This is a genomic window from Pseudomonas sp. NY15437 (assembly GCF_048068435.1).
Classification (GTDB): domain Bacteria; phylum Pseudomonadota; class Gammaproteobacteria; order Pseudomonadales; family Pseudomonadaceae; genus Pseudomonas; species Pseudomonas nitroreducens_B.
The window spans coordinates 112,856-159,044 of sequence record NZ_JBLUQC010000015.1 but is presented as its reverse complement, the minus strand read 5'-3'; the positions used below and the strand labels follow the sequence as shown (position 1 = coordinate 159,044).

Below are 46,189 nucleotides of genomic sequence, written 5' to 3'. Positions count from 1 at the left end.
CCCGGGGGGCCCCCCCAAGCCCCCCCCCCCCACCCCCCCCACCCCCCCCCCCCGGCGCCGGGCCCCGCCCCCCGCACCGCACGGCACAAAACTCCCATGGATCGTAGGAGCGGACTCCGTCCGCGATGAGTCTCCAGCCGCGCCAGAGCCGCTCCCGCCAGACAGCTTTTCGCCCCGGTCGGCCCTCACCCTAACCCTCTCCCGCAGGGAGAGGGGACGGTTCGGTGGAGGATGAAAGCGCGGCATTAGCCGGCACAGGTCGCCCCCCTCCCGGAGGGAGAGGGGGCAGTTCGGTGGAGGATGAAAACGCGGCATTAGCCGGCACAGGTCGCCCTCTCTCCCTCTGGGAGAGGGCTGGGGTGAGGGGATGCCCCAGTGCCGATACTTCACTTATGCAGAAGCCGAATCTCCGCGACCGCCCGCCGCAGAGCCACCCCTGCAAGCCGCGTCAATGCTGGATTGTTGCCTCTGAGTACGAAGTCTTGTTGGCGCCTGGATATATGACTTGGGTCAGGCAAATCCTATTATTTCCGTGCTGTTACAGCGCGCGCCGCAACACACCCAAGACCCATCCTCATCCCCAACGTTTCCCGACGCAGCCATGAGCTGAGCGTCACGGACCCGTCACGTCCGGACACCGGGAACAAGGCAGGTAAATTCATGAAAGCTGTAGTCATCCTGGCCATGCTGGGCTTCTCCTCGCTCGCCCTGGCCGAGCAGGCGAACGCCGCCGGCCAGGCACCAAGCGCGGCCGTGGAGCAGTACACCTACGACATGAAACTGGACGTCGCCCACGTCATCTCGACCACCGACGTCTCCAACCAGTGCGGTATCGTGCCGGCACGCATGACCTACGAAGACTCCCAGGGTCAGCGCCACACGGTCGAATACCAGGTGTGGGGCAACGGCTGCTCCGGCGGCTAAGCGATTTGCGCGTTCCCGCCGTGGCCCACGCAGCCTCGGCGGGAATGCCATTCACCGCTTACGGCTGCAGCGCCGCCCTGGCGATATTGCGGCTGTGCGCGCCGAAGTGGCGGATCAACTGCACGATCTGCTCATCCAGCGCCGCGTCGTGGCGGAACGGCTCCGGTGAGTTCCCCGCACTGAAATCCCCCGCCGGCACCTTCTGGTTGTCCAGCCAATGGCCGATCGCGGCATCGAACGCCGCCGCATGGGCATGGGACTCGCTTGCCACCACCTCGCGCAGATACGCCGTCGAATAAGGTGGATAACTCCCGTCGCCGCTCACATCGGCGTACGCCGCGAGCAACGGCGACTCGCCCCCCTGGCGCAGTGTCTCGCGCAGCCAGTCGACCTCGTACCGCTCAACCCCAGTATGCCGGTCCGCCACACGCTGGATCGCCGCCTGCTTGTCGGCGTCGAAGCCGGCCATGGACTTGCCCGCCGTCCACAGCATGCTGGCGGTGGTCTCGCCCGGCAGCGGCGTCGAGTGATAGGGCTGGGTCATGTCCTGGATGTAGTGCATCGCCCACCCCAGGAAGCGGTACCCCCAGTACGGATGCCCCGTGCCGAAGGCGAAGCGCGCCAGGCCATGGAACTGGTACGCGCGCCACTCGGGCCAGTTGCGTTCCAGGTACGGCGCGCCGGTGAAGATGATCGCGTCCTCATGGTAGAAGCCCATGTGGAACGGCGCCTGGGAGCTGAACTCGTAGCGCGGATCGCCGAACGGCTGGGTGCCGAAACCGTAGCGCTGGCCGGCGTCGCCGGGATTGTCGCTGAACAGGTTGATGTCGTGGCCGAAGTCCGGCTCGTCGGCGGCGCTGGCCAGGACGTCCAGTGCGGGCACCTTCTCCCCCGCCTGCAGTTGCACGAAGCGCCACTGGTTCCAGCCGGACAGGTTGCGGAACACCAGCACGTCCGCCGGCTGCAGCGCCACATGCTTGTGCAACTCATCGCCTGGCAACTCGCCGCCGGGCGGCGGCTGCACGGCGGTGGCCAGCTTGATCTCGGGGTTCAGCCGCAATGCCATGAGGAACGCCTTGAGCAGGTCGTCGCGACCGTCTTCGGCCAGGCGCAGGTCGTCCGGGCGCGGCGGGTACTGCCGGAAGTGCTCGCGGGCGTAGGCTTCCTGCTCGTCCAGGAGCTTCACCAGGCCGGCCCGCTGCTGGCTGATGAAGCTCTCCAGCGGTTCCACCTCGACATCGGGCGCCTGGGTGAGCGCCGGCAATTGTCGCAAGGCGAGATAGCTGCCCAGGGTGTGATTGGACCAGGCCCAGAGGCTTTGCGGCAGGGCCAGCAGGCCGGCCAGCAGGCAGGTGGAAAGTCGCTTCATCGGCTCTTCGCTCTTATTGGCAATGCAAGACGGAAAATTCCGACGCAGCCTAACAATCCGAAGCCCCGCCAGCACTGTCGAAGCCTGCCAGCGCGAGTCACCGATAACGCCACGGCTGACCATCATCAATGGCGCATACGGTCCCAGCCACTACACTTGCCCGGCATGGAAAGGCACCGGCTCCACGCGCGTGCCGGCCACTCGAAATAAGGGCGTCCCCATGCTGCAGTCCGTTTCACCCAAGCAAGACCTTCCGCTCAAGCCCGATCCCGTCGAACCCCGCAGTGGCGTCCTCGCACCCTTCAGCATCGCCGCGTTCCGCATCATCTGGATCTGCAACCTGTTCGCCAACCTGGGCACCTGGGCGCAATCGGTAGCCGCCGCCTGGGTGGTCACCGAGGCCCACGCCAGCCCGCTGATGGTGGCGATGATCCAGGTCGCCTCGGCGCTGCCGCTGGTGCTGCTGTCGATCATGTCCGGCGTGCTGGCCGACAACCACGACCGCCGCAAGATCATGCTGGTGGGCCTGACGGTGGAGCTCTCCGGCGCCGCGCTGGTGACGGCGCTTGCGTTCATGGGCTACCTCGACCCGCTGCTGCTGATCGTGTCGATCCTCTGGCTGTCGCTGGGCAGCTCGATCACCATTCCTGCCTGGCAGGCGGCGGTGAACGAGCAGGTGCCACCGCGCATGCTCGGCGACGCCGTACTGCTCAACAGCGTCAACTACAACGTCGCCCGCGCCGTCGGCCCGGCCATCGGCGGCCTGCTGCTGTCGGCCACCGGGGCCTCCTGGGTGTTCCTCTTCAACTGCCTGTGCTACGCCGCGCTGATCTGGGCGATCTGGCAATGGCGCCGCGACGTGCCCAAACGCACCCTGCCGCCGGAGCACATCTTCGAAGGCGTGATCGCCGCCCTGCGCTTCACCCAATATTCCAGCGTCACCCGCCTGGTGATGCTGCGCTCGGCGGTGTTCGGCCTCTCCGCCAGCGCGATCTGGGCGCTGCTGCCGCTGCTGGCGCACCGCAACCCGGACGGCAGCGCCTCGGTGTACGGCTACATGCTCGGCGCCCTGGGCCTGGGCGCCATCGTCGCCAGCACCATGGTGAGCAAGGCGCGGCAGTGGCTGGGCAGCAGTCACCTGATCAGCTTCGCCGCCGCCACGCTGGCGCTGGTGATGCTGACCCTGGGCTGGGTCGACAACCTCTGGGTGATCTTCCCCGCCCTGGTGCTCGGCGGCGCCTGCTGGATCGCCGCCGTGGCCACCTACAACTCCGCGGTGCAGATCCTCGTGCCCGACTGGGTCAAGGCCCGGGCCCTGGCGTTGTACCAGACCGCCATCTACGGCGGGCTGGCGGCCGGCTCGTTCCTCTGGGGGCACTTCGCCGAAACCATGGGCGTGCAGGGCGCGCTGATCGCCGCCGGCTGCCTGCTGCTGGTCTCGGTAGCGCTGCTGTACAACTCGCGGCTGCCGGAGCTGGACTCCACCAGCATCGCCCGCGCGCCGGGCGGTGTGCCGGGGCAGCCGACCTTCGTGTTCAACCCCGAACGCGGCTCGGTGCTGGTGTCCATCGAATACCGGATTCCCGCAGAGCGCACCCGTGACTTCGTCCGCGCGGCCAAGCCGCTGCGGCGTCTGCGCCTGCGCAACGGCGCGGAGCGCTGGGCGCTGTACCGCGACGTGAGCAACCCGGAAATCTGGCAGGAACTGTTCCTGGTGGACAACTGGATCGGCCACCTGCGCATGCTCGATCGCCTGACCATCGAGGACAAGACCATCATCGACAACGTCACCAGCCTGCACGCGGGCGACGCGCCGCCGGTGATCCGCCATGGGGTGAGCTATGAGTCGGGCAGCTACGAGGCGCCGCCGGAGACGCTGGGATAGGAATCCAACATCAAGAGTCCCTCTCGCCGAAGGGAAGGGACTGGATCAAACGCCTGGGCACCTTGCAGCCAACCGACGAAAGCGTGGCGAGGTCAATCGGGCGCACCGCAGCCCGAATGGCGCGGACAGCCCCCTCTCCCTTCAGGGAGAGGGTTGGGGAGAGGGCACGCCCCAGCACGAAGCTCCGCTGATTACTCCGCCGCCGGCTTCTTGCGCTTGAGCGGCGCCAGGCCGTCCTGGCTCACCACCTTCGACGGGCCCGCCTTGGGCCTGGCCGCGGATTTCTTCTTCGCCGGCGCCTTGCTGCCGGTCTTCTTCGCGTCGTCTTTTTTCTTCTTGGTGCCGGCAGCCTTGCCCGACGCCTTGACCTTCTTCGGCCCCTTGTAGGTGCCTTTGAGTTCCTTGATGGTCCGCAGCTCGAAACGCAGCTTGAGGTAACGCTCGATGCTCGACATCAGGTTCCAGTCGCCGTGGCCCACCAGCGAGATCGCGGTGCCGGCCGCACCCGCGCGGCCGGTACGACCGATGCGGTGCACGTACTCGTCGCCACGGCGCGGGATGTCGAAGTTGATCACCAGGTCCAGGCCGTCGACGTCCAGGCCCCGGGCGGCCACGTCGGTGGCGACGAGGATCTTCACCGCGCCCTGCTTCAGGCGTTCGATGGCCAGCTTGCGGTCCTTCTGGTCCTTCTCGCCGTGCAGCACGAAGACCTTGTGGCCAGCGGCAATCAGGCGGCCGGTCAGGCGGTCGGCCGCCACGCGGGTGTTGGTGAAGACGATGGCCTTCTCATAGGTCTCGTTGCTCAGCAGCCACTGCAGCAGGGCCTCCTTGTGGCCGACGTCGTCGGTCAGGATCACCTGCTGGCTGACCTCTTCGTTCAGCTCGCTGACGCGGTTGAGCTGCAGGTTTTCCGGCTCACGCAGGACCTGCTCGACGATGGCGTGCAGGCCGCTGCCGCTGGTGGCGGAGAACAGCAGGGTCTGGCGCTGCGCCGGGCACTGCGCGGCGAGCTTGAGCACGTCCTCGGAGAAGCCCATGTCGAGCATGCGGTCGGCTTCGTCGAGGACCAGCACCTCCACGTCGCCCAGCGGCAGGTTGCCGGCGTTGAACTGCTCGTTCAGGCGGCCGGGCGTGCCGATGATGATCTCCGGATTCTTGCGCAACCGCGCGCCCTGCACCTTGAAGTCCTCACCACCGGTGATCAGGCAGGCCTTGATGAAGGTGAACTGGGCAAAGCGCTCGACTTCCTTGAGGGTCTGCTGGGCCAGCTCGCGGGTCGGCAGCAGGATCAGCGCACGGGCGCCGCTCTTGGGCTTTTCCTCGGCGAGCAGACGATGCAGCAGCGGCAGCACGAAGGCGGCGGTCTTGCCACTGCCGGTCTGCGCGGTCACCCGCAGGTCGCGCCCCTCCAGGGCCTTCGGGATGGCCGCAGCCTGGACCGGGGTCGGCTCGGTGAAGGACAACGAATCGAGCGCCTTGAGCAGGCGTTCGTGCAGGGCGAATTGGGAGAACAAGGCAGACCTCGATATCACGTAAAGACCAAATAGCTGCATAGCTTAATGTTTGCCGAGCCTGCGCGCTGGAAATATTGCCGACGCCCGACCCGACGGCCGCCGCGTCAATAACCCGACAAACGTAGCGGCGCTCGGCCAAGGGCGATGCCATGCTCTGGTGGGCCTGACAAAAAGGAGCATACAGGTGCCAGCGACTCTCATTTACTACGTGGCCGCCAGCCTCGACGGCTACATCGCTCGCCCCGACGGCAGCGTGGACTGGCTCGAAGGATACGGCGGCGAGGCCGACGACCATGGCTACAACGCCTTCTACGCCAGCATCGATGGCCTGCTCATGGGCCGGGCCACCTACCTGTTCTGCCTGAACCAGCAGCAATGGCCCTATCCGGACAAACCCACGCTGGTGATGACTCGTTCCAACCATCTGCCCAAGGCCGCGCCTCAGGTGGCGTTGGAGCACTTCACGCCGGTGGACGCCCTCGCCTCCTTGCAGGGGCGCGGCTGCGAGCGCATCTGGCTGGTCGGCGGGGGCAGCCTGGCCGGCAATTTCCTGGCCGCAGGCTTGCTTGACGAGGTGATCGTCAGCATCATTCCGCACCTGCTCGGCGCCGGCATCCCCCTGTTCAGCATCGGCCTCGAGCAACGCCTGCAGCTGCTGGAGCAGCGCAGCTTCCCCAGCGGCATCGTGCAGATGCGCTATCAGGTTCTGAAGGAAACGCCCTCACCATGACCGCCACCATTCGTATCGCCGCCGCCTGCCTGCTGGATGAAGCCGGACGCCTGCTGCTGGTGCGAAAGCGCGGAACCCAGGCCTTCATGCTGCCGGGCGGCAAGCACGAACCCGGCGAAACCTCGGTCCAGGCCCTGCTGCGCGAACTGGGCGAAGAGCTCGACCTGCACCTGGCAAGCTCGGCGCTGACGCCGCTGGGCCATTTCCAGGCCAAGGCGGCCAACGAACCGGACATGCGCGTGGAGGCCCACGTCTTCATTGCCGCCCTGCCCCATGCCGTCCAGCCCGCCGCCGAGCTGGAGGAGCTCGCCTGGCTCGACCCGGCCGGCGTCTACCCTCATCACCTCGCCCCGCTGCTGCGCGAGCAGGTCCTCCCCGCTCTGCTTGCTCGTCTGAGCTGATTCGTTCAGCTCAATTACCTGCATTTCGTCGGGTTTTTCCTTAAGAAATCCTTATTGCCTGGCTTTTCGCCAGCAATTTGCGCGCACTAGGCTTTTGCGCCAGAACCCCCGGTTTATAAGGCTTGCGGCTATAAGGTCGGGGCGTGACTGATGCGTCAGAGCACATGTCACGTCGCGTCCTACAAGTCACACAGCATTTGTCAGAATCGACAAACGGTACGAATCGTCATGAAAAGTCGTTCAGAATGCGTGGAATTTTTGAGCGGACCAAAGGAAACCACGCCGACAACAATGGCGATCCAGCGGAGCCTGGGCGATATCAACCAGCAAGAAGACATGCCGAATGCGAAGTACACTTTTGACATGCCTTTCCATAGGCTTGGCGACCCTCTTGGCCGCCACCGAGGCAACCGCCTCCTCCAAGATTTCCCGCACCTATCAACCCGCACCGGTTGATCTGCGTATTCCAGTCCAGGGCAGCGCCCTGCTGACCTACAACGCCAAGCCGGTCAAGCAGACCAAGAGCGAGGCGCACCAGGTGACCCAGCGCGCCTACAGCATGATCGGCACGCCTTACCGCTGGGGCGGCACCTCGCCCAAGCGCGGCTTCGATTGCAGCGGCCTGGTGAACTACGTATTCCAGAACGTCGATGAAGTCGACCTGCCGCGCACCGCGCAGCAGATGTACAGCATGCGCGGCAACTCGAAAGTAGCCCGCGACGACCTGCAGCCCGGCGACCTCGTGTTCTTCCGCATCCACAACCGCCGCAATGTCGACCATGTCGGCATCTACGTCGGCGACAACCAGTTCGTCCATGCGCCGCGTCGCGGCCAGAAGGTCCGCGTCTCCGACCTCGGTGGCGACTACTGGAAGAAGCACTACACCGCCGCCCGCCGTATCCTGCCGGAAACCCTGGCCAAGGCCGACGTCGGTCGCCGCTTCGACTGACACCGCGCGCTCTCCCCGTGCGGGAGAGCACCTTCCTCTCTCGCCCTTCCCTTACAGGCCGCGGCGCGCCTGCCGGCGCAACAACCGCGCGCTATCCCAACCGGTCAGCAGCACGGCGATCCAGATCGGCCCGTAGGTCCAGATCTGCGCCGGATTGAACGCCTCGCCGAGGAACAGCACGGCAATGGCGAACAACAGCACAGGCTCGACGTAGCTCAGAATCCCGAAGAGCCCCATCGGCAGCAGCCGGCTGGCCGCCATCATGGCGCCGAATGCCAGCGCGCTGATCAACCCCAGCAGTGGCAGCAGCGCCCACAGTCGGGGTACTGCCTCCAGCACCTTGCCGCTATCAGTCAGCCGCAGGGTCACCAGGGCGAACGGCAACAGCACGAGCATCTCAAAGACGAAGCCGGACAGCGAATCCACCGCCATCTTGCGGCGCAGCATGAAGTACGGCGGATAGCCCAGCGCGGTAATCAGGGTGAACCAGGAGAATGCGCGGGTCAGCCACAACTCGTGCAGCACGCCCGCCAGCGCAAAGGCCACCGCGATGGCCTGCAGCGGGGTCAGGCGCTCGCCATAAAACAAGCGACCACACAGCACCATGGTCAGCGGCAGCAGGAAGTAGCCCAGCGACAACTCCAGCGTTCGCCCGACCATGGGCGCCCAGATGAACACGCCCCACTGGATCAGCATCATCGCTGCCGTCAGCGGGAAGCATGCCAGCAGCCACGGCTCGCGCAGCAGGCGCCGGCCCGCGTCGCGCAGCACGCCGCCCTGGCGGGTGAACAGCACCAGCAGCAGGACCATGGGGATGGACCACACCACCCGGTGTGCGATCACCTGGACGCTGGTCAGCGGCTCCAGCGAATGGATGTAACCGGGCAGCGTCACGAAGAGCACGGATGACGCCAGGGAGAGCGCTACACCACGTCCGGAAATGGTCATGCGAAGCGCTCCTTTCGACGGCGCAGGCCGAAACGATTGACGCCCAGCGACGCGACGATCACCGCACCACCCAGCGCCAGGCGCGGCAGGTCGGCCGCCTCGTTCCAGATCAGCAGGTTGATCAGCAGGCCCACCGGCACGTGCAGGTTGTTCATCACCGCCAGGGTGCCGGCGTCCACCTGCGTGCCGCCCTTGTTCCACCAGAACTGGCCCAGCGCAGTGGCCAACAGGCCCATCCACACCAGCACGCCCCATTGCAGTTCGGTGGTCGGAAGCTTCTGCGGATTGCCGAACAGCAACCAGCCCGGCAGGGCAATCACCAGCGCACCGACGAAGAAGTAGCCGAAGCGGCGGTACTGCGGAATGCCCGAGGGATAACGCTGGACCAGATGTTTGTAGAACACCTGCCCGGCAGCGAAGGTCGCGTTGGCCAGTTGCAGCAGCAGGAAGCCCTGGATGTAGTCGCCGCTGACGCCGTCATAGCGAATGATGCCGGCACCCAGTACCGCCACAGCGGCGGCCAGCAGCGCCCAGGCGTTGAAGCGGCGGTTCAGCGCATCATCGATCAGCGCCACGTGCAGTGGCGTCAATACGGTGAACAGCAACACCTCCGGCACCGTCAGCACGCGGAAGCTCTGGTACAGGCAGACGTAGGTAATGCCGAACTGCAGTGCGCCCGCCAGCATCACCCCGGCGATGAAACGCGGCTCGACGCCACGCCAGCGGGTGAGCGGCAGGAATACCAGACCGGCCAGCACCACACGGGTGAGCACGGCGAAATAGCTGTCGACCTGCCCGGCGAGGTATTCGCCAATCAGGCTGAAGGAGAACGCCCAGAGGACGGTGACAAAAAGCAGGTAAGGCATGGACAAGGCGACCGGAACGGGGCAGGCAACATAGCGTCAGTTTCAGCGTAGGAAAAGCACTGCGCGCCCGCGCCCAGGAAAGGCAGAAACGAAAAAGGGCGACCGAAGTCGCCCTTTTCCTTGGATGGTGAATCAGGGATTAGCCCTGGTTCTCCATCTGAGCACGGATCAGATCACCAATGGTGGTCGGGCCGGTGCTTTCTACGTCTTGCTTGTGACGCAGTTCTTTCATCGCATCTTTCTCGTCATCAACGTCCTTGGACTTGATGGAGAGGGAGATGACGCGGCTCTTACGGTCGATGCTGATGATCTTGGCTTCGACTTCTTCGCCTTCTTTCAGAACGTTGCGAGCGTCTTCAACGCGGTCACGGCTGATTTCGGAGGCTTTCAGGATGCCTTCGATTTCGCCGCCCAGGCTGATGACAGCGCCTTTGGCGTCCACTTCCTTCACGGTGCCGCGAACGATGGTGCCTTTCTCGTTGAGCGAGGCGTAGTTGGAGAACGGATCGTCTTCCAGCTGCTTGATGCCCAGGGAGATGCGCTCACGCTCCGGATCAACGGAGAGGATGACGGTTTCCAGCTCGTCGCCCTTCTTGAAGCGGCGAACGGCTTCTTCGCCAACTTCGTTCCAGGAGATGTCGGACAGGTGAACCAGACCGTCGATGCCGCCTTCCAGGCCGATGAAGATACCGAAATCGGTGATCGACTTGATGGTGCCGGAGATCTTGTCGCCCTTGTTGAAGCGGCTGGAGAAGTCTTCCCACGGGTTGGACTTGCACTGCTTGATGCCCAGGGAGATACGACGACGCTCTTCGTCGATGTCCAGAACCTGAACTTCCACTTCGTCGCCAACCTGAACGACTTTCGACGGGTGGATGTTCTTGTTGGTCCAGTCCATTTCGGAGACGTGTACCAGGCCTTCCACGCCCTCTTCCAGCTCGGCGAAGCAGCCGTAGTCGGTGAGGTTGGTGACGCGCGCGGTAACGCGGGTGCCTTCCGGGTAACGGGCTTTGATGGCAACCCATGGGTCTTCGCCCAGTTGCTTCAGGCCCAAGGATACGCGGTTGCGCTCGCGGTCGAACTTCAGAACCTTAACATCGATCTCGTCGCCAACGTTGACGATTTCCGACGGATGCTTGATACGCTTCCAGGCCATGTCGGTGATGTGCAGCAGACCATCGACGCCGCCCAGGTCAACGAACGCACCGTAGTCGGTGAGGTTCTTGACGATACCTTTGACCTGCTGGCCTTCCTGCAGGGATTCCAGCAGAGCTTCGCGCTCGGCGCTGTTCTCGGCTTCCAGCACGCTGCGGCGGGAAACGACAACGTTGTTGCGCTTCTGGTCCAGCTTGATGACCTTGAACTCGAGCTCTTTGCCTTCCAGGTGAGTGGTGTCGCGCACCGGACGCACGTCGACCAGCGAACCCGGCAGGAACGCGCGGATGCCGTTGACGTCGACGGTGAAGCCACCCTTGACCTTGCCGTTGATAACGCCTTTGACCACTTCGTCGGCAGAGAAAGCAGCTTCCAGAACGATCCAGCTCTCGGCACGCTTGGCTTTTTCGCGGGACAGCTTGGTTTCACCGAAGCCATCTTCTACCGCGTCCAGCGCAACGTGGACTTCGTCACCCACATTGATGGTCAGCTCGCCCTGTTCATTGTAGAACTGCTCGACCGGGATGACGCCCTCGGATTTCAGACCGGCATGGACGGTGACCCAGTCACCATCGATGTCGACCACGATGCCGGTGATGATCGCACCCGGCTGCATGTCGAGGGATTTCAGACTTTCTTCAAAGAGTTCTGCGAAGCTTTCGCTCATGTCTATACCTGTAGTCAAAGGCTTGTAAGCCCGATTCCGCGCCACCAGCGAACACGGTCAAGTGATGAAAAAGAAGCCAGCAGGATCAAGACTGGTATCCTGCCGGCCCCCTGTTGCACCCGCCGAAACGGATGCTCCACATTCAGATTTTAAGGGAACGCTTCGCTCAATATGGGCGAAACCCTCCCGATACAAGGTCTGGAATGGTAGCAATGGATGCCGTCTGCGTCAATCCGCGGTCCCGGCGTCCGGCACGCCACGCGAGCCTGGCCTCATTCCTTTCATTTTCGTCCAGCCCCGGAAAATGGGAGAGCCGCCCGTCAGATCTGTCAGGCAACGCCCGGGCCGAAATGAAAAATCCCCGGCATCGCCGGGGATTTTCGTTTGTCGATCCGCTAGTCCGCCAAGCCGCGGCGCGCGACCTCGGCGAGGATGCGTTCCACCACGTCGTCGATGCTCATCGAGGTGGAATCCACCAGGATGGCGCCGTCGGCGGGCTTGAGCGGGGCCACGGCGCGCTGGCTGTCGCGCTCGTCGCGGGCGCTGATCTCCGCAGCCAGTTGCGCCTGATCGCTGTCGATGCCCTTGCCCTTGAGCTGCAGGTAGCGGCGACGGGCGCGCTCCTCGGCCGACGCGGTGAGGAAGATCTTCAGCGGCGCGCTGGGAAACACCACGGTGCCCATGTCGCGGCCGTCGGCCACCAGGCCCGGTGCTTCCAGGAAGGCGCGCTGGCGTTGCAGCAGTGCATCGCGCACCGCGGGCAGCGCGGCTACCTGCGAGGCGCCTGCGCCGACCTGTTCGGTGCGGATGGTGTCGGTGACGTCTTCGCCTTCGAGGATGATGTGCTGGCCCTGCCCACCCTTGGCATGGGTGAACTGCACGTCCAGGTGCGCGGCCAGTACCTTGAGGGCTTCCTCGTTGGTCAGGTCGATGCCGTGGTTACCGGCGGCGAACGCCAGCAGGCGATACAGCGCGCCGGAATCCAGCAGGTTCCAACCCAGGCGTTTGGCCAGCAGACCAGCGACGGTGCCCTTGCCCGAGCCGCTGGGGCCGTCGATGGCGAGGACCGGCCATTCGCCGTTCATCAGTTCTTCTCCTCAGCGACACGAATACCCGCGCCGGATGCCAGCCCGAGGAAGTTCGGGAAGGAGGTCGCGACGTTGGCGCAGTCGTGGATGCGGATCGGCGCGCCGGCGCGCAGGGAGGCCACGCTGAAGGACATGGCGATGCGATGGTCGCCATGACTCCAGACTTCGCCGCCGCCGTAGCTGCCGCCGTCGATGATGATGCCGTCCGGCGTCGGTTCGCACTTCACGCCCAGGGCCAGCAGGCCGTCGGCCATGACCTGGATGCGGTCGGATTCCTTCACCCGCAGCTCTTCCGCGCCGCGCAGGACGGTACGACCTTCGGCATTGGCGGCGGCGACGAAGAGCACGGGGAACTCGTCAATGGCCAGCGGCACCAGGTCTTCGGGAATGTCGATGCCTTTGAGCCTGGCCGAACGCACGCGAATGTCAGCCACCGGCTCGCCACCCACTTCACGCTGGTTTTCCAGGGTGATGTCGGCGCCCATGAGCTTGAGGATATCGATGACGCCGGTGCGGGTCGGGTTGATACCGACGTGCTCCAGGGTCAGGTCCGAGCCTTCGGCGATGCTCGCGGCGACCAGCAAGAAGGCCGCCGAGGAGATGTCGGCCGGAACTTCGATGGAGGTGGCGGTGAGCTTGTGACCGGACTCGACGCGGGCGGTAGCGCCCTCGACGTCGACGGGGTAGCCGAAGCCGCGCAGCATGCGCTCGGTGTGGTCGCGGGTCGGCGCCGGCTCGGTGGTGGAGGTCTCACCCGCGGCGTAGAGGCCGGCGAGCAGCAGGCAGGACTTCACCTGGGCGCTGGCCATCGGCATGTCGTAGTGCATGCCGGTCAATTTCTGGCCGCCACGGATGGTCAGCGGCGGACGCCCCTCCGGGCCGGTCTCGATCACCGCGCCCATCTCCCGCAGCGGCTTGGCGACGCGGTTCATCGGGCGCTTGGACAGCGACGCGTCGCCGGTCAGGGTGGTGTCGAACGGCTGGGCGGCGAGCAGGCCGCTGAGCAGGCGCATGGAGGTGCCGGAGTTGCCCAGGTAGATCGGGCCGGGCGGCGATTTCAGGCCGTGCAGGCCAACGCCATGCACGGTCACGCGGCCATGATGCGGGCCTTCGATGACCACGCCCATGTCGCGGAACGCCTGGATGGTGGCAAGGGCGTCTTCGCCCTCGAGGAAGCCTTGCACCTCGGTGGTGCCCTCGGCGAGGGAGCCGAGCATGATCGAGCGGTGGGAAATGGACTTGTCGCCCGGTACGCGAACACGTCCGGAGAGGCGGCCACCCGGCTGGGCCAGGAAAATCAGGTCATTGTTGTGCATGGCGTCCACATAGGCCCGGCGGGCCAGGATTTTGCTGAAATGCTCGCGGGCAACGCGGGCGCGGGTGAAGACGCCCATCAGTTGTTGCCCGTCCCCTTTATCGACGGCCTCGCGCAGATCATCGAGGTCGCCACGGAATACGTCGAGGATGCGCAGCACCGCCTCGCGGTTGGCGAGGAAGATGTCGTGCCACATCACCGGGTCGCTGCCGGCGATCCGCGTGAAGTCACGGAAGCCGCCAGCGGCATAGCGGAAGATTTCCAGATTCTCGCTGCGTTTGGCCAGCGAGTCGACCAGCGTGAAGGCCAGCAGGTGCGGCAGGTGGCTGGTGGCGGCAAGAACTTCGTCGTGGTGCTCGACCGCCATCTGCTCGACATCCGCACCCAGCTCGCGCCAGAGGCTCTCGACGCACTGGATTGCGTCCGCATCGGCATTATCCAGCGGCGTGAGGATGACTTTATGACGGCGGAACAGTTTCGCGTTGGCCGCCTCCACCCCGCTCTGCTCGGAGCCGGCGATGGGATGGCCGGGCACGAAGCGCGTCGGCATGCCGCCGAACGCCGCTGTCGCGGCGCGCACCACATTGCCCTTGGCGCTGCCGACATCGGTGAGAATGGCGTTGCCGAGGTCAAAGGTGGCGAGCTCGCCGAGTACCTTCTCCATGGCCAGGATCGGCACGGCAAGCTGGATGACGTCGGCCTCGCGGCAACCGGCAGCGAGACTTTCCTCGCAGCGGTCGACCACGCCCAGTTCCACCGCGAGGCGGCGGGTTTCCGGATCACGGTCGACGCCGACCACTTCCTCGAACAGGCCCTTCTCGCGGATGCCCTTGGCAAAGGAGCCGCCGATCAGGCCGAGCCCAACCACCACCAGGCGGCGCAGGGTGCGCGGCTGGACATCAGGCACGGGCGAGCACCTTGGCCAGCGCTTCGAGGAAGCGGGCGTTCTCGGCCGGCAGGCCGATGGAGATGCGCAGGTGCTGTGGCATGCCGTAGCCACCCACCGGGCGGACGATCACGCCTTCGGCGAGCAGGCCCTGGTAGACCGGGCCTGCGTCGCGCTTGAGGTCCACGGCGATGAAGTTGCCCTTGGACGGGATCCATTGCAGGTCCAGCGCGCGCAGGCCGCTTTCCAGCTGGGCCATGCCTTCGTCGTTGATGCGCTTGCCTTCGGCCAGGTACTGCACATCGTCCAGCGCGGCACAGGCGGCGGCCAGGGCCAGGCTGTTGACGTTGAACGGCTGGCGTACGCGGTTGAGCACATCGGCGACCTGCGCAGACGAAATCGCGTAGCCGACGCGCAGCGACGCCAGGCCATAGGCCTTGGAGAAGGTGCGCGACACCAGCAGGTTCGGGTAGCGGGCGAGGTATTTCAGGCCATCCGGCAGTTCTTCGCCTTCGGCGTATTCGATATAGGCCTCGTCGAGCACCACCAGCACATCCTGCGGAACCTGCGAGAGGAAGCGCTCCAGCGCGTCCGGACCGAACCAGGTGCCGGTGGGGTTGTTCGGGTTGGCGATGAAGACCACGCGGGTGTTGGCGTCGATGGCCGCCAGCATGGCTTCCAGGTCGTGGCCCCAGTCTTTCGCCGGCACGACCTTGCCCTGGGCGCCGACGGCCTGGGTGGCGATCGGGTAGACGGCGAAGGCGTACTGGCTGAACACGGCGTTCAGGCCAGGCGCCAGGTAGGCGCGGGCCACCAGGTCGAGAATGTCGTTGGAGCCGTTGCCCAGGGTGACTTGCGCGGTGTCGACGGCGCAACGCTCAGCCAGGCGGCTCTTCAACTCGAAGCCGTTGCCGTCGGGATAGCGGGTCAGTTCGGCCAGTTCGGCACGGATCGCCTCGAGGACCTTCGGGCTCGGGCCCAGCGGGTTTTCGTTGCTGGCCAGCTTGACGATGCCGGCGGGGTCGAGCTTCAGCTCGCGGGCCAGCTCATCGACCGGCTTGCCCGGCACATAGGGGGAAAGCTTCTGCACACCCGGCTGGGCCAGGGCAAGGAAATCACAGCTCATGGGGCATCTCTCTCGAGTGGGGCCGCTCAGAATGAGTCGATGTAACCGGCGGCCACCATGTAATTGCAGATGCGGTCGACCGCTTCCTCGACCGACAGCGTGGACGTATCGATGGTCAGTTCCGCGGCCTCCGGGACTTCGAATGGGGAGTCGATACCGGTGAACTGCTTCAGCTCGCCGGCCCGCGCCTTGCGGTAAAGACCCTTGGGGTCGCGCTCCTCGCAGACGCTCAGCGGGGTGGAAACATGAACCTCGACAAAGCACTCGGGCAGCAAGGCACGGACGAGGTCGCGATCGGCCCGGAACGGCGAGATGAACGCCGCAATGGCGATCAGCCCCGCATCCACCATCAGCGCGCCCACCTCGCCCACCCGGCGGATATTCTCGCAGCGGTCTTCGGCACTGAAGCCCAGGTCACGATTGAGGCCGTGGCGGAGGTTGTCGCCATCGAGCAGGTAGGTGTGCCGACCACACGCATGCAGTCGATGCTCGAGAGCGTCGGCGATTGTCGACTTGCCGGAGCCGCTCAGCCCCGTCAGCCAGATCAGACACGGACGCTGCCCCTTGATCCACGAGCGGCTCTTGCGATCGACCACCGACGGCTGCCAGCGAATATTGCGACTGCTGGGCATCAGAGCACGGCCTTGGGATAGGAACCCAGCACCTTCAGGGCGACGGCTTCGCTGTTGATCTTCTCCAGCACATCCTTGATCAGCGGGTCCTTGTGGTGGCCGACGAAGTCGATGAAGAACACGTAGGTCCACTTGCCGCTGCGCGACGGGCGGGTCTCGATGCGGGTCAGGTCGATGCCATTGTTGTGGAACGGCACCAGCAACTCATGCAGCGCGCCCGGCTTGTTGCGCATGGAGACGATGATGGAGGTCTTGTCGTCGCCGGTGGGCGGCACTTCCTGGTTGCCGATCATGAGGAAGCGCGTGGAGTTGTCCGGGCGGTCCTCGATTTTCTCGTGCAGCTTGTCCAGCCCATACAGGCTGGCCGCCATGTCGCCGGCGATCGCCGCGCTGTTCCACTCGCTCTTCACTCGCTTGGCGGCATCGGCGTTGCTGGAGACCGCCACGCGCTCGACATTCGGGTAGTGCGCGTCCAGCCACTTGCGGCACTGGGCCAGGGACTGGGCGTGGGAGTAGATACGGGTGATGTTGTTGGTCTTGGTGTTCTCGCCCACCAGCAGGTGGTGGTGGATGCGCAGCTCCACCTCGCCGCAGATCACCAGGTCGTGCTCGAGGAAGCTGTCGAGGGTGTGGTTGACCGCGCCCTCGGTGGAGTTTTCCACCGGCACTACGCCGAAGTTCACCGCACCGGCGGCAACTTCGCGGAACACTTCGTCGATGGCCGCCATCGGCGTGCTGATCACCGCATGGCCGAAGTGCTTGAGCGCCGCGGCCTGGGTGAAGGTGCCTTCCGGGCCGAGATAGGCCACTTTCAGCGGCTGCTCCAGGGCGAGGCAGGAGGACATGATCTCGCGGAACAGACGCGCGACTTCCTCGTTGTCCAGCGGGCCCTTGTTCAGCTCCATGATGTGCTTGAGCACCCAGGCCTCGCGCTCGGGCCGGTAGAACACCGGCTTCTCGCCTTCGGGCAGGGCGGCCATCTTCACGCGCGCCACGTCGGTGGCGCAGCGGGCGCGTTCGCTGATCAGCTCGAGGATCTTCTCGTCGAGGCTGTCGATGCGTACGCGCAAAGCCTTGAGCTGGTCAGCGTCGCTCATCAGCCGTGCTCCTTCTCGAACTCGGCCATGTAGCCGACCAGGGCCTCGATGGCATCCAGGCCCAGGGCGTTATAGATGGAGGCACGCATGCCGCCCACCGAACGGTGGCCCTTCAGGTTGAGCAGGCCGCGCGCGTCGGCGCCCTCGAGGAAGGCCTTGTCGAGCTTCTCGTCGGCCAGGCGGAACGGCACGTTCATCCAGGAGCGGGCGCTGGGCTGGATCGGGTTGGTGTAGAAGTCGCTGCTGTCGATGAAGCCGTACAGCATGTCCTTCTTGGCGCGGTTGCGTTTCTCCATCGCCTCGACGCCGCCCTGCTCCTTCAGCCACTGGAAGACCAGGCCGGAGAGGTACCAGGAATAGGTTGCCGGGGTGTTGTACATGGAGCCGTTATCGGCGGCGACCTTGTAGTTGAGCATGGTCGGGCAGATGCTGCGGGCGCGGCCCAGCAGGTCTTCGCGAACGATGACGACCACCAGGCCGGATGGGCCGATGTTCTTCTGCGCGCCGGCGTAGATCAGGCCGAACTTCGACACGTCGGTCGGGCGCGACAGGATGTCCGAGGACATGTCCACCACCAGCGGGACGTCGCCGACTTCTGGAATCCAGTCGAATTCCAGGCCGCCGATGGTCTCGTTGGACGCGTAGTGCAGATAGGCCGCGTCCTTGGACAGGCTCCACTCGTTCTGCCCGGGAATGGCGAAGTAGTCGTACTTGGATGCGCTGGCGACCACGTTGACGTTGCCGTAGCGGCGAGCCTCTTCGATGGCCTTCTTCGACCAGATGCCGGTTTCCACGTAGTCCGCCACGCCATCTTCGGGCAGCAGGTTCAGCGGGATCTCGGCGAACTGCTGGCTGGCACCGCCCTGCAGGAACAGCACCTTGTAGTTCGACGGCACGCCCATGAGGTCGCGCAGGTCCTGTTCGGCCTTCTCGGCGATGGCCACGTAGTCGTCGCTACGGTGGCTCATCTCCATGACCGACAGCCCCTTGCCCTGCCAATCCAGCAGTTCGGCGCGGGCGCGCTCCAGCACCTCGGTGGGAAGCGCCGCGGGACCGGCGCAGAAGTTAAAGGCTCGCTTGCTCACATCCACTCTCGCTATCAGTCTTCGCTGGCCTGCGGGGCTTCTTCCGCCGCAGCTTCGCCTGCTTCTGGGTTCTCGTCCGAGACCTCGCCTTCGACGATCTCGCCGTCGATGACGTCGTCTTCGCCTTCCACCACGGTAGGCTCCTGCACCCGCTCCAGGCCCACGACGGTCTCGTCGGCGGCCAGCTTGATGAGGATCACGCCCTGGGTGTTACGGCCAGCGCCGCGCACTTCGTCGACACGGGTACGCACCAGGGTGCCCTGGTCGGAAATCAGCATGATCTCCTCGCCGTCCAGCACCTGCACGGCGCCTACCAGGTTGCCGTTGCGCTCGTTGATCACCATGGCGATCACGCCCTGGCCGCCACGACCGCGACGCGGGTAGTCGGCCAGCGGGGTGCGCTTGCCGTAGCCACGCTCGGAGGCGGTGAGGATCTGCGCCTCGCGGCACTCGGGGATCAGCATGGAGATGATGCGCTGGTCGTCGGCCAGGCGCATGCCGCGCACGCCACGGGCATTACGGCCCATGATGCGCACCTTGCTTTCCTTGAAGCGGATCACCTTGCCGGCGTTGGAGAACATCATCACGTCCTTCGAACCGTCGGTGATGGCGGCGGCGATCAGCGAGTCGCCCTCTTCCAGCTTCAGGGCGATCAGGCCGTTGGAACGCGGCTTGGTGAACTGGATCAGCGGGGTCTTCTTCACGGTGCCTTTCATGGTGGCCATGAAGATATACGCGCCGGTCGGCTCGTCCTGGCTGAAGTCGGCGTCATCGCCCTCTTCGCCTTCTTCGGCTTCCACCACCTCGGCGACCTGCTCGGCGACCACGTCGTCGTCATCGCCCTCTTCACCGGCGAACTGGGCACGCACGGCTTCCAGGTCGATCTGCAGCATCGCGGTGATGCGCTCGCCTTCGTCCAGCGGCAGCAGGTTCACCAGCGGACGGCCACGGGCCGTGCGGGAGGCTTCCGGGATCTCGAAGGTGCGCAGCCAGTAGACCTTGCCCTTGCTGGAGAACAGCAGCAGCGTGGCGTGGCTGTTGGCGACCAGCAGGTGCTCGATGTAGTCCTCGTCCTTCACGCCACTGGCGGACTTGCCCTTGCCGCCGCGACGCTGGGCCTCGTAGGCGGCCAGCGGCTGGGACTTGGCGTAGCCGCCGTGGGAGATGGTCACCACGCGCTCTTCTTCGGTGATCAGGTCGGCGATGGTCAGGTCCATCTGCGACGCGACGATCTCGGTGCGGCGGGCATCGCCGAACTCGGCCTTGACCTTCTCCAGCTCCTCGCGGATGACTTCCATCAGGCGCTCGGGGCTGGTCAGGATGCGGATCAGCTCGCCGATCAGGGTGAGGATTTCCTGGTATTCGGACAGGAGCTTCTCGTGCTCCAGGCCGGTCAGGCGGTGCAGGCGCAGTTCCAGGATGGCCTGAGCCTGTTCCGGCGACAGGTAGTACTTGCCCTCGCGCAGGCCGTACTGCGGGTCCAGGTCTTCCGGACGGCAGGAATCGGCACCGGCGCGCTCCACCATGGCCTCCACGGCGCTGGATTCCCAGGCGGTGGCGATCAGGCGTTCCTTGGCTTCGGCCGGGGTCGGCGAGGTCTTGATCAGCTCGATCACCGGGTCGATGTTCGACAGCGCGACGGCCTGGCCTTCGAGGATGTGGCCGCGCTCGCGGGCCTTGCGCAGTTCGTAGACGGTCCGGCGGGTCACCACTTCACGGCGGTGACGGATGAACACCTCGAGCATTTCCTTGAGGTTCATCGTGCGCGGCTGGCCGTCGACCAGGGCCACCACGTTGATGCCGAAGACGCTCTGCAGCTGGGTCTGGGCGTAGAGGTTGTTCAGCACGACCTCGCCCACTTCGCCACGGCGCAGCTCGATGACCACGCGCATGCCGTCCTTGTCGGACTCGTCGCGCAGCTCGGTGATGCCTTCGATCTTCTTCTCTTTCACCAGCTCGGCGATCTTTTCGATCAGACGGGCCTTGTTCAGCTGGTAGGGCAGCTCGGTGATGATGATCTGCTGGCGGTTGCCGCCCTTTTCCATGTCCTCGATGGTGGCGCGGGCACGGATATAGATGCGGCCACGGCCGGTGCGATAGGCCTCGATGATGCCCGCACGGCCGTTGATGATGCCCGCGGTCGGGAAGTCCGGGCCGGGGATGTAGTTCATCAGCTCGTCGATGGACAGCTCGGGGTTGTCCATCAGCGCCAGGCAGCCGTCGATCACCTCGGTGAGGTTGTGCGGCGGAATGTTGGTCGCCATGCCCACGGCGATACCGCTGGAACCGTTGACCAGCAGGTTCGGGATCTTGGTCGGCATGACCGCCGGGATCTGCTCGGTGCCGTCGTAGTTGGGCACCCAGTCGACGGTTTCCTTGTCCAGGTCCGCCAGCAGCTCATGGGCGAGCTTGGCCATGCGCACTTCGGTGTATCGCATGGCCGCGGCGTTGTCGCCGTCCACCGAACCGAAGTTGCCCTGGCCGTCGACCAGCATGTAGCGCAGCGAGAAGGGCTGGGCCATGCGGACGATGGTGTCGTATACCGCGGTGTCGCCGTGCGGGTGGTACTTACCGATCACGTCGCCGACCACACGGGCGGACTTCTTGTAGGGCTTGTTCCAGTCGTTGCCCAGTTCGCTCATGGCGTACAGGACGCGCCGGTGCACGGGCTTCAAGCCGTCGCGCGCATCGGGCAGGGCACGACCGACGATCACGCTCATGGCGTAATCGAGGTAGGACTGTCGGAGTTCGTCTTCGATGTTGACCGGGAGGATTTCTTTGGCCAGTTCGCCCATGAGAAGCCTGGTTCCTTTTTCAAATGGGACTCCGCCACGCTCGTCCTGAGCCCGGCGGAGCGCGGTGCGCCATCAAAGCGCCACCGACTCTCTACAAATCAACGACTTGGCCGCTGATCCGCGATGCTGTGGGGGGCGAAAAAATGCCCCATCAAGAACCGTCGGAGCTTACCACAAGCCAGGGTCAAACCCTACCCTTGCCCAAGCCCCTCGATGAATTGCCGCAGGCCCCGTCAGTGCAGGCGCTTGCGGCTCATCAGCTGGGCCATCCGCTCGGCGTCCGGGCGCTCGACCACGCCGCGCTCGGTCACGATGGCGTCGATCAGATCGGCCGGGGTCACATCGAACACCGGATTGAAGGCTTCGACGTCGGCCGCGACACGTTTGCCGCCGATTTCCAGGAGTTCGCGACCGTCGCGCTCCTCGATCGGGATGTCCTCACCGCTTTCCAGGCCCATGTCGATGGTCGAACTGGGCGCCACCACCATGAAGCGCACGCCATGGTGCATGGCGGTCACGGCCAGCTGGTAGGTGCCGATCTTGTTGGCGACGTCGCCGTTGGCGGTGATGCGGTCGGCGCCGACGATGACCCAGGTGATGCTTTCGGTCTTCATCAAGTGCGCGGCGGCCGCATCCGCATTCAGGGTGACCGGAACCCCCTCGTTGGCCAGCTCCCAGGCCGTCAGGCGAGCGCCCTGCAGCCAGGGGCGGGTCTCGTCGGCGTAGACGCGCTCGATCAGCCCTTCCAGGTGCGCCGCGCGCAGCACGCCCAGCGCGGTGCCGAAGCCGCCGGTGGCCAGGGCGCCGGTATTGCAGTGGGTGAGTATCTTCTGCGGGCCGCCGTGGTGCTTGCGGATCAGGTCCACGCCCAGCTGGGCCATGGTCAGGTTCGCCTCGCGGTCGCTTTCGTGGATCGCCACGGCCTCGGCTTCCAGCAGCGGCAGCGGGTCCTCGCCCGGCTTCATGCGCTCCAGGCGGTCGCGCATGCGGTTCAGCGCCCAGAACAGGTTGACTGCCGTGGGACGCGATTCGGCGAGGACGGTGAAGTCCTCTTCCAGCGCCGCGCGCCAGTCGCCGCCGGCGGCCACACGGGCGCGCAGGCCCAGCACCAGGCCATAGGCGGCAGCGATGCCGATGGCCGGCGCGCCCCGCACCACCATCTGACGGATGGCATCGGCGACGCCCTCGGCCGTCTCGTAGGACAGCCAGGTTTCCTCCAGCGGCAGCAGGCGCTGGTCCAGCAGTCGGAGTGTGCCCTTGCGCCAATCAATGGCCGTGACCCGTTCGGCCGCCAACAGTCGCTCACGCATGGAACACCTCTTCATTTCAATGGAATCGCGGGCCGCTCCGGCGCCACGGAAATCGCCCCGGAAACACCGGGAAACGGCGGAGTATACCGAGCCTTAGGCCCCGGCGCTCGGCTATACTCGGCGCCTTTATCCACGCGCCCAGGATGCGCTTCATGCCGACCGAAAAAGTCCCGCTCGACCTGCTGCTCTTCCCCACCTGGATCGTCCCCGTGGAGCCCGCCGGCGTCGTCCTGCGCGATCACGGCCTGGGCATCCGCGACGGCCGCATCGCCCTGCTCGCCCCGCGCGCCGAGGCCCTGCGCCACCCGGCCGCGGAAACCCGCGAGCTGCCGGGCATGCTGCTCTCCCCCGGCCTGATCAACGCCCACGGGCACGCGGCGATGAGCCTGTTCCGCGGCCTGGCGGACGACCTGGCGCTGATGACCTGGCTGCAGGAGCACATCTGGCCGGCCGAGGCCAAATGGGTCGGCGAAGACTTCGTCCGCGACGGCACCGAGCTTGCCATCGCCGAGCAGCTCAAGGGCGGCATCACCTGTTTCTCGGACATGTACTTCTTCCCCCACATCGCCTGCGAGGTGGTGCACAAGGCCGGTGTGCGCGCGCAGATCAGCGCGCCTGTGCTGGATTTCCCGGTGCCCGGCGCCCGCGACGCCGACGAGGCGATCCGCCAGGGCCTGGCGCTGCGCGACGACCTCAAGCACCACCCACGCATCAAGGTAGCCTTCGGCCCGCACGCGCCGTACACCGTCAGCGACGACAAGCTGGAAAACATCCTGATGCTGGCCGAGGAACTGGACGCCGGCATCCACATGCACGTCCACGAGACTGCCTTCGAGGTCCAGCAGGCGCTGGAGAAGCACGGCGAACGCCCGCTGGCCCGCTTGCACCGCCTCGGCCTGCTCGGGCCGCGCTTCCAGGCCGTGCACATGACCCAGGTGAACGACGAAGACCTGGCCATGCTGGTGGAAACCAACAGCTCGGTGGTGCATTGCCCGGAATCGAACCTCAAGCTGGCCAGCGGCTTCTGCCCGGTGGAGCGGTTGTGGCAGGCCGGCGTCAACGTCGCCATCGGCACCGATGGGGCGGCCAGCAACAATGACCTGGACCTGCTCGGCGAAACCCGCACCGCCGCCCTCCTGGCCAAGGCCGTGGCTGGCCAGGCCACCGCGCTGGACGCCCACCGCGCCCTGCGCATGGCCACCCTGAACGGCGCTCGCGCGCTGGGCATGGAGCAGGAAACCGGCAGCCTGGAACTGGGCAAGTCGGCCGACCTGACCGCGTTCGACCTCTCCGGGCTGGCACAACAGCCGGTGTACGAGCCGGTTTTCCAGCTGATCTACGCCAGCGGCCGCGACTGCGTGCGCCACGTGTGGGTTGGCGGCAAGCAGCTGCTGGACGACGGCAGGCTCACCCGACTGGATGAGGAGCGGCTGATTGCCGTGGCGGGCGAGTGGGGTCGGAAGATCGCCGGGGGCTGACTGCCTACCTAGCTAGAAGCACCCTCTCCCTAACCCTCTCCCTGAAGGGAGAGGGGACTGGATCGGAGCAATAGGAGACCCAGGAGTTCACCTGATACCTGGGCGGCTGGAAGCGCCGCCCCTTCAGCCACTCGGAACGCTCCCCTCCCTTCGGAGCGGGGCGCATAGCCAGGGCTGGGAGAGGGAAACGCCCAACGCCGATGCCTCCGCCCTCCACGGCACCCTCTATAAAAATCGCGCCGCTGCGACAATCTGTCATGCCGCGCCCCATCCATTCCGCGAAGCTGGCATCATAGTCAGCCTTCGTTTCCAGCTTTTCGATCAATAGGGACACCATGAGCAACGTCGACCACGCCGAGATCGCCAAATTCGAGGCCCTCGCCCACCGCTGGTGGGACCGCGAAAGCGAGTTCAAGCCCCTGCACGACATCAACCCGCTGCGCGTCAACTGGATCGACGAGCGCGTCAGCCTCGCCGGCAAGAAGGTGCTGGACGTCGGCTGCGGCGGCGGCATCCTCAGCGAAGCCATGGCCCAGCGCGGCGCCACCGTCACCGGCATCGACATGGGCGAAGCGCCCCTGGCGGTCGCCCAGCTGCACCAGCTGGAATCCGGCGTGCCGGTGGAATACCGCCGCATCACCGCCGAAGAGCTGGCCGAGGAAATGCCCGCGCAGTTCGACGTGGTGACCTGCCTGGAGATGCTCGAACACGTGCCGGACCCGGCCTCGGTCATCCGCGCCTGCCACAAGATGGTCAAGCCCGGCGGCCAGGTGTTCTTCTCCACCATCAACCGCAACCCGAAGGCCTACCTGTTCGCCATCGTCGGCGCGGAATACGTGATGCGCCTGCTGCCGCGCGGCACCCACGACTTCAAGAAGTTCATCCGCCCCTCCGAGCTGGGCGCCTGGTCGCGGGATGCGGGCCTGGCGGTCAAGGACATCATCGGCCTGACCTACAACCCCCTGACCAAGCACTACAAGCTGGCGGGCGATGTCGACGTCAATTACATGATCCAGACCCTGCGCGAGGAGTGAGTCGCATGCTCAGAGCGGTTCTCTTCGACATGGACGGCACGCTGCTAGACACCGCGCCGGACTTCATCGCCGTGTGCCAGGCGATGCTCAAGGCCCACGGCCGCGCGCCGGTGGCCGACCAGCGCATCCAGGACGTGGTTTCCGGTGGCGCCCGCGCCATGGTCGCCGCGGCCTTCGACATGGACCCGGAAGCCCCCGGCTTCGAGCCCCTGCGCCAGGAGTTCCTCGACCGCTACCAGGCGCATTGCGCCGTCTTCACCCGCCCGTATGAAGGCATGGCCGAGCTGCTGGACAGCATCGAGCAGTCGCGCCTGATCTGGGGGGTGGTGACCAACAAGCCGGTGCGCTTCGCCGCGCCGATCATGGAGCAACTGGGCTTGGCCGAGCGCTCGGCCGTGCTGGTTTGCCCGGACCACGTGAAGAACAGCAAGCCGGACCCGGAAATGCTCCTGCTGGCCTGCAGCCAGCTCAAGGTCGACCCGTCCGAGGTGCTGTTCATCGGCGACGACCTGCGCGATATCGAATCGGGCCGCGCCGCCGGGACCAAGACCGCCGCCGTGCGCTACGGCTACATCCACCCGGACGACAACCCCGCGCACTGGGGCGCCGACGTCATCGTCGACGCGCCCCGCGACCTGCTCGCCGTCCTCGATCGCGCCCTCTGCAGCTGCTGAAGCAGCAGCCCAAGCCACACGCCGCAAGCCTCAAGCCCAAAGCCGCACGGTGCCGCTTGTCGCTTGCCGCTCTCCGAAGGAGCCCCCATGTTCGACTATTCCGCCCGCCCCGACCTGCTCAAGGGCCGCGTCATCCTGGTGACCGGCGCCGGTCGCGGCATCGGCCGGGCCGCCTCGCTGGCCTTCGCCGCCCACGGCGCCACCGTGCTGCTGCTGGGCAAGACCGAGGACTACCTCAACGAGGTCTATGACCTGATCGTCGCCGCCGGGCATCCGGAACCGGTGGTGATCCCGCTGAACCTGGAAACCACCCAGCCCCACCAGTACGACGAACTGGCGGCCACCATCGAGCAGGAGTTCGGCAAGCTCGACGGCCTGCTGCACAACGCGTCGATCCTCGGCCTGCGTTCGCCCATCGAGCAGATTTCCACCGAGAACTTCACCCGCGTCATGCAGGTGAACGTCAACGCCATGTTCAGCCTCACCCATACCCTGCTGCCGCTGCTCAAGCTCTCCGAGGATGCCTCGGTGGTCTTCACCTCCAGCAGCGTCGGCCGCAAGGGCCGTGCCTACTGGGGCGCCTACGCGGTATCGAAGTTCGCCACCGAAGGGCTGATGCAGGTGCTGGCGGACGAGTGCGAGGACATCTCCAGCGTGCGCGCCAACAGCGTCAACCCCGGCGCCACCCGTACCGCCATGCGCGCCCACGCCTACCCGGGCGAGAACGCCTTCAACAACCCGGCGCCCGAAGAGATCATGCCGGTCTACCTGTACCTGATGGGCCCGGACAGCAAGGGCGTGAATGGCCAGGCGTTCAACGCCCAGGACTGATTCACTCCGCAAGACACGGTACGGGCGTACCAGCGGCGTCGGCCTGCAGCCTAGCAACGACGCCGCTTCCCGCCAATTTTCCGGCTCCGCTTGCCGGCACCCTCCGGCAAAGTGCCATCATTTCGCCAGACTTCTGGCGAAACCTCCCTCGCTGCGGAACCCCGACCGCCACCGGTCGGTCAATACGGCGTCTTTTCAGGCGTTTTCGTGCCCTGGCACGGAAATCGCTCTGTCCTTCGCAAACGCCGTAAAAATGGTCACCGCCATGGTTCCTCCCAAGCAGTCCAACACCATCGATTTCGATGCCGCCAAGCTCCAGCGCGCCACCAGCCAGGACCTCCGCAAACCCTCGCGGCGTCCGCTGGAACTGCTGGAGCTGCGCCAGCAGTTGAACCTGCAATTGCAGGTGAGCCTGGAGGCGGAGCGCATCCTGGCGGTGTTCTTCCGCGAGATCCAGCAGTTGCTGCCCGTGGAGTACCTGGCCTATGCCCATGCCGGCGCCGACCTGCGCCTGGAGTTCGGCGACGCGGCGCGGCACAGTGCCGACTACCGCCTGACCCATGGCAGCGAATACCTGGGCGAGATCAGCTTCCGCCGCGCCCGGCGCTTCGCCGAGGCCGAGCTGGCGCAGCTGGAGTCGCTGATGGCCTGTCTGCTCTATCCGCTGCGCAACGCCCTGCTCTACCGCGCCGCCGTGCAGTCGGCGCTGCGCGACGCGCTGACCGGCACCGGCAACCGCATCGCCATGGACCAGACACTGACCCGCGAGGTCGAGGTCGCGCGGCGCCATCTGCTGCCGCTGTCGATCCTCATGCTCGACCTGGACCACTTCAAGCAGATCAACGACGAGTACGGCCACAGTGTCGGCGACGACGCCCTGCGTGCCGTCGCAACGGCGCTGAAGAACAGCCTGCGCAACGTCGACATGGTGTTCCGCTTCGGTGGCGAGGAATTCCTCGTGCTGCTCTCCAACACCCCCGGCGTTGCTGCCGTGCAGGTGGGCGAACGGCTGCGCGCTGCCGTGGAAGAGCTGAACCTGGCCGTCAACGGCAAGCGCTTGCCGCTGTCGATCAGCCTGGGCTGCGCCACGCTCCATGGCGGCGAGTCGGTGGACGACCTGCTGCGCCGCGCCGATGCCGCGCTGTATGAAGCCAAGCGCGACGGACGCAATCGGCTGGCCTGCGCCAGCTGATCCGAAGGCCTCCCGTTCCCTGAGCTCACCAACGGACCACGGCGTCGCCGGGGCTGGATGGTAGGAGCGCGCGCCATGGGCGCGATCGCGGGCATGGCCCGCTCCTACACGCGCTTGAACACCTGTAGGAGCGAGCTTGCTCGCGAACCCGCCTGATGTCGGAGCCGCCGGGATACTCGTTCGCGAGCAAGCTCGCTCCTACCAGGCCTCCGGCCAGCAAATCCCAGGCAATAAAAAAGGGCTCCGAGGAGCCCTTTTGACCGCTATCGCTTAGCGCTTGAAGCCAGGACGCATGCCGTCACCGGCCGCCTGCGGACGACGCTTGGCGATCGGCTTGCCAGGACGCTCGGCCAGCGGGGCGCCCTTGTCACGCTCGGGAGCGCGAGCCGGACGATCGCTCGGTGCCTTGCGCGGAGCGCGGCCTTCACCGGCATCGCTGCGCGGGCCACGGGCCGGGCGCTCGGCGCCATCGCGCGGCGCGCGGGCAGGACGATCACCGCCTGCATCACGCGGTTTGCGCGGAGCGCGACCTTCGCCAGCGTCGCTGCGCGGACCACGGGCCGGGCGGTCACCTGCGTCACGCGGAGCACGGGCGGGACGATCACTGCCCGCATCGCGCGGCTTGCGCGGCGCGCGGGTGTCGTCGCCGCGCGGGGCGCGGGCCGGACGCTCGTCGCCATCACGCGGTGCACGGGCCGGGCGCTCGCCAGCGGCCGGACGCGGAGCGCGTTGCGGACGCTCGCCTTCGGCGCGCTCGGTGCGGGTACGCGAGCCACGGCCCGGACGCTCGCTGGGTGCCAGCTTCTTGCCGAGCTTGCGCTCCTGGCGCTCGACCTTTTCCTTGGTCTTGGTGGAGACCGCCGGCAGGGCGACCGGCGCCAGGCCGACCTCCTCGCTGAGGATGTCCAGCTCGCGCTGGCCCATCTCGCGGTAGCGGCCCATGGTCAGCTCGGAGGTCAGGAATACCGGCCCGAAGCGCACGCGCTTCAGACGGCTGACCACCACGCCCTGGGACTCCCACAGGCGGCGGACTTCACGGTTACGACCTTCCATCACCACCACGTGGTACCAGTGGTTGAAGCCTTCGCCACCGGGCGCTTCCTGGATGTCGCTGAACTTGGCCGGGCCGTCTTCGAGCATCACGCCGGCTTTCAGGCGCTCGATCATCTCTTCGTCGACTTCGCCGCGCACGCGCACGGCGTACTCGCGGTCCATCTCGTAGGACGGGTGCATCAGGCGGTTGGCCAGTTCGCCGTCGGTGGTGAACATCAGCAGGCCGGTGGTGTTGATGTCCAGGCGGCCGACGTTGATCCAGCGGCCGCTGCGCAGGCGCGGCAGGCGGTCGAACACGGTGGGGCGGCCTTCCGGGTCGTCACGGGTGCAGACTTCGCCTTCGGGCTTGTTGTAGATCAGCACGCGACGGACGTGCTCTTCGATCTTCTCGCGCTTGAGCAGGCGGTCGTCGACGGCGATGGCATCGCGGTCGCCCACGCGCTGGCCGAGGGTGGCCACGGCACCGTTGACCTTGACGCGGCCTTCTTCGATCCAGGCCTCGACGTCGCGGCGCGAGCCGACGCCCATGCGGGCGAGGACTTTCTGCAGTTTCTCGCCGGCCGGGGCTGGGGTAAGTTCTTCAAGGTTTTCGTGCGTGTCGGTCATCTGAGCACCTCCCGGTGTGGCATGCAACGAATAAAAAGGTCGCGCATCATACGCGCTTGCGGGCGGCAAAGCACCGTCCGCAGTCGGGAAAGACTAGCCGACGTGAACGGGGAATGAAGCCATGCAGCACGAAGACGACTTCACCGGCGCCAAGCTCGCGCTGTTCCACGCCGGCCAACTGGTGGTCTACAAGCGCGACGACAAGCCCGGCATCCCCTACCCCGGCTGCTGGGATTTCCCCGGCGGCGGCCGGGAGGGCCGCGAAACCCCGGCGCAATGCGCGCTGCGCGAGCTGGAGGAAGAGTTCGCCCTGCGCCTGGACGAGCCACGCATCGAATGGCAGCGCCGCTACCCCGCCACCCATGGCCCGGCGCCCTGGGCGTGGTTCCTGGTGGCGCGGCTGGAGCAGGCCGAGTTCGAGGCCATCCGTTTCGGCGACGAAGGCCAGTACTGGCGCCTGATGCGCGTGAGCGAATACCTCGCCCACGAGCAGGCGGTGGATTACCTGCAGGAACGCCTGCGGCATTTCCTCGCAGGGCGGCTGGACATCGCCTGATACCGCGCCAGCGGCCGCTGATCCGTATTTGCGCGGCCTATCTGAATCTGTTTCCTGCCCGCGCATTTTCCTAGATTGCCCGCTCACCGGAGCGCGCCGGACGTGAAGTCCCTGGCGCGCCCGGACGTTCTGTCACAAGCGGGAATCCAGCATGAACACGAAAAGCACGGAGCAGGCGTACAACTACAAGGTGGTTCGCCAGTTCGCCATCATGACGGTGGTCTGGGGCGTCGTCGGCATGGCCATGGGGGTGCTGATCGCCTCCCAGCTGGTCTGGCCGCAACTGAACCTGGACCTGCCATGGACCAGTTTCGGGCGCCTGCGCCCGCTGCACACCAGCCTGGTGATCTTTGCCTTCGGCGGCTGCGCACTGTTCGCCACCAGCTACTACACGGTGCAGCGCACCTGCCAGACGCGGCTGTTCTCCGACAGCCTGGCGGCCTTCACCTTCTGGGGCTGGCAGGCGCTGATCGTGGTGATGCTGATCAGCCTGCCGCTGGGCTACACCACCACCAAGGAATACGCCGAGATCGAATTCACCGGCGCGGTGTGGATGGCCATCGTCTGGGTCGCCTATGCCGTGGTGTTCTTCGGCACGCTGATGAAGCGCAATACCTCGCACATCTATGTGGGCAACTGGTTCTTCGCCGCCTTCATCCTGGTCACCGCGATGCTGCACATCGTCAACCACCTGGCCATTCCGGTGGACTGGTTCAAGTCCTACCCGGTGTACGCCGGCGCCACCGACGCCATGGTGCAGTGGTGGTATGGCCATAACGCGGTGGGCTTCTTCCTCACCACCGGCTTCCTCGGGATGATGTATTACTTCGTGCCCAAGCAGGCCGGGCGCCCGGTGTACTCCTACCGACTGTCCATCGTGCACTTCTGGGCGCTGATCACCCTGTACATCTGGGCCGGCCCGCACCACCTGCATTACACCGCGCTGCCCGACTGGGCGCAGAGCCTGGGCATGGTGATGTCGCTGATCCTCCTGGCACCCAGCTGGGGCGGGATGATCAACGGCATGATGACGCTCTCCGGCGCCTGGCATAAGTTGCGCACCGATCCGATCCTGCGCTTCCTGGTGGTCTCCCTGGCGTTCTACGGCATGTCCACCTTCGAAGGTCCGATGATGGCGATCAAGACCGTCAACGCCCTCTCCCACTACACCGACTGGACCATCGGCCACGTGCATGCCGGCGCCCTGGGCTGGGTAGCGATGATCTCCATCGGCTCGCTCTACCACCTGATCCCCAAGGTCTTCGGTCGCGAGCAGATGCACAGCATCGGGCTGATCAACGCGCACTTCTGGCTGGCCACCATCGGCACCGTGCTGTACATCGCCTCGATGTGGGTCAACGGCATCACCCAGGGCCTGATGTGGCGGGCGGTCAATGCCGACGGCACGCTGACCTACTCCTTCGTCGAAGCGCTGGCCGCCAGCCACCCCGGCTTCGTGGTGCGCATGAGCGGCGGCCTGATGTTCCTCGGCGGCATGCTGCTGATGGCCTGGAACACCTGGATGACCGTGCGACAGGCGCGCCCGGAGGCCATGCGCGTTGCCGAGCGGATGGCCTGAGATGACGCCCTGGATGGAACTGGGTGGCCTGCTGGCGCTGTACCTCGGCGTCGGCTGGAGCCTGCGCGCGCACCGCGGGCGCGGTATCGAGGAGGCCAGCATGCTGCCCTTCGCCGACGACGAGGAGGTCGCCCGGCGCATGGAGAAGGCCACGGGCCGCAGCCGCACCGGCTGCGCCTGCCCCGGCCGCTGCCGGGGCGACTGCCGGCACTGGCGCGACTGGCAGCCCTAGCGCGGCCCCTGGCGGAGACACCTGCGACAGAGCGCCGCATCACCTCCATCAATTTTCATTAGCAAGCACATCAATTTCCCGGCGGGAGCCGCGAGGAGGAATATCACTCCCGTGCCCCGCCACCTGATGGACGCCTGACGCATCGTCCCCTGTCCTGTCTGGACCCCAGGACAGACATCATCGATGCCAGTGCTCCCCGGTGGGGCTTTCAAACCCATTCAAGGGCCGCAGGCCCTTCACCGAGGAAATACAGAATGAAGCTTGCCTCTGTCGTGTCGGCTGTCATCTCCAGCCTCGCCCCGATGGCTTTTGCCCAGGACGCAATCAAGAACCCCGGCGCCGATCTGCCGGTCACCGAATACCACTACGGCATGTCCCTGGACGTCGACAAGGTCCTGCACCGCACCGACAACTCCGGCAAGGTCGGCATCGTGCCGGCATACATGGTCTACCAGGATCACCAGGGCGAGACCCACAAGGTCCGCTTCCTCGAATGGGGCGGCAGCACCAGCCAGGGCTGAGCCTCACCGCGCATCGTCCTCCGGCCGTCTTGGCCAAACCCCGCGAGCCTGTGGTGGCGGTCGGGGGGCGATCCTGATATCCCCGTCTGAAAAATCTTCCCCCTGTAGGAGCGAGCTTGCTCGCGAACATGCCTGGCTCTGCTGCTGCCGGGAAATCCGCTCGCGAGCAAGCTCGCTCCTACGAAGAGCCACCCGCACGGGACTGCACCCACAATGAAAAAACGCGCCACCTGGCGCGTTCTTTCATGCAGCGAAAACTCAGATTTCCACCTGCGTCCCCAGCTCGATTACCCGGTTCAGCGGCAGATTGAAGTACCGCAGGTTGCCGTTGGCGTTCTTCAGCAGGAAGGCGAACAGCGCCTCGCGCCAGCGCGCCATGCCGATCAGCTTGGACGGGATGACCGTCTCGCGGCTGAGGAAGTAAGTGGTGCGCATCGGGCTGAAGTCCAGCTCGTTGAGGTGGCACAGCTTGAGCGCCTGCGGGATGTCCGGGTCCTCCATGAAGCCGAAGTGCAGCACCACGCGGAAGAAGCCCTCGCCGTAGGCATCCACCTCGAAGCGGCGGTCCGGCGGCACGCGCGGGCTGTCTTCGTTGACCACGGTGAGCAGCACGACCTGCTCATGCAGCACCTGGTTGTGCAGCAGGTTGTGCAACAGCGCATGGGGCACGGCGTCGGTGCGCGCGGTGAGGAACACGGCGGTGCCCTGCACGCGATGCGGCGGCTGCGAACGGATGCTGGAGATGAACAGCGGCAGCGGCAGCGAGCCCTCGTCGAGGCGGTCCACCAGCAGTTGGCGGCCGCGCTTCCAGGTCGTCATCAGGATGAACAGGCCGATACCGGCGACCACCGGGAAGGCACCACCCTGGACCACCTTGGGCAGGTTGGCGGCGAAGAACAGCGTGTCGACGAACAGCATCATCAGGAAGAACGGGATCGCCAGCCACAGCGGCCACTTCCACAGCAGCCAGATCACCACGCCCATCAGCAGGGTGGTCATCAGCATGGTGCCGGTCACCGCCACGCCGTAGGCCGACGCCAGGGCAGCGGAGGACTCGAAGCCCAGTACCAGCAGCACCACGCCCACCATCAGCGCCCAGTTCACCATGCCGATGTAGATCTGCCCCTGCTCGTGGCTGGAGGTATGCTGGATCACCATGCGCGGCACGAAGCCGAGCTGGATGGCCTGGCGGGTCAGCGAGAACGCGCCGGAAATCACCGCCTGGGAGGCAATCACCGTGGCCGCGGTGGACAGCGCCACCATCGGCACCAGCGCCCAGCCCGGCGCGGTCAGGTAGAACGGGTTACGCGCGGCCTCCGGGTTGACCAGGATGGTCGCGCCCTGGCCGAAGTAGTTCAGCACCAGCGCCGGCAGGACGAGGGCGAACCAGGCGCGGGCGATGGGCTTGCGGCCGAAGTGGCCCATGTCGGCGTACAGCGCTTCGGCGCCGGTCAGCGCCAGCACGGTGGCGCCGAGGATGGCCACGCCGATGCCCGGGTGCGAAATGAAGAAATTCACCGCCCAAGCCGGGTTCATCGCCTTCAGCACTTCCGGCTCACGCGACACGCCGTAGGCGCCGAGCGCCGCCAGCGCCACGAACCACGCCACCATCACCGGCCCGAAGAGAATGCCGATGCGCGCCGTGCCGTGCTTCTGGATGAGGAACAGGCCGACCAGCACGATCAGCGAAAGCGGCACCACCCAGTGCTCCAGGCCGTCGAAGGCGATCTCCAGGCCCTCGATGGCCGAGAGCACCGAGATCGCCGGGGTGATCATGCTGTCGCCATAGAACAGCGCCGCGCCGATCAGGCCGGCGACCACCACCATCGCCTGCAAGCGGTGCTTGCCGGTGGCGGCGCGGCGGGCCAGCGCGGACAGCGCCATCACCCCGCCCTCGCCCTGGTTGTCGGCGCGCAGCACGAAGATCACGTACTTGATCGACACGACCCAGATCAGCGACCAGAAGATCAGCGACAGCACCCCCAGCACGCCATCGTGGTTGGCCTGGACGCCATAACCGCCGATGAAGACTTCCTTGAGGGTATACAGCGGGCTGGTGCCGATATCGCCGTAGCAGACGCCCACGGCGCCGACCATCAGGCCGATCGCGGAGCTGGAATGGGGCTGCTCATGCTCAACGGTGCCGGCGCTTGCATCGGACATGTAACAAGATTCCTCAAAAAAATTCGGCGCATCCTGCTCCGACCCTTTCGTCGATGCAAGAGCCGAGTACGAAGGTTCTGAATGACTATAGAGCCTGTTGCCCACAATTACCGGGCAAACCGGGCTGTCAGGCGGCGTGCGACAGCTTGTCCCAGAGAGGCTGGTCAAGTGCGCGGGACGCCGCTAGAATTGCGCACTTTTTGATCAGAGGCGCCGCCAGCGCGCCCTTCGAGGTTAGCCGCACATGTCCACCGCCACACCCAAAGTAGGATTCGTATCGCTCGGATGTCCGAAAGCGACTGTCGACTCCGAACGAATCCTCACCCAGCTGCGCATGGAAGGGTACGAAATCGTCCCCACCTACCAGGACGCAGACGTGGTGGTGGTGAACACCTGCGGCTTCATCGACAGCGCCAAGGCCGAGTCCCTGGACGCCATCGGCGAAGCCATCGCCGAGAACGGCAAGGTGATCGTCACCGGCTGCATGGGCGTCGCCGAAGACAGCATCCGTGACGTGCACCCCAGCGTGCTGGCCGTGACCGGCCCGCAGCAGTACGAGCAGGTGGTCAACGCCGTCCACGAGGTGATCCCGCCCAAGGCCGAGCACAACCCCCTGATCGACCTGGTGCCGCCGCAGGGCATCAAGCTGACCCCGCGCCACTACGCCTACCTGAAGATTTCCGAAGGCTGCAACCATAGCTGCAGCTTCTGCATCATCCCGTCCATGCGCGGCAAGCTGGTCAGCCGCCCGGTGGGCGACGTGCTCAGCGAAGCCCAGCGCCTGGTCAAGGCCGGCGTCAAGGAGCTGCTGGTCATCTCCCAGGACACCAGCGCCTACGGCGTGGACCTGAAGTACAAGATGGACTTCTGGGACGGCCAGCCGGTGAAGACCCGCATGCTGGAGCTGTGCCAGGCGCTCTCCTCCATGGGCGTGTGGGTGCGCCTGCACTACGTGTACCCGTACCCCAACGTCGACGACGTGATCCCGCTGATGGCCGAGGGCAAGCTGCTGCCCTACCTGGACATCCCCTTCCAGCACGCCAGCCCGAAAGTGCTCAAGTCCATGAAGCGCCCCGCGTTCGAGGACAAGACCCTGGCGCGCATCAAGAAGTGGCGCGAGATCTGCCCCGAGCTGACCATCCGTTCCACCTTCATCGTCGGCTTCCCCGGCGAGACCGAGGAAGACTTCCAGTACCTGCTGGACTGGCTGACCGAAGCCCAGCTCGACCGCGTCGGCTGCTTCCAGTACTCCCCGGTGGAAGGCGCGCCGGCCAACGATCTGGGCCTGGACGTGGTGCCCGATGACGTCAAGCAGGACCGTTGGGAGCGCTTCATGGCGCACCAGCAGGCGATCTCCGCCGCGCGCCTGCAACTGAAGATCGGCAAGGAAATCGATGTGCTGATCGACGAAGTGGACGATGAAGGCGCGGTCGGCCGCTCCTTCGCCGACGCCCCGGAAATCGACGGCGCGGTGTACATCGACACCTTCGATGTGAAGCCGGGCGACAAGGTGCGCGTGCGCATCACCGACGCCGACGAGTACGACCTCTGGGCCGAACTGGTCTGATCCGCAAAGCCCCGCCGATGCGGGGCTTTTCATTTCTGCTATCGGGATGCACATGACCAACAACGACGTACTGCGCAGCCTGCGCTACCTGCTGGACATCCGCGATGCGCAGGTGGCCGAGATCGCCGCGCTGGCCGGCTTCAACCTCAGCACCGAGGACGTCGGCGCCTTCCTCGCCCGCGACGACGAGCCGGACTTCAAGCCATGCAGCGACCGCGTGCTGGCACATTTCCTCGACGGCCTGATCGTGCATCGCCGTGGCCGCGACGAATCGCGCCCGCTGCCGCCGGTGGAGCTGCCGCTGACCAACAACATCACCCTGAAGAAGCTGCGCGTGGCCTTCGAGCTGCGCGACGACGACATCCTGGCGATCCTCGACAGCGTCGGCTTCATCGTCACCAAGGGCGAGCTGGGCGCGCTGTTCCGCAAGCCCGGTCACAGCAACTACCGCCCCTGCGGCGACCAGTTGCTGCGCAATTTCCTCAAGGGCCTGACCCAGCGCCAGCAGCGCTGAGGCTGCCGTGCTCTACCGCCTCGCCGCCGACGCCGTGGTGCTGCTGCACCTGGGGTTCATCCTCTTCGTGCTGCTCGGCGGCCTGCTGGCGCTGCGCTGGCCGCGCCTGGCCTGGCTGCACGTGCCAGCGGCGGCCTGGGGCATGGCGGTGGAATTCCTCCACCTCTACTGCCCGCTCACCCCACTGGAAAACCACTTCCGCGCCCTGGCCGGCGGCCAGGGCTATCCGGGCGGGTTCATCGAGCACTACCTGATCCCGCTGATCTATCCCGCCGGCCTGACCGAGGCGACCCAGGTCGTCCTTGGCGCGGTGGTGGTCGCAGTCACCGTGCCGCCGTACCTGCTCCTGCTGCGCCGGGCGCTGCGCTCGCGCTGACAGTGAGCGGCAGATAGGCCAGGCTGGCCTCCTTGTTCTTCGCATGGCCCAGGCGCTGGCCATTGTTGAGCGTCGATTCGATCAGCCGGTGATCGGCCAGCAGCCAGTTCAGCGGCTTCGTCCCTTCGTGGGTCACCTGGGAAATGATCAGCGTGCGCGCCGGGTTCCACTCCTCGCCAGTGCGCTGACGCAGCCAGGCGAACAACGCGGCGCTGTCGCCCTGTGGGTAACCGGAGTGGACATAGAAGAACGGGTGCGCCTGGGGCTGGCCACGCTGCTCCAGGTACATCGGCAGCCGCGCATCGTCATCGCCGAGGACCAGCACTCGCCATTGCGACCAGGGCGCGGTCTGTTCCGCCGCGGCGCGCACGTCCCTGGCAAAGACTGGAATCCCGCCGCCGCCGTTGCTCCACGGGTACGCCACGCCCAGCACCAGCAGCATCGCCACCGCACCCGCTCCTACCAGGCGCGGCCAGACGCGTCCCAACCCCGCCAGGCCGCGCTCCCGCCGCGACTCCACCACCCACCAGGCCCCCAGCAACTGGGCGAAGGGCACCAGCGGCAACACGTAGTAGCTGCGCCGGCTGCCGCTGGCGGTGAAGAACACGAACAGCAACAGCAGCGCCCAGACCAACCAGCGCGCGTTGGGCGCCAGGTGCTGCCAGCGGCGCGCGGCGAACCACAGACCAAGCATCCACAACGGCGCCCAGGGCAGCGTGTACGCGGGCAGGTACAGCAGGTAGGTGTAGATCGGCCCCTCGTGGTCGAAGGGCTGGAAGAAGCGCACCACGTTCTCGCGGAACACCAGCGCCAGCCCACTCTCGCCATAGCTGGGCTGGCCATACAGGTGCGACAACACGAAGGGAATCGCGTACACGGCGCCAGCCACCACCAGCCCTGCCACCAGGCGCAGGTTCAGGTGCCGGCGCCAGCGCCCCTCGCTGAACAGGTGTGGCAGCAACACCAGCCCGGGCAGGATGAAGCCGATCAGCCCCTTGCACAGCGAGGTCAGCGAGAGGATCAGGAAAAAGCCCAGGTAGCCGGAGAAGCGCGTGTCTTCCGGGTCACGCCAGTACCAGGCCAGCGCCGCCAGCACGCCGAACACCGTGAGCATGTCCGCCGTCGCCACCCGCGCCCAGAACAGGAAGTAGAAGGTGGTCGCCAGCAGCCAGCCGGCCAGCAGCCCGGTACCCTTGCGCAGCAGGCGCTCGCCCAGCCACCAGGTCAGCCAGACGCTGCCCAGCCCCGCCAGCACACTGCTGGCACGCAGCGTCCAGTGATTGAGACCGAACAGGCTGGCCGGCGCGGTGATCAGCCAATAGGACAGCAAGGGCTTGTCGTAATACGGCGCGCCGCGCAGGTACGGGTCGAAGTAATCGCCCGACTGCAGCATCTGCAGGGCGATATCCGCCCAGCGCACCTCCGGCCCCCACACCTCACGCGCCCACAAACCGGCGACCAGCATGACCAGCGTGGCGCCCAGCAACAGCGCCAGCGACTTGCGCTCCTTACTCCAACCTTGCATCACCCGGCCCCCGGCCTCTCGAACGTGCGCGGGACACTAGGGCAGCGAAGGTTATGCGCCGGTTAAGAAAATGCAGCCACGGCGTAATGCGCCGGCATTTGCCGTTTGGATAGTGCTCGGAGCGCCCCGGCGATCCCGCTAGGGTGAGGCCACCCCCCACTCAGGAGAGCCCCATGCACCCGTACTTCTCCCTCGCCGGACGCACCGCGCTGGTCACCGGCGGCACCCGTGGCATCGGCCGGATGATCGCCCAGGGCCTGCTCGAAGCCGGCGCCGACGTGATCATCTGCGCCCGTGACGGCGCCGCCTGCGCCGGCACCGCCGCCGAGCTGTCGCAATACGGCCACTGCATCGGCCTGCCAGCGAACCTCGCCACCGAGGAAGGCGCCCGCGCCCTGGCCGCCGAGCTGAACGAGCGCCTGGACCACCTCGACATCCTGGTGAACAACGCCGGCACCACCTGGGGCGCGCCGCTGGACAGCTATCCGGCCTCGGGCTGGGAGAAGGTCATGCAGCTCAATGTCACCGCCGTGTTCAGTTGCATCCAGCAACTGCTGCCGCTGCTGAAGAAAGCCGGGAGCGCGCAGAACCCGGCGCGGGTGATCAATATCGGCTCGGTGGCCGGGGTCACTTCCCACGGCGAGAACGCCTACGCCTACGGCCCGAGCAAGGCCGCGCTGCACCAGCTGTCGCGTATGCTCGCCCGTGAACTGGTGAGCGACCATATCAACGTCAACGTCATCGCCCCCGGCCGCTTCCCCAGCAAGATGACCCGCCACATCGCCAACGACGAGCAGGCCATGGCCGAGGACACCGCCGTGATCCCCATGCGCCGCTGGGGGCGCGAGGAAGAGATGTCCGCCCTGGCGATCAGCCTGGCGAGCACCGCCGGCGCCTACATGACCGGCAACATCATTCCCATCGACGGCGGCTTCCACCTCGGCTGACCTTGGCAAAACCTGCTGCGCGTCGGCATAGCGGCGTTGAAAGCAGGCGCTGAATGCTCATTTACGACATGTAAACTGCGCTTCATCGCCTGCTTTCGCCTTGCTCTGCTCTAGCTCGCAAGGTTTTGAGCAACTTCTGAAAAGCTTCGAATCGGGTACCATGGCGGCCCCTGCAACAGCCCGTGCCGCCATGTCCTACAGCATCTCGCCGATCGGCCACGTCCGCTCCTGCTTCAAGGAGAAGTTCGCCATCCCGCGCCAGCCGCAACTGGCCCCGGCCGCGACCGGCGTGCTGGAATTGCTGCCGCCGTTCGACAGCGGCGATGCGGTGGCGGGCCTGGAGCAGGTCAGCCATGTCTGGCTGATCTTCCTCTTCCACCAGGCGCTGGAAGACAAGCCGAGGCTGAAGGTGCGCCCGCCGCGCCTGGGCGGCAACCAGTCCATGGGCGTGTTCGCCACCCGCGCCACCCACCGGCCCAATGGTCTTGGCCAATCGGTGGTGAAGCTGGAGAAGGTCGAACCCGGCCGCCTGTGGCTGTCCGGCATCGACCTGCTGGACGGCACGCCGGTGATCGACATCAAACCCTACGTGCCCTACGCCGACATCGTTGCCGACGCCCGCAACGCCATCGCCGACGCGCCCCCCGCGCCCATCGCCGTGCACTGGAGCGACGAGACCCTGCGCCAGGCCCATGAGCATGGCCTGCGCCTCGGCCAGCCGGTGCGCGAGCTGATCGAGCAATGCCTCGCCCAGGACCCGCGCCCGGCCTACCAGAAGCCGCCGCCCGAACGCCGCTACGGCGTGCGCCTGTGGGACCTGGACGTGCACTGGCACTACCCCGACGACGGCGAGATCCGAGTCCTGGACCTGCAACGCGCCGCCGACTGAACACCGCGTCAATCCACCGGATTGAGGGCGATCACATCGCTCTCGAAGCACGTCTGCTCGACGATCAGCGGCTCCACCAGCGGCCGGCTATCGCGGAAATGCGCGGTTTGCGTATGCGCCTCGTAGGCCGCGTCATCGCGATAGATCTCGTAGAGGTAGATCACGTCCGGATCGAGGCGATCCTGGGATACATCGAAGACCAGGCAGCCGGGCTCGCTGGAAACCGAAGCGGCGGCGTTGGCCTTGATGGCGTGGAGAAAGTCGTCGGCGCTGCCGGGCTTTACGCGGGTCCTGATGAACAGACTGTACACAGGGCGTTCCTTTTGTTTTAAATTTGAAAACAAATTGTATACAAAAAAGGAACCGCGTCCATGTCCGATCTCCCTGCCCGCCCCGGCCGCCTCAACGGCTTGCGCCACCTCGCCCTGCTGGTGCCGAACCTCGAGGAATGCGAGCGCTTCTACGTCGACGTGCTCGGCATGCAGGTGCTCAACCGAGCCAACGAGGACCTGGTCTACCTCACCTGCAGCAACGACAACCTCTCCCTGGGCCGCGGCGCCGGTGCGGCCAACGGCCTGCAGACCATGGACCACTACGGCTTCATCGTCGACAGCGTGGAGGAACTGGAAGCCTGGTATCAGTACTTCAAGGCGCGCGGCGTGACCCTGCTGGATCGCCCCTTCGACCATGGCGACGGCGCGCGCAGCTTCCACCTGCTCGACCCGGCGGGGAACAAGGTGCAGCCGCTGTATCACCCGGCAGTGTCCGGCCAACGCCTGGCGTGACGCCCCTGTAGGAGCGAGCTTGCTCGCGAACGGCAACGCTCCGTGCCTGGCAGGTTCGCGAGCAAGCTCGCTCCTACGAAAAGCAGGTCGTATCGGTTGGCGCTCATGGGTTCAACTCGCACCGAACCGTCCCCTCTCCCTCAGCAGCGGGCGCGCAGCCAGGGTTAGGGTGAGGGGCTCGTGCTTCATAAAATCCGCGTATAAAAAAACGCCGCGCTCCCGAGGAATCGCGGCGTTCTTTCGACTGAAGCGTCGTGCGCTTCTTACTTCTCGGCTTACTTTTCTACGAAAGCGCGCTCGATCAGGTAATCGCCCGGCTCGCCCATGCGCGGCGAGATGGTCAGGCCGAAGCCGTTCAGCACTTCGCTGGTCTCGTCGAGCATGCTCGGGCTGCCGCAGATCATCGCGCGGTCGTCCTGCGGATTCATCGGCGGCAGGCCGATGTCGGCGAACAGCTTGCCGCTGCGCATCAGGTCGGTCTGGCGGCCCATGTTGCGGAACTCTTCACGGGTGACCAGCGGGTAGTAGATCAGCTTCTCTTTCACCATGTCGCCGAAGTACTCATGCTCCGGCAGAACCTTGGTGATGAAGTCCGCGTAGGCCAGCTCGCTGACCCAGCGCACGCCGTGGACCAGGATGACCTTGTCGAACTTCTCGTAGACTTCCGGATCCTGGATGACCGACAGGAACGGCGCCATGCCGGTGCCGGTGCTCAGCAGGTACAGGTGCTTGCCGGGCTTGAGGTCATCCAGCACCAGGGTGCCGGTGGGCTTGCGGCTGACCATCAGCTCGTCGCCTTCCTTCAGGTGCTGCAGACGCGAGGTCAGCGGACCATCCGGGACCTTGATGCTGAAGAACTCCAGGTGCTCTTCGTAGTTCGGGCTGGCGATGCTGTAAGCGCGCATCAGCGGACGACCGTTGACTTCCAGGCCGATCATCACGAACTGACCGGTCTTGAAGCGCAGACCCGGGTTGCGGGTGGTCTTGAAGCTGAACAGGGTGTCGTTCCAGTGGTGCACGCTGAGAACGCGCTCGGTGTACAGGTTGCTCATCAAGGACTCCTAGGAGAAACGTGGCGCACCCCAGCAGATCCCGGACGTAGCGCAATTGCGCGACATTTTATAGGCGGCGACAATATCCGCAAAATAAATTATCTGGATATTGCTAATCCAAAACGCAGATAAGGCCGTCACGTCGCCGCCAAAGGATACCGTCAGGTGCTTCCTACACCGGGGTGACGAAATGTCGCGCAACGTCTGCTGGAGCCCCCGATGAAGTTCACCCTGCGCCAGCTCGAAGTCTTCGTTGCCGTCGCCCAGCAGGAAAGCGTCTCCCGCGCCGCCGAGGCGCTGTCCATGTCGCAGTCGGCCACCAGCACCGCGCTGGGCGAGCTGGAGCGGCAGTTCGATTGCAAGCTGTTCGACCGTTCCGGCAAGCGCCTGACCCTCAACGCCCTCGGTCGCCAACTGCTGCCCCAGGCGGTGGCCCTGCTCGACCGTGGCAGCGAAATCGAGAACATGCTCAACGGCAAGAGCGCCTTCGGCTCGCTGGACCTGGGCGCCACCCTGACCATCGGCAACTACCTGGCCACGCTGCTGATCGGCACCTTCATGCAGCGCCAGCCCGACTGCCGGGTGCGCCTGCACGTGCACAACACCGCCCATGTGGTGCAACGCGTGGCGCATTACGAACTGGACCTGGGCCTGATCGAAGGCGATTGCCAGCACCCGGACATCGAGGTGCAGCCGTGGATGGAGGACGAGCTGGTAGTGTTTTGCGCGCCGCAGCACCCACTGGCCAGCGAGGGGCGCGCGAGCCTGGAACAGCTGACGGAAGAAGCGTGGATCCTGCGCGAACAGGGCTCGGGCACCCGGCTGACCTTCGACCAGGCCATGCGCCACCACGTGGAGCCGCTGAATGTGCGGCTGGAGCTGGAGCACACCGAGGCGATCAAGCGCGCCGTGGAGTCGGGGCTGGGGATCGGCTGCATCTCGCGCCTGGCGCTACGCGATGCGTTCCGCCGCGGCAGCCTGGTGCCGGTGGAAACTCCGGAGCTGGACCTGCGCCGGCAGTTCTATTTCATCTGGCACCGGCAGAAGTACCAGACCGCGACCATGCGCGAGTTCCTCGAACTGTGCCGCAGCGAAACCGCCGGGGTGACGCGCAGTGACGATATCGTCCTGCCGATGATTCCCTGATGGGCGCTCGCCCTGCGCTCTGCGCTTTTCGTAGGAGCGGACTTCGTCCGCGATCCGCCCGGCGACGAGGATCATCGCGGACGAAGTCCGCTCCTACAGGAGTTTCATGCCACCTGTAGGAGCGAGCTTGCTCGCGAACGGAATAAGCACCGAGCCTTGCAGGTTCGCGAGCAAGCTCGCTCCTACGAGGACTAACCCAGCAGAATGCCTGCCCAGGTCACGGTGATGATGGTCAGCGCCACGAACTGGGCGGCGCTGCCCATGTCCTTGGCGTTCTTCGACAGCGGGTGGCGCTCCAGGGAGACCCGGTCCACCACCGCCTCGATGGCGGAGTTGAGCAGCTCGACGATCAGCGCCAGCAGGCACACGGCGATCATCAGCGCGCGCTCGCCACGGGTCACGTCGCAGAAGAACGACAGCGGGATGAGGATGACGTTGATCAGCACCAGCTGGCGGAAGGCGGCCTCACCCTTGAAGGCGGCGGCGAAGCCGGCCAGGGAATAGCCGGCGGCATTGAAGATGCGTTTCAGGCCGGTCTGGCCCTTGAAGGGGGAAGCGGACACGTGCGGTTCTCACAGGCAAAGGTCGCGGCACTCTATACCAGCGATCGTCAAAAAGGGGTCAAGGCCATTACAGAATGTGACGGCCCCAGCGCCGAAACGTGAAAGCCTCAGGCCCCCGGCACCGACTCCATCTGCGCCAGCAACAACGCCGCCTGGGTGCGGGTGCGCACGTTCAGCTTGCGGAAGATCGCCGTGACATGCGCCTTCACCGTGGCTTCGGAGACGCTCAGCTCGAAGGCGATCTGCTTGTTCAACAGGCCCTCGCAGACCATGGTCAGCACGCGGAACTGCTGCGGCGTCAGGCTGGCCAGGCCGGCGCTGGCCGCGCGGACTTCCTCGCTCATCTCGGTCACGGCATCCACCTGCGGCGGCCACCACACATCACCGTCGAGCACCGCGCGCACGGCCTGCTGCAGGGTGCCCAGGTCGCTGGACTTGGGAATGAAACCGCTGGCGCCGAACTCGCGGGAGCGCTGTACCACGGCGGCCTCTTCCTGGGCCGAGACCATCACCACCGGAATCTGCGGGTACTGCCCGCGCAGCAGCACCAGGCCGGAGAAGCCGTAGGCGCCGGGCATGTTCAGGTCCAGCAGCACCAGGTCCCAGTCGGCCTTCTCGTTCAGCCGCACCTCCAGCTCCGCGATACTCGCCGCCTCGGACAGTCGCGCCTCGGGGCCCAGGCCGATGCTCAGGGCCTGGTGCAGAGCACTGCGGAACAGCGGGTGATCGTCAGCGATCAGGATCTCGTAGGAAGCCATGAATTTTCCTTGAAGGCCGCGCCAATGTCCCGCCGTGGATAACAGCCGGGCTTGCGCAGGAAAGGTCGGAGCACGGATAGAGCACTGCTTGCCGCATTGTACGCAAAGACCAGCGCCGGTGTCCGCCGCGAATGCGTCCTCCCCAGTACAGGCAGCATGGCCTGGAAGCCCCTGCCACTGTGCCCGCCAGGAACCCGCGCCCCTTTCCAAAGGCCGGGCGTTACGGCAGAGTTCCGCTTTTTTTCCTGCCTGTTACGAGAACACGATGAAAAGCCAAGCGCTGCGCGCCGATATCCTAATGTTGTTCACCGCCATGATCTGGGGGGTGTCCTTCGTCGCGCAGCGCCTCGGGATGGATGCCATCGGTCCCTTCCTCTATACCGGCCTGCGCTTCACCCTCGGCGCCGTGGCGCTGCTGCCACTGCTGGCCTGGTCGAGCAAGCGTGGCGCCCAGCCGTTCAACCGCGGCCTGCTGTTCGCCGGCCTGGCCATCGGTACCGCGCTGACCGTGGGGATCAACCTGCAGCAGGTCGGCCTGATGTTCACCAGCGTGACCAACTCCGGCTTCATCACCGGCCTGTACGTGATCATCGTGCCGCTGCTCGGCCTGCTGATCGGCCATCGCGCCGGCATGGGCACCTGGCTGGGCGCGGCGCTGGCCGTCATCGGCATGGCGATGCTGAGCATCGGCCCGGACTTCCACGTCGCCTCCGGTGACTGGCTGCAGCTGACCGGCGCCTTCGTCTGGGGCGGCCACGTGTTGCTGGTGGGCCTGTTCGCCAGCCGCTACGACCCGATCCGCCTGGCCTTCCTGCAGTTCGCCACCTGCGCGGTGGTGAGCATGATCCTGGCGCTGGTGTTCGAGGAGATCCACCTGGACGCCATCATCCAGGCCGGCCCAGCCCTGATCTACGGAGGCCTGTTCGGCGTCGCCACCGGTTTCACCCTGCAGGTCATCGCGCAGAAGCACGCCATCGCTTCCCACGCGGCGATCATCCTCTCGCTGGAGGCCGTGTTCGCCGCCATCGCGGGCGCGCTGTTCCTCGACGAAACCCTGCACCTGCGTGGCTACGCCGGCTGCGCACTGATGCTCGCCGGCATGCTGGTGGCGCAGCTGTGGCCGAAGAGGGTTGAAGCGACCTGATCGCCTTCGGGTTCGGAGCGATGCGCTTCGCGAGCAAGCTCGCTCCTACGAAAAGCCTTCCCGGCTAGCGACGACATTCCGCCCAACGCCACTCCTGTAGGAGCGAGCTTGCTCGCGAACCGAACGTGCCCGCGGCTGCCGTGGCCACCCGGGTAGGATGGCGTGGCGCGCAGCGATACCCATCACCCCATAGCAGCGGGAGTATCCCCTGAGCTCCCCCCCCTGCGATTGAGCTCAGTGCCAATCTGTAGGAGCGCGCCAT

General features: G+C 65.8%; 42 protein-coding genes. 22 read left to right on the top strand and 20 right to left on the bottom strand.

Features of this window, described 5'->3' with window-relative positions:
- Nucleotides 1-660 precede the first annotated feature (660 nt).
- Complete coding sequence (locus ACNFIA_RS26780; protein ID WP_259756491.1) at nt 661-924, top strand: DUF2790 domain-containing protein; 264 nt, start codon at nt 661-663, stop codon at nt 922-924.
- Between the two features lie 58 nt (nt 925-982).
- On the opposite strand, the gene ACNFIA_RS26775 is transcribed toward ACNFIA_RS26780, so the two are convergent.
- On the bottom strand, nt 983-2,293 hold the full coding sequence (locus tag ACNFIA_RS26775; protein WP_416790016.1) for a phospholipase: 1,311 nt from the start codon (nt 2,291-2,293) through the stop codon (nt 983-985).
- 220 nt (nt 2,294-2,513) lie between these two features.
- Between ACNFIA_RS26775 and ACNFIA_RS26770 the strand changes: the two genes are divergently transcribed.
- The gene (locus ACNFIA_RS26770) at nt 2,514-4,178 is read left to right on the top strand and encodes an MFS transporter (RefSeq protein ID WP_416790014.1); all 1,665 of its coding nucleotides are present in this window, start codon (nt 2,514-2,516) and stop codon (nt 4,176-4,178) included.
- A gap of 191 nt (nt 4,179-4,369) precedes the next feature.
- Here the strand turns inward: ACNFIA_RS26770 and ACNFIA_RS26765 are convergent, their stop codons facing one another.
- Nucleotides 4,370-5,707: a DEAD/DEAH box helicase gene (locus ACNFIA_RS26765; protein WP_416790026.1), complete on the bottom strand. Its 1,338-nt coding sequence runs from the start codon at nt 5,705-5,707 to the stop codon at nt 4,370-4,372.
- Nucleotides 5,708-5,876: 169 nt separating this feature from the next.
- On the opposite strand from ACNFIA_RS26765, the gene ACNFIA_RS26760 reads away from it, so the two are divergent.
- The 3 genes from ACNFIA_RS26760 to ACNFIA_RS26750 all read left to right on the top strand — a co-directional run bounded on the left by ACNFIA_RS26760 (nt 5,877) and on the right by ACNFIA_RS26750 (nt 7,772).
- Nucleotides 5,877-6,422, top strand: coding sequence for a dihydrofolate reductase family protein (locus ACNFIA_RS26760; protein ID WP_416790012.1), 546 nt, complete (start codon nt 5,877-5,879; stop codon nt 6,420-6,422).
- On the top strand, nt 6,419-6,823 hold the full coding sequence (locus tag ACNFIA_RS26755) for an NUDIX hydrolase (RefSeq protein ID WP_416790011.1): 405 nt from the start codon (nt 6,419-6,421) through the stop codon (nt 6,821-6,823). Before ACNFIA_RS26760 ends, ACNFIA_RS26755 begins: the two co-directional genes overlap by 4 nt.
- Before the next feature lie 391 nt (nt 6,824-7,214).
- Nucleotides 7,215-7,772 (top strand): C40 family peptidase, encoded by a 558-nt coding sequence (locus ACNFIA_RS26750; RefSeq protein WP_416790010.1) that lies wholly within the window; start codon nt 7,215-7,217, stop codon nt 7,770-7,772.
- A 51-nt stretch (nt 7,773-7,823) separates the two neighbouring features.
- Here ACNFIA_RS26750 and rarD read toward each other — a convergent pair whose 3' ends face one another.
- The 11 genes from rarD to mtnA all read right to left on the bottom strand — a co-directional run bounded on the left by rarD (nt 7,824) and on the right by mtnA (nt 22,742).
- Entirely contained in the window at nt 7,824-8,720 is an 897-nt protein-coding gene (gene rarD / locus ACNFIA_RS26745) for an EamA family transporter RarD (RefSeq protein WP_416790008.1), read from the bottom strand.
- A complete protein-coding gene (locus tag ACNFIA_RS26740) occupies nt 8,717-9,586 on the bottom strand; it encodes a carboxylate/amino acid/amine transporter (RefSeq protein ID WP_416790006.1) in 870 nt (289 codons plus the stop codon). The genes rarD and ACNFIA_RS26740 overlap by 4 nt, the downstream gene beginning before the upstream one ends.
- A gap of 139 nt (nt 9,587-9,725) precedes the next feature.
- Complete coding sequence (gene rpsA, locus ACNFIA_RS26735) at nt 9,726-11,408, bottom strand: 30S ribosomal protein S1 (RefSeq protein ID WP_416790004.1); 1,683 nt, start codon at nt 11,406-11,408, stop codon at nt 9,726-9,728.
- A 395-nt stretch (nt 11,409-11,803) separates the two neighbouring features.
- Nucleotides 11,804-12,493 carry a (d)CMP kinase gene (gene cmk / locus ACNFIA_RS26730; RefSeq protein WP_416790003.1) on the bottom strand — a complete coding sequence of 230 codons (690 nt, stop codon included), beginning with the start codon at nt 12,491-12,493 and terminating at the stop codon, nt 11,804-11,806.
- Nucleotides 12,493-14,718 carry a bifunctional prephenate dehydrogenase/3-phosphoshikimate 1-carboxyvinyltransferase gene (locus tag ACNFIA_RS26725; protein WP_416790002.1) on the bottom strand — a complete coding sequence of 742 codons (2,226 nt, stop codon included), beginning with the start codon at nt 14,716-14,718 and terminating at the stop codon, nt 12,493-12,495. The genes cmk and ACNFIA_RS26725 overlap by 1 nt, the downstream gene beginning before the upstream one ends.
- Nucleotides 14,711-15,823, bottom strand: coding sequence for a histidinol-phosphate transaminase (gene hisC, locus ACNFIA_RS26720; RefSeq protein WP_416790000.1), 1,113 nt, complete (start codon nt 15,821-15,823; stop codon nt 14,711-14,713). The genes ACNFIA_RS26725 and hisC overlap by 8 nt, the downstream gene beginning before the upstream one ends.
- 26 nt (nt 15,824-15,849) lie before the next feature.
- On the bottom strand, nt 15,850-16,455 hold the full coding sequence (gene cysC / locus ACNFIA_RS26715; protein WP_416789999.1) for an adenylyl-sulfate kinase: 606 nt from the start codon (nt 16,453-16,455) through the stop codon (nt 15,850-15,852).
- Nucleotides 16,455-17,552 (bottom strand): prephenate dehydratase, encoded by a 1,098-nt coding sequence (gene pheA / locus ACNFIA_RS26710; RefSeq protein ID WP_259756505.1) that lies wholly within the window; start codon nt 17,550-17,552, stop codon nt 16,455-16,457. The genes cysC and pheA overlap by 1 nt, the downstream gene beginning before the upstream one ends.
- Nucleotides 17,552-18,637: a 3-phosphoserine/phosphohydroxythreonine transaminase gene (gene serC, locus ACNFIA_RS26705; RefSeq protein WP_416789997.1), complete on the bottom strand. Its 1,086-nt coding sequence runs from the start codon at nt 18,635-18,637 to the stop codon at nt 17,552-17,554. Before serC ends, pheA begins: the two co-directional genes overlap by 1 nt.
- 14 nt (nt 18,638-18,651) lie before the next feature.
- A complete protein-coding gene (gyrA, locus tag ACNFIA_RS26700) occupies nt 18,652-21,432 on the bottom strand; it encodes a DNA gyrase subunit A (protein ID WP_416789995.1) in 2,781 nt (926 codons plus the stop codon).
- Nucleotides 21,433-21,665: 233 nt separating this feature from the next.
- Nucleotides 21,666-22,742: an S-methyl-5-thioribose-1-phosphate isomerase gene (mtnA, locus tag ACNFIA_RS26695; RefSeq protein WP_416789994.1), complete on the bottom strand. Its 1,077-nt coding sequence runs from the start codon at nt 22,740-22,742 to the stop codon at nt 21,666-21,668.
- A gap of 152 nt (nt 22,743-22,894) precedes the next feature.
- On the opposite strand from mtnA, the gene ACNFIA_RS26690 reads away from it, so the two are divergent.
- The 5 genes from ACNFIA_RS26690 to ACNFIA_RS26670 all read left to right on the top strand — a co-directional run bounded on the left by ACNFIA_RS26690 (nt 22,895) and on the right by ACNFIA_RS26670 (nt 27,951).
- Nucleotides 22,895-24,220, top strand: a complete 1,326-nt coding sequence (locus ACNFIA_RS26690) for a TRZ/ATZ family hydrolase (protein WP_416789993.1) — start codon at nt 22,895-22,897, stop codon at nt 24,218-24,220.
- 335 nt (nt 24,221-24,555) lie between these two features.
- On the top strand, nt 24,556-25,254 hold the full coding sequence (gene ubiG, locus ACNFIA_RS26685; RefSeq protein ID WP_416789991.1) for a bifunctional 2-polyprenyl-6-hydroxyphenol methylase/3-demethylubiquinol 3-O-methyltransferase UbiG: 699 nt from the start codon (nt 24,556-24,558) through the stop codon (nt 25,252-25,254).
- Nucleotides 25,251-25,928, top strand: coding sequence for an N-acetylmuramic acid 6-phosphate phosphatase MupP (gene mupP / locus ACNFIA_RS26680; RefSeq protein WP_416789990.1), 678 nt, complete (start codon nt 25,251-25,253; stop codon nt 25,926-25,928). Before ubiG ends, mupP begins: the two co-directional genes overlap by 4 nt.
- A gap of 87 nt (nt 25,929-26,015) precedes the next feature.
- The gene (locus tag ACNFIA_RS26675) at nt 26,016-26,759 is read left to right on the top strand and encodes a YciK family oxidoreductase (protein ID WP_259756516.1); all 744 of its coding nucleotides are present in this window, start codon (nt 26,016-26,018) and stop codon (nt 26,757-26,759) included.
- Between the two features lie 265 nt (nt 26,760-27,024).
- On the top strand, nt 27,025-27,951 hold the full coding sequence (locus ACNFIA_RS26670; RefSeq protein ID WP_259756518.1) for a GGDEF domain-containing protein: 927 nt from the start codon (nt 27,025-27,027) through the stop codon (nt 27,949-27,951).
- Between the two features lie 270 nt (nt 27,952-28,221).
- Here ACNFIA_RS26670 and rluB read toward each other — a convergent pair whose 3' ends face one another.
- Nucleotides 28,222-29,610, bottom strand: coding sequence for a 23S rRNA pseudouridine(2605) synthase RluB (gene rluB / locus ACNFIA_RS26665; RefSeq protein ID WP_416789988.1), 1,389 nt, complete (start codon nt 29,608-29,610; stop codon nt 28,222-28,224).
- Between the two features lie 121 nt (nt 29,611-29,731).
- Between rluB and ACNFIA_RS26660 the strand changes: the two genes are divergently transcribed.
- The 4 genes from ACNFIA_RS26660 (at nt 29,732) to ACNFIA_RS26645 (ending at nt 32,498) form a co-directional block, all read left to right on the top strand.
- Entirely contained in the window at nt 29,732-30,166 is a 435-nt protein-coding gene (locus tag ACNFIA_RS26660; RefSeq protein ID WP_416789987.1) for an NUDIX hydrolase, read from the top strand.
- 151 nt (nt 30,167-30,317) lie between these two features.
- Entirely contained in the window at nt 30,318-31,745 is a 1,428-nt protein-coding gene (ccoN, locus tag ACNFIA_RS26655; protein ID WP_416789986.1) for a cytochrome-c oxidase, cbb3-type subunit I, read from the top strand.
- Nucleotide 31,746: 1 nt separating this feature from the next.
- On the top strand, nt 31,747-31,977 hold the full coding sequence (locus ACNFIA_RS26650) for a cbb3-type cytochrome c oxidase subunit 3 (protein WP_416789984.1): 231 nt from the start codon (nt 31,747-31,749) through the stop codon (nt 31,975-31,977).
- A gap of 254 nt (nt 31,978-32,231) precedes the next feature.
- Nucleotides 32,232-32,498: a DUF2790 domain-containing protein gene (locus tag ACNFIA_RS26645; RefSeq protein ID WP_259756523.1), complete on the top strand. Its 267-nt coding sequence runs from the start codon at nt 32,232-32,234 to the stop codon at nt 32,496-32,498.
- Between the two features lie 258 nt (nt 32,499-32,756).
- Here the strand turns inward: ACNFIA_RS26645 and ACNFIA_RS26640 are convergent, their stop codons facing one another.
- Nucleotides 32,757-34,661, bottom strand: coding sequence for a potassium transporter Kup (locus tag ACNFIA_RS26640; RefSeq protein ID WP_259756524.1), 1,905 nt, complete (start codon nt 34,659-34,661; stop codon nt 32,757-32,759).
- 244 nt (nt 34,662-34,905) lie between these two features.
- Here ACNFIA_RS26640 and rimO point away from each other — a divergent pair, with 244 nt between their 5' ends.
- Genes rimO through ACNFIA_RS26625 form a run of 3 tightly spaced genes read left to right on the top strand, consistent with a single transcriptional unit; the run spans nt 34,906 to nt 37,118 of the window.
- Nucleotides 34,906-36,228: a 30S ribosomal protein S12 methylthiotransferase RimO gene (gene rimO, locus ACNFIA_RS26635; protein WP_259756525.1), complete on the top strand. Its 1,323-nt coding sequence runs from the start codon at nt 34,906-34,908 to the stop codon at nt 36,226-36,228.
- A gap of 52 nt (nt 36,229-36,280) precedes the next feature.
- A complete protein-coding gene (locus ACNFIA_RS26630; protein WP_416789983.1) occupies nt 36,281-36,742 on the top strand; it encodes a DUF1456 family protein in 462 nt (153 codons plus the stop codon).
- Between the two features lie 7 nt (nt 36,743-36,749).
- Nucleotides 36,750-37,118, top strand: coding sequence for a DUF2784 domain-containing protein (locus tag ACNFIA_RS26625; protein ID WP_416789981.1), 369 nt, complete (start codon nt 36,750-36,752; stop codon nt 37,116-37,118).
- Here ACNFIA_RS26625 and ACNFIA_RS26620 read toward each other — a convergent pair.
- Nucleotides 37,066-38,643 carry an ArnT family glycosyltransferase gene (locus ACNFIA_RS26620; RefSeq protein WP_416789979.1) on the bottom strand — a complete coding sequence of 526 codons (1,578 nt, stop codon included), beginning with the start codon at nt 38,641-38,643 and terminating at the stop codon, nt 37,066-37,068. The genes ACNFIA_RS26625 and ACNFIA_RS26620 overlap by 53 nt on opposite strands.
- Before the next feature lie 173 nt (nt 38,644-38,816).
- On the opposite strand from ACNFIA_RS26620, the gene ACNFIA_RS26615 reads away from it, so the two are divergent.
- The gene (locus ACNFIA_RS26615; protein WP_416789977.1) at nt 38,817-39,590 is read left to right on the top strand and encodes an SDR family oxidoreductase; all 774 of its coding nucleotides are present in this window, start codon (nt 38,817-38,819) and stop codon (nt 39,588-39,590) included.
- Nucleotides 39,591-39,780: 190 nt separating this feature from the next.
- On the top strand, nt 39,781-40,479 hold the full coding sequence (gene tsaA / locus ACNFIA_RS26610) for a tRNA (N6-threonylcarbamoyladenosine(37)-N6)-methyltransferase TrmO (RefSeq protein ID WP_416789975.1): 699 nt from the start codon (nt 39,781-39,783) through the stop codon (nt 40,477-40,479).
- A gap of 8 nt (nt 40,480-40,487) precedes the next feature.
- Here tsaA and ACNFIA_RS26605 read toward each other — a convergent pair whose 3' ends face one another.
- The gene (locus ACNFIA_RS26605) at nt 40,488-40,790 is read right to left on the bottom strand and encodes a putative quinol monooxygenase (protein ID WP_416789973.1); all 303 of its coding nucleotides are present in this window, start codon (nt 40,788-40,790) and stop codon (nt 40,488-40,490) included.
- A 60-nt stretch (nt 40,791-40,850) separates the two neighbouring features.
- Here ACNFIA_RS26605 and ACNFIA_RS26600 point away from each other — a divergent pair, with 60 nt between their 5' ends.
- Entirely contained in the window at nt 40,851-41,264 is a 414-nt protein-coding gene (locus ACNFIA_RS26600; protein ID WP_416789971.1) for a VOC family protein, read from the top strand.
- Nucleotides 41,265-41,539: 275 nt separating this feature from the next.
- Here ACNFIA_RS26600 and fpr read toward each other — a convergent pair whose 3' ends face one another.
- A complete protein-coding gene (gene fpr / locus ACNFIA_RS26595) occupies nt 41,540-42,316 on the bottom strand; it encodes a ferredoxin-NADP reductase (protein WP_259756532.1) in 777 nt (258 codons plus the stop codon).
- 219 nt (nt 42,317-42,535) lie between these two features.
- Here fpr and ACNFIA_RS26590 point away from each other — a divergent pair, with 219 nt between their 5' ends.
- On the top strand, nt 42,536-43,462 hold the full coding sequence (locus ACNFIA_RS26590) for a LysR family transcriptional regulator (RefSeq protein ID WP_259756533.1): 927 nt from the start codon (nt 42,536-42,538) through the stop codon (nt 43,460-43,462).
- A gap of 191 nt (nt 43,463-43,653) precedes the next feature.
- Here the strand turns inward: ACNFIA_RS26590 and ACNFIA_RS26585 are convergent, their stop codons facing one another.
- The gene (locus ACNFIA_RS26585) at nt 43,654-44,025 is read right to left on the bottom strand and encodes a diacylglycerol kinase (RefSeq protein ID WP_024765290.1); all 372 of its coding nucleotides are present in this window, start codon (nt 44,023-44,025) and stop codon (nt 43,654-43,656) included.
- A gap of 107 nt (nt 44,026-44,132) precedes the next feature.
- Complete coding sequence (gene erdR / locus ACNFIA_RS26580; RefSeq protein ID WP_259756534.1) at nt 44,133-44,783, bottom strand: response regulator transcription factor ErdR; 651 nt, start codon at nt 44,781-44,783, stop codon at nt 44,133-44,135.
- 265 nt (nt 44,784-45,048) lie between these two features.
- Between erdR and ACNFIA_RS26575 the strand changes: the two genes are divergently transcribed.
- Nucleotides 45,049-45,927 carry a DMT family transporter gene (locus ACNFIA_RS26575; RefSeq protein ID WP_416789970.1) on the top strand — a complete coding sequence of 293 codons (879 nt, stop codon included), beginning with the start codon at nt 45,049-45,051 and terminating at the stop codon, nt 45,925-45,927.
- Nucleotides 45,928-46,189 lie beyond the last annotated feature (262 nt).

Bases quoted from the DNA above. Each gene is read 5' to 3' on its own strand.
- ACNFIA_RS26780 (WP_259756491.1), top strand. From the start codon at position 661: ATGAAAGCTGTAGTCATCCTGGCCATGCTGGGCTTCTCCTCGCTCGCC.
- ACNFIA_RS26775 (WP_416790016.1), bottom strand. From the start codon at position 2,293: ATGAAGCGACTTTCCACCTGCCTGCTGGCCGGCCTGCTGGCCCTGCCG.
- ACNFIA_RS26770 (WP_416790014.1), top strand. From the start codon at position 2,514: ATGCTGCAGTCCGTTTCACCCAAGCAAGACCTTCCGCTCAAGCCCGAT.
- ACNFIA_RS26755 (WP_416790011.1), top strand. From the start codon at position 6,419: ATGACCGCCACCATTCGTATCGCCGCCGCCTGCCTGCTGGATGAAGCC.
- rarD (WP_416790008.1), bottom strand. From the start codon at position 8,720: ATGACCATTTCCGGACGTGGTGTAGCGCTCTCCCTGGCGTCATCCGTG.
- ACNFIA_RS26740 (WP_416790006.1), bottom strand. From the start codon at position 9,586: ATGCCTTACCTGCTTTTTGTCACCGTCCTCTGGGCGTTCTCCTTCAGC.
- rpsA (WP_416790004.1), bottom strand. From the start codon at position 11,408: ATGAGCGAAAGCTTCGCAGAACTCTTTGAAGAAAGTCTGAAATCCCTC.
- cmk (WP_416790003.1), bottom strand. From the start codon at position 12,493: ATGAACGGCGAATGGCCGGTCCTCGCCATCGACGGCCCCAGCGGCTCG.
- hisC (WP_416790000.1), bottom strand. From the start codon at position 15,823: ATGAGCTGTGATTTCCTTGCCCTGGCCCAGCCGGGTGTGCAGAAGCTT.
- cysC (WP_416789999.1), bottom strand. From the start codon at position 16,455: ATGCCCAGCAGTCGCAATATTCGCTGGCAGCCGTCGGTGGTCGATCGC.
- pheA (WP_259756505.1), bottom strand. From the start codon at position 17,552: ATGAGCGACGCTGACCAGCTCAAGGCTTTGCGCGTACGCATCGACAGC.
- gyrA (WP_416789995.1), bottom strand. From the start codon at position 21,432: ATGGGCGAACTGGCCAAAGAAATCCTCCCGGTCAACATCGAAGACGAA.
- mtnA (WP_416789994.1), bottom strand. From the start codon at position 22,742: ATGCGTGAGCGACTGTTGGCGGCCGAACGGGTCACGGCCATTGATTGG.
- ACNFIA_RS26690 (WP_416789993.1), top strand. From the start codon at position 22,895: ATGCCGACCGAAAAAGTCCCGCTCGACCTGCTGCTCTTCCCCACCTGG.
- ubiG (WP_416789991.1), top strand. From the start codon at position 24,556: ATGAGCAACGTCGACCACGCCGAGATCGCCAAATTCGAGGCCCTCGCC.
- ACNFIA_RS26675 (WP_259756516.1), top strand. From the start codon at position 26,016: ATGTTCGACTATTCCGCCCGCCCCGACCTGCTCAAGGGCCGCGTCATC.
- ACNFIA_RS26670 (WP_259756518.1), top strand. From the start codon at position 27,025: ATGGTTCCTCCCAAGCAGTCCAACACCATCGATTTCGATGCCGCCAAG.
- rluB (WP_416789988.1), bottom strand. From the start codon at position 29,610: ATGACCGACACGCACGAAAACCTTGAAGAACTTACCCCAGCCCCGGCC.
- ACNFIA_RS26660 (WP_416789987.1), top strand. From the start codon at position 29,732: ATGCAGCACGAAGACGACTTCACCGGCGCCAAGCTCGCGCTGTTCCAC.
- ccoN (WP_416789986.1), top strand. From the start codon at position 30,318: ATGAACACGAAAAGCACGGAGCAGGCGTACAACTACAAGGTGGTTCGC.
- ACNFIA_RS26650 (WP_416789984.1), top strand. From the start codon at position 31,747: ATGACGCCCTGGATGGAACTGGGTGGCCTGCTGGCGCTGTACCTCGGC.
- ACNFIA_RS26645 (WP_259756523.1), top strand. From the start codon at position 32,232: ATGAAGCTTGCCTCTGTCGTGTCGGCTGTCATCTCCAGCCTCGCCCCG.
- ACNFIA_RS26640 (WP_259756524.1), bottom strand. From the start codon at position 34,661: ATGTCCGATGCAAGCGCCGGCACCGTTGAGCATGAGCAGCCCCATTCC.
- rimO (WP_259756525.1), top strand. From the start codon at position 34,906: ATGTCCACCGCCACACCCAAAGTAGGATTCGTATCGCTCGGATGTCCG.
- ACNFIA_RS26630 (WP_416789983.1), top strand. From the start codon at position 36,281: ATGACCAACAACGACGTACTGCGCAGCCTGCGCTACCTGCTGGACATC.
- ACNFIA_RS26620 (WP_416789979.1), bottom strand. From the start codon at position 38,643: ATGCAAGGTTGGAGTAAGGAGCGCAAGTCGCTGGCGCTGTTGCTGGGC.
- ACNFIA_RS26615 (WP_416789977.1), top strand. From the start codon at position 38,817: ATGCACCCGTACTTCTCCCTCGCCGGACGCACCGCGCTGGTCACCGGC.
- tsaA (WP_416789975.1), top strand. From the start codon at position 39,781: ATGTCCTACAGCATCTCGCCGATCGGCCACGTCCGCTCCTGCTTCAAG.
- ACNFIA_RS26600 (WP_416789971.1), top strand. From the start codon at position 40,851: ATGTCCGATCTCCCTGCCCGCCCCGGCCGCCTCAACGGCTTGCGCCAC.
- fpr (WP_259756532.1), bottom strand. From the start codon at position 42,316: ATGAGCAACCTGTACACCGAGCGCGTTCTCAGCGTGCACCACTGGAAC.
- ACNFIA_RS26590 (WP_259756533.1), top strand. From the start codon at position 42,536: ATGAAGTTCACCCTGCGCCAGCTCGAAGTCTTCGTTGCCGTCGCCCAG.
- erdR (WP_259756534.1), bottom strand. From the start codon at position 44,783: ATGGCTTCCTACGAGATCCTGATCGCTGACGATCACCCGCTGTTCCGC.
- ACNFIA_RS26575 (WP_416789970.1), top strand. From the start codon at position 45,049: ATGAAAAGCCAAGCGCTGCGCGCCGATATCCTAATGTTGTTCACCGCC.